The sequence below is a fragment of the Achromobacter deleyi genome (genome assembly GCF_902859705.1).
Taxonomy (GTDB): domain Bacteria; phylum Pseudomonadota; class Gammaproteobacteria; order Burkholderiales; family Burkholderiaceae_B; genus Achromobacter; species Achromobacter deleyi.
On record NZ_CADIJO010000009.1, the window covers coordinates 1 to 57,671 of the forward strand.

At 68.6% G+C, this 57,671-nt stretch carries 39 protein-coding genes (1 of these 39 running past the window's edge); 29 read left to right on the forward strand and 10 right to left on the reverse strand.

The genetic code is table 11. The features are described 5' to 3' along the window. The 15 genes from gspM to HV798_RS14620 all read left to right on the forward strand — a co-directional run. Nucleotides 1–688, forward strand: a 688-nt coding sequence (gene gspM / locus HV798_RS14550; protein ID WP_175216463.1) for a type II secretion system protein GspM, incomplete at its 5' end; no start/stop codon positions are given. Then, a complete protein-coding gene (gspE, locus tag HV798_RS14555) occupies nucleotides 685–2,133 on the forward strand; it encodes a type II secretion system ATPase GspE (protein WP_175193057.1) in 1,449 nt (482 codons plus the stop codon). The genes gspM and gspE, both read left to right, overlap by 4 nt. A gap of 8 nt (nucleotides 2,134–2,141) precedes the next feature. Further along, nucleotides 2,142–3,350, forward strand: a complete 1,209-nt coding sequence (gene gspF, locus HV798_RS14560) for a type II secretion system inner membrane protein GspF (protein ID WP_175193056.1) — start codon at nucleotides 2,142–2,144, stop codon at nucleotides 3,348–3,350. Between the two features lie 225 nt (nucleotides 3,351–3,575). Further along, nucleotides 3,576–4,793 carry a substrate-binding domain-containing protein gene (locus tag HV798_RS14565; RefSeq protein WP_175193055.1) on the forward strand — a complete coding sequence of 406 codons (1,218 nt, stop codon included), beginning with the start codon at nucleotides 3,576–3,578 and terminating at the stop codon, nucleotides 4,791–4,793. A gap of 217 nt (nucleotides 4,794–5,010) precedes the next feature. Further along, nucleotides 5,011–17,373 (forward strand): filamentous hemagglutinin family protein, encoded by a 12,363-nt coding sequence (locus HV798_RS14570; RefSeq protein ID WP_175193054.1) that lies wholly within the window; start codon nucleotides 5,011–5,013, stop codon nucleotides 17,371–17,373. A gap of 176 nt (nucleotides 17,374–17,549) precedes the next feature. After that, nucleotides 17,550–18,287, forward strand: a complete 738-nt coding sequence (locus HV798_RS14575) for a secretin and TonB N-terminal domain-containing protein (protein ID WP_246288823.1) — start codon at nucleotides 17,550–17,552, stop codon at nucleotides 18,285–18,287. A gap of 37 nt (nucleotides 18,288–18,324) precedes the next feature. Then, complete coding sequence (locus HV798_RS14580; RefSeq protein ID WP_175193053.1) at nucleotides 18,325–18,840, forward strand: RNA polymerase sigma factor; 516 nt, start codon at nucleotides 18,325–18,327, stop codon at nucleotides 18,838–18,840. 100 nt (nucleotides 18,841–18,940) lie between these two features. Beyond that, nucleotides 18,941–19,939, forward strand: a complete 999-nt coding sequence (locus HV798_RS14585) for a FecR family protein (RefSeq protein WP_175193052.1) — start codon at nucleotides 18,941–18,943, stop codon at nucleotides 19,937–19,939. A 198-nt stretch (nucleotides 19,940–20,137) separates the two neighbouring features. Further along, complete coding sequence (locus HV798_RS14590) at nucleotides 20,138–20,725, forward strand: transposase (protein WP_175193051.1); 588 nt, start codon at nucleotides 20,138–20,140, stop codon at nucleotides 20,723–20,725. Between the two features lie 177 nt (nucleotides 20,726–20,902). Then, nucleotides 20,903–21,526, forward strand: coding sequence for a transposase (locus tag HV798_RS14595; protein ID WP_175193050.1), 624 nt, complete (start codon nucleotides 20,903–20,905; stop codon nucleotides 21,524–21,526). Beyond that, nucleotides 21,510–22,097, forward strand: coding sequence for an RNA polymerase sigma factor (locus HV798_RS14600; RefSeq protein WP_175193049.1), 588 nt, complete (start codon nucleotides 21,510–21,512; stop codon nucleotides 22,095–22,097). The genes HV798_RS14595 and HV798_RS14600 overlap by 17 nt, the downstream gene beginning before the upstream one ends. Beyond that, on the forward strand, nucleotides 22,094–22,573 hold the full coding sequence (gspH, locus tag HV798_RS14605) for a type II secretion system minor pseudopilin GspH (protein ID WP_175193048.1): 480 nt from the start codon (nucleotides 22,094–22,096) through the stop codon (nucleotides 22,571–22,573). The genes HV798_RS14600 and gspH overlap by 4 nt, the downstream gene beginning before the upstream one ends. Before the next feature lie 7 nt (nucleotides 22,574–22,580). Continuing rightward, a complete protein-coding gene (gspI, locus tag HV798_RS14610) occupies nucleotides 22,581–22,946 on the forward strand; it encodes a type II secretion system minor pseudopilin GspI (RefSeq protein ID WP_175193047.1) in 366 nt (121 codons plus the stop codon). An 11-nt stretch (nucleotides 22,947–22,957) separates the two neighbouring features. Then, nucleotides 22,958–23,641 (forward strand): PulJ/GspJ family protein, encoded by a 684-nt coding sequence (locus HV798_RS14615; protein ID WP_175193046.1) that lies wholly within the window; start codon nucleotides 22,958–22,960, stop codon nucleotides 23,639–23,641. Nucleotides 23,642–23,695: 54 nt separating this feature from the next. Further along, the gene (locus HV798_RS14620) at nucleotides 23,696–24,154 is read left to right on the forward strand and encodes a hypothetical protein (protein ID WP_175193045.1); all 459 of its coding nucleotides are present in this window, start codon (nucleotides 23,696–23,698) and stop codon (nucleotides 24,152–24,154) included. A gap of 19 nt (nucleotides 24,155–24,173) precedes the next feature. Here the strand turns inward: HV798_RS14620 and HV798_RS14625 are convergent, their stop codons facing one another. The 3 genes from HV798_RS14625 to HV798_RS14635 all read right to left on the reverse strand — a co-directional run bounded on the left by HV798_RS14625 (nucleotide 24,174) and on the right by HV798_RS14635 (nucleotide 25,863). Beyond that, nucleotides 24,174–24,653, reverse strand: a complete 480-nt coding sequence (locus HV798_RS14625; protein WP_175193044.1) for a nuclear transport factor 2 family protein — start codon at nucleotides 24,651–24,653, stop codon at nucleotides 24,174–24,176. 53 nt (nucleotides 24,654–24,706) lie between these two features. Further along, nucleotides 24,707–25,354 (reverse strand): TetR/AcrR family transcriptional regulator, encoded by a 648-nt coding sequence (locus HV798_RS14630; protein ID WP_175193043.1) that lies wholly within the window; start codon nucleotides 25,352–25,354, stop codon nucleotides 24,707–24,709. A gap of 68 nt (nucleotides 25,355–25,422) precedes the next feature. After that, a complete protein-coding gene (locus HV798_RS14635; RefSeq protein ID WP_246288825.1) occupies nucleotides 25,423–25,863 on the reverse strand; it encodes a lysozyme inhibitor LprI family protein in 441 nt (146 codons plus the stop codon). Between the two features lie 551 nt (nucleotides 25,864–26,414). Here HV798_RS14635 and HV798_RS14640 point away from each other — a divergent pair. Beyond that, nucleotides 26,415–26,564: a hypothetical protein gene (locus HV798_RS14640; protein ID WP_175193042.1), complete on the forward strand. Its 150-nt coding sequence runs from the start codon at nucleotides 26,415–26,417 to the stop codon at nucleotides 26,562–26,564. A 119-nt stretch (nucleotides 26,565–26,683) separates the two neighbouring features. On the opposite strand, the gene HV798_RS14645 is transcribed toward HV798_RS14640, so the two are convergent. The 3 genes from HV798_RS14645 to soxR all read right to left on the reverse strand — a co-directional run bounded on the left by HV798_RS14645 (nucleotide 26,684) and on the right by soxR (nucleotide 30,409). Continuing rightward, nucleotides 26,684–27,739 (reverse strand): porin, encoded by a 1,056-nt coding sequence (locus HV798_RS14645; RefSeq protein WP_175193041.1) that lies wholly within the window; start codon nucleotides 27,737–27,739, stop codon nucleotides 26,684–26,686. A 207-nt stretch (nucleotides 27,740–27,946) separates the two neighbouring features. Next, nucleotides 27,947–29,710, reverse strand: coding sequence for a GGDEF domain-containing protein (locus tag HV798_RS14650; RefSeq protein ID WP_175193040.1), 1,764 nt, complete (start codon nucleotides 29,708–29,710; stop codon nucleotides 27,947–27,949). Between the two features lie 234 nt (nucleotides 29,711–29,944). Then, the gene (gene soxR / locus HV798_RS14655) at nucleotides 29,945–30,409 is read right to left on the reverse strand and encodes a redox-sensitive transcriptional activator SoxR (protein ID WP_025140722.1); all 465 of its coding nucleotides are present in this window, start codon (nucleotides 30,407–30,409) and stop codon (nucleotides 29,945–29,947) included. A gap of 108 nt (nucleotides 30,410–30,517) precedes the next feature. Between soxR and HV798_RS14660 the strand changes: the two genes are divergently transcribed. After that, nucleotides 30,518–30,949: a DoxX family protein gene (locus tag HV798_RS14660; RefSeq protein WP_175193039.1), complete on the forward strand. Its 432-nt coding sequence runs from the start codon at nucleotides 30,518–30,520 to the stop codon at nucleotides 30,947–30,949. Nucleotides 30,950–31,041: 92 nt separating this feature from the next. Here the strand turns inward: HV798_RS14660 and HV798_RS14665 are convergent, their stop codons facing one another. Then, a complete protein-coding gene (locus tag HV798_RS14665; RefSeq protein WP_175193064.1) occupies nucleotides 31,042–32,595 on the reverse strand; it encodes a GGDEF domain-containing protein in 1,554 nt (517 codons plus the stop codon). Nucleotides 32,596–32,878: 283 nt separating this feature from the next. On the opposite strand from HV798_RS14665, the gene HV798_RS14670 reads away from it, so the two are divergent. The 7 genes from HV798_RS14670 to HV798_RS14700 all read left to right on the forward strand — a co-directional run bounded on the left by HV798_RS14670 (nucleotide 32,879) and on the right by HV798_RS14700 (nucleotide 43,933). Next, entirely contained in the window at nucleotides 32,879–34,216 is a 1,338-nt protein-coding gene (locus HV798_RS14670; protein ID WP_175193038.1) for a MotA/TolQ/ExbB proton channel family protein, read from the forward strand. 4 nt (nucleotides 34,217–34,220) lie between these two features. Then, complete coding sequence (locus HV798_RS14675; protein ID WP_175193037.1) at nucleotides 34,221–35,702, forward strand: TolC family protein; 1,482 nt, start codon at nucleotides 34,221–34,223, stop codon at nucleotides 35,700–35,702. After that, nucleotides 35,699–36,190, forward strand: coding sequence for a hypothetical protein (locus tag HV798_RS14680; protein ID WP_175193036.1), 492 nt, complete (start codon nucleotides 35,699–35,701; stop codon nucleotides 36,188–36,190). Before HV798_RS14675 ends, HV798_RS14680 begins: the two co-directional genes overlap by 4 nt. After that, nucleotides 36,187–37,527, forward strand: a complete 1,341-nt coding sequence (locus HV798_RS14685) for an HlyD family type I secretion periplasmic adaptor subunit (protein ID WP_175193035.1) — start codon at nucleotides 36,187–36,189, stop codon at nucleotides 37,525–37,527. The genes HV798_RS14680 and HV798_RS14685 overlap by 4 nt, the downstream gene beginning before the upstream one ends. 34 nt (nucleotides 37,528–37,561) lie before the next feature. After that, on the forward strand, nucleotides 37,562–41,248 hold the full coding sequence (locus HV798_RS14690; RefSeq protein ID WP_175193034.1) for a calcium-binding protein: 3,687 nt from the start codon (nucleotides 37,562–37,564) through the stop codon (nucleotides 41,246–41,248). 28 nt (nucleotides 41,249–41,276) lie between these two features. Then, a complete protein-coding gene (locus tag HV798_RS14695) occupies nucleotides 41,277–43,409 on the forward strand; it encodes an ATP-binding cassette domain-containing protein (RefSeq protein ID WP_175193033.1) in 2,133 nt (710 codons plus the stop codon). A 143-nt stretch (nucleotides 43,410–43,552) separates the two neighbouring features. After that, nucleotides 43,553–43,933, forward strand: a complete 381-nt coding sequence (locus HV798_RS14700; RefSeq protein ID WP_175193032.1) for a hypothetical protein — start codon at nucleotides 43,553–43,555, stop codon at nucleotides 43,931–43,933. Here HV798_RS14700 and HV798_RS14705 read toward each other — a convergent pair. The 3 genes from HV798_RS14705 to HV798_RS14715 form a co-directional block, all read right to left on the reverse strand. Next, nucleotides 43,930–44,619, reverse strand: coding sequence for an Hpt domain-containing protein (locus HV798_RS14705; protein ID WP_175193031.1), 690 nt, complete (start codon nucleotides 44,617–44,619; stop codon nucleotides 43,930–43,932). The genes HV798_RS14700 and HV798_RS14705 overlap by 4 nt on opposite strands. Before the next feature lie 14 nt (nucleotides 44,620–44,633). Continuing rightward, nucleotides 44,634–45,269, reverse strand: a complete 636-nt coding sequence (locus tag HV798_RS14710; protein ID WP_175193030.1) for a response regulator transcription factor — start codon at nucleotides 45,267–45,269, stop codon at nucleotides 44,634–44,636. Between the two features lie 179 nt (nucleotides 45,270–45,448). Continuing rightward, nucleotides 45,449–45,844 carry a hypothetical protein gene (locus HV798_RS14715; RefSeq protein WP_175193029.1) on the reverse strand — a complete coding sequence of 132 codons (396 nt, stop codon included), beginning with the start codon at nucleotides 45,842–45,844 and terminating at the stop codon, nucleotides 45,449–45,451. A gap of 336 nt (nucleotides 45,845–46,180) precedes the next feature. On the opposite strand from HV798_RS14715, the gene HV798_RS14720 reads away from it, so the two are divergent. From HV798_RS14720 to HV798_RS14740, 5 genes are all read left to right on the forward strand, one after another. Continuing rightward, nucleotides 46,181–52,450, forward strand: coding sequence for an ESPR-type extended signal peptide-containing protein (locus HV798_RS14720; RefSeq protein WP_175216464.1), 6,270 nt, complete (start codon nucleotides 46,181–46,183; stop codon nucleotides 52,448–52,450). Between the two features lie 27 nt (nucleotides 52,451–52,477). Further along, nucleotides 52,478–54,172, forward strand: coding sequence for an autotransporter outer membrane beta-barrel domain-containing protein (locus tag HV798_RS14725; RefSeq protein WP_175216465.1), 1,695 nt, complete (start codon nucleotides 52,478–52,480; stop codon nucleotides 54,170–54,172). A 199-nt stretch (nucleotides 54,173–54,371) separates the two neighbouring features. Further along, nucleotides 54,372–55,148, forward strand: a complete 777-nt coding sequence (locus HV798_RS14730) for an IclR family transcriptional regulator (protein WP_175193027.1) — start codon at nucleotides 54,372–54,374, stop codon at nucleotides 55,146–55,148. A 5-nt stretch (nucleotides 55,149–55,153) separates the two neighbouring features. Beyond that, nucleotides 55,154–56,773, forward strand: coding sequence for an OPT/YSL family transporter (locus HV798_RS14735; RefSeq protein ID WP_175193026.1), 1,620 nt, complete (start codon nucleotides 55,154–55,156; stop codon nucleotides 56,771–56,773). A 39-nt stretch (nucleotides 56,774–56,812) separates the two neighbouring features. Continuing rightward, on the forward strand, nucleotides 56,813–57,671 hold the 5' portion of the coding sequence (locus HV798_RS14740; RefSeq protein ID WP_175193025.1) for a DUF1177 domain-containing protein. Its footprint extends 83 nt past the window's final position; the window shows 859 of its 942 coding nt (coding positions 1–859); it begins with the start codon at nucleotides 56,813–56,815; its stop codon lies off the right edge, out of view.

Below are 57,671 nucleotides of genomic sequence, written 5' to 3' on the forward strand. Positions count from 1 at the left end.
CGGGTCGATCATGACGCTGGCGCCGCCGCCTGGATCGCTGGGCCTGGCCACCGTCTGGCGCGGCCGATGGCGTGCGCGTTGGCGCGGCCAGGTCGATCGGGGCGTGGCGGCCTGGTCGCGGCTGGCGGCCAGCGAACGGCGCCTGCTGGCGTTGTGCGCGGTGGTGGTGGCCGGCGCGGGCAGCTGGCTCGCGGTGATCGAACCCGCGCTGGGACGTATTGAACGCAGCCGCGAAGAATTGCGGCGGCTGGAGCGTACGGGACGCGAGCTTCAGGACGTGCTGCGCCAGGCGGGTCCGGCGCTTGCCGTAGTGGCCGACACAGTGGCCAACACGGCGGCCAACGCACCATTCACCGCACCGCCCACCGCCGTATCGGCGGATGCGCTGGACCGCTGGCTGGACGCGGCGGGCCTGGCGGGGCGCTATCAAGTGGCGTGGGAGGACGGCGCCTGGCGCGTGACCTTCAAGCGCGCGCCCGCCGGGGCGGTGGCCGCCTGGCTGCTGGCCGGCCCCGCGCCGCTACCGTTGGCGCTGGCGCAGGTGGCCTTGCAGCGCCAGGACCAAGCCGAAGCCGCCGACCCCGGCGTGGCGCCGGGCGAAGGCCTGGCGGGCAGCGTATTGCTGCGGCCGCTTCTGCAAGCCCATCCGCGAACCGTTTCGCCCTCCGCCCTGCGAGCCGCCCCATGAACGCCCGCGACCCCAACGCCCCGCAGCCCAAGCTGCCCTATGCCTGGGCCCGCCAGCACCGGGCGCTGCTGCACTGGCTGGGCGGCGGCCTGGGCGAGCTGGTCATTACCCACCAGACGCCCGCCTGGGCCGTCAGCGAAGTGCGGCGCCGCCACGGCCCGCTGCCGCTGCGCCGGGTGCAGGACGCCGAACTGGACGGCCTGCTGGCCAGTGCCTACGCCGATTCGGGCGATGCCGCGTCGGTGGTGGGCGCGGCCGAAAACGAAGTCGACCTGGACCGCCTGCTGCACGAGATGCCCGAGGTCACCGACCTGCTCGATGCGCAGGACGACGCGCCCGTCATCCGCATGATCAACGCGCTGTTCACCCAGGCCGCGCGCGACGGCGCCAGCGACATCCACATCGAACCCTACGAAACCCATTCGGTGGTGCGCTATCGGGTGGACGGCGGGCTGCGCGACGTGGTCAGCCCGCGCAAGGCGCTGCACGCGGCGCTGATCTCGCGCATCAAGATCATGGCGCACCTGGACATTGCCGAAAAACGCCTGCCGCAGGACGGCCGCATTGCGCTGCGGGTGGGCGGGCGGCCCATCGACATCCGCGTGTCCACGGTGCCCACCGGCCACGGCGAACGCGCGGTGCTGCGCCTGCTGGACAAGGAAGCCGGCCGGCTGCGCCTGGAAAAGCTGGGCATGGCGCCCGGCGTGCTGCACGAGCTGGACCGCCTGGTGCACCAGCCCCACGGCATCGTGCTGGTGACCGGCCCCACCGGCAGCGGCAAGACCACCACGCTGTATGCGGCGCTGGGGCAGATCGACGCGGCTACGTCCAATGTGCTGACCGTGGAAGACCCGGTGGAATACGACCTGCCGGGCATCAGCCAGATCCAGGTCAACGCCAAGATCGACATGAGCTTCGCGGTGGCGCTGCGGGCCATTTTGCGGCAGGACCCGGACGTCATCATGATCGGCGAGATCCGCGACCTGGAAACCGCCCAGATCGCGGTGCAGGCGTCGCTGACGGGCCACCTGGTGCTGGCCACGCTGCACACCAACGATGCGGTGTCGGCGTTGACGCGCCTGACCGACATGGGCGTGGAACGCTTCCTGCTCGCCTCGTCGTTGCTGGGCGTGCTGGCGCAGCGCCTGGTGCGGCGGCTGTGCCCGGATTGCCGCCGGCCGTCGGCGCAGGAACCGGGCCTGTTCGAGGCCGCGGGCTGCCCGGCCTGCAACCACACCGGCTATCGCGGCCGCACCGGCATCCACGAGCTTTACATCGTGGACGACGCGCAGCGCGGCCTGATTCACGAAGGCGCCGGTGAACAGCAACTGCGCGTGGCCGCGCAACAGGCCGGCATGAAACTGATGCGCGAAGACGGCGAGCGCTGGGTGCAGGGCGGCCAGACCTCGCGCGAGGAAATCATCCGCGTCACGCGGGACGGGTAGGGCGCACGATGCCGGACTTTCGCTTTGAAGCCGCGGATGCCGCGGGCAAGATCCAGCGCGGCGTGCTGACGGCCGACACGCCCCGTGCGGCGCGGGCGCAGTTGCGCGCACAAGGCCTGACCGCGCTGGCCGTGACGATGGCGGCGGCGCGTGGCGCCGGGTCGATCGAACTGTTTGCCGCCAAGCTGTCCGATAGCGACCTGGCCTGGGCCACGCGCCAGCTTGCCAGCCTGCTGGCCGCGGGCCTGCCGCTGGAAGGCGCGCTGTCGGCCACCGTCGAGCAGGCCGAAAAGAAACACATCGCCGACACGTTCTCCGGTGTGCGCGCCGACGTGCGCAGCGGCCAGCGCTTTTCCGATGCGCTGTCGGCGCGGCCGCGCGACTTTCCGCCCATCTACCGCGCGCTGATCAAGGCCGGCGAAGATTCCGGCGACCTGGCGCGCATCATGGAACGGCTGGCCGATTACATCGAAGAACGCAACGCGTTGCGCGCCAAGGTGCTGACGGCCTTCATCTACCCGGCCATCGTCGGCGTGGTGTCGATCTGCATCGTGGTGTTCCTGCTGGCCTACGTGGTGCCGCAGGTCGTCAGCGCGTTCTCGCAGGCGCGCCAGGAACTGCCGTGGATCACCCGTGCCATGCTGGCTGCCAGCGAGTACGTGCGCACCTGGGGCGGCCTGAATGCGCTGGCTGCGGCGCTGCTGTTCGGGGTGTGGCGGCTGTCGCAACGCGCGCCCGCCGCGCGGCTGGCCTGGCACGCGCGCATCCTGCGCCTGCCGATGATCGGCCGCTTTGCGCTGGGCGTGAACACCGCGCGCTTTGCCGCCACGCTGGCCATTCTGTCGGATGCCGGCGTGCCGCTCTTGCGCGCGCTGGAAGCCGCCCGCCAGACGCTGGCCAACGACTGCCTGCGGCGCGCGGTGCAGGATGCCACCGAACGCATCGAAGGCGGTTCGGGCCTGGGCGCGGCGCTGCGCCAGCAGAAGGTATTTCCGCCGCTGCTGTGCCACCTGGTGGCCAGCGGCGAGAAGACCGGCACGCTGTCGCGCATGCTGGACCGGGCCGCGCAGACGCTGTCGGCCGACATCGAACGGCGCGCCATGGCGATGACCTCGATGCTCGAGCCGCTGATGATCCTGATCATGGGCGGCGTGGTGCTGACGATCGTGCTGGCGGTGATGCTGCCGATCATGGAAATCAACCAGATGGTGGGTTGAAAAGCGCCTTCAAAAAGGCGCTTCGCGCACACGCAAGACTCCGCACATCTCCGCACATTCTTACCCGACTCCACACCTTTTTTCCCTGCGCTGTCACCTCGTTTATTCAACATGGCTTCAACGCATCAGGCAGGTCTTTGCAGAGTGCCGCCGGATGCGTTCTCGGGTCCATCTGTTCTTTTCTCCACAAGCAGTTCTCTCCTAAACGAGTGCAAGGAGCAAGACATGTTCAATCGCAATTCCCTGGTCGCCGCGCTGTCGGCGGTCGGCATGCTGTCCCTGTCGGGCGCTGCCCTGGCGCAACAGGTCGTGGTCTCGGGCGGCGCCACGCTGCCCCAGCCGCTGTACCAGGACGAAATCACCAACTTCCCGGCCCCGTCGTTCTATTCGTACGTCGGCACCGGCAGCGGCACCGGCAAGACGGCCTTCCTGGGCAACACCCCGGCGTCCTTCGGCCGCACCGGCGCCGTGCACTGGATCGGCAGCGATTCCATCCTGACCGCCGCGCAGATCTCCGACTACCTGACGACCGGCCTGGGCAAGATCGGCAACCCGGTCGGCCATGGTCCGCTGATCCAGATCCCGTCGGTGGGCACGCCCGTCACGATTTCGTACAAGGGCCCCACGGCCGACGTCACGCTGAGCAAGGCGCAACTGTGCGGCGTGATCTCGGGCAAGTACACCAAGTGGAGCCAGGTCGGCGTCACCGTGGCCGCTTCGCTGGATGACTTCAAGGTCGTCTATCGCAGCGACAGCAGCGGCACCACCGAACTGCTGACCCGCCACCTGCAAGCCGTGTGCGGCGGCGATTCGCCCATCGCCTTCTCGGGCAAGAGCACGTTCAACCAGGAATTCCCGGGCAACGCCGCTCCCGCCAACTTCATCAGCGCCAGCGGCAGCGGCGGCGTCGCCACCGCCATCGCCGCTGAAACGTCGGCCATCACCTACCTGAGCCCGGACCCCCAGTTCACGGTCGCGCTCAAGCAGGCCTCGCTGACCAACTTCAACAACGGCACCACCTACACGCCCAGCGCGGCCAACGTCAGCACGGCACTGAGCAGCACCGCCGCGTTGCCGACCGCTGCCGGTCCGGTGGAACGCAACCCGGCTGGCGCTGATTGGGCCAACCCCAACAACCAGGGCAACCCGTTCAACTGGATCCGTTCGTCGGTCAACCCGGGCGCCGGCTACCCGATCGTGGGCACCACCAACTTCGTGTTGAGCCAGTGCTACACCGATCCGGCCGTCACCGCCGCGGTCAAGGACTTCCTGACCCGTCACTACGCCGCCAACAACACCTACCCGGCCAACCACTTGCTGGTGCCGCTGGCCCCCGCCAACCGCACGCGCGTCCTGAACGCGTTCGTGACCGGCACCGGCAGCACGGCCAACCTGAACGTCGGCAACGCCACCGTCTGCGGCAGCTACGCCGGCCGCGGTTGATGTGACACCGACAGGACCGGCCACGGCCTGCCGCCACGGCAGGGCGTGACGGGCCAGGGGCGAGGCGACCCGCGCAGCAGCGGGGGCTTCGCCCCTTTTCATTGCGGCAGAGCTGGCGCGGCGCGCCATTGTTACCGCACTCCACACCTTTTTTCCCCGCCGTGTCATCTGATTTACACATCATTCTGCATGGCAAGGCACCCCAGAGACGACAGGCATGAATCGACAGGCAGGCAAGGCAGGCTACGGCAGCAAGGGCAATCTTCAGGGCGAGCGGACAGGCAGGCGGCAGCGCCTGCGCCGCGACGCGCCCCGGTTCCGCCTGGCGCCCGCCATGCAGGCGCTGGTGCTGGCGTTGTCCGCCGGGCCAGCGTTGGCGGCCGGGCCCGCGTTCGGCCCGGGCTGGTTTTCCGACAAGCGCGCCACCCAGGCCCAGACCGCCGCGACGGGCCGGCTGCCGGGCGGCGGCCTGGCGGGCATTCCGTCGACCCTGCGCGACCAGCAGCGCGCCAATGAACAGTTGCAGCGTTCGCTCGCCAACCTGAACCGGGGCGCGGCCGCGATCGCGGCGCAGCAGGCGGCCCAGGCCGCCGCCCGGCAGGCTGCGCTGAACGCGCCGTCCGCGCCGGACGGCTTGGCCGAAGGCGGCCTGAAGGTGGATGCCAACCCGCTGACGGCGGGCTGGATCAACGCCCGCGCCTTGACGCCCGACTCGCAAGCCCAGGTCAATGGCCGCACCGTCGTCACCGTGGCGCAGACGGCGGACAAGGCGATCCTGAACTGGGAAACCTTCAACGTGGGCCGCAACACCACCGTGGCGTTCCAGCAGCAGGCCGCCTGGTCGGTGCTCAACCGGGTCAACGACCCGCAGGCCCGGCCCAGCCAGATCCAGGGGCAGATCGACGCGCCGGGCACGGTCATGGTGGTCAATCGCAACGGCATCGTCTTCAGCGGCAGCAGCCAGGTCAATGTGCGCAACCTGGTGGCCGCGGCCGTGGGCATCAGCGACGACCAATTCCGCAAGGGCCTGTACAGCGACAAGACCGGGACGGGCGCGGCCGAACGCTACACCCCCAGTTTCGGCAACGATCTGACCGGCCAGGGCGATGCCGCCCGCGCCGGCAATGCCACGGGCGACGTGCGGGTCGAGGCCGGCGCGCGTATCCAGACGGCGGCGCCGGGCTCGGTGACGCAAGGCGGCGGCTATGTGCTGCTGCTGGGGCGCGAGGCCCACAACGCCGGCCAGATATCGGCGCCGGGCGGGCAGGCCACGTTGGCGGCAGGCGATACCTTCATCATCCGCCGCGGGCTGGCGTCGGACGCCAACGGCTTGTCCACGACGCGCGGCAATGAGGTCTCGGCGCGCCGCAATGCCGCCAGCCAGGCGGGCCTGGCGGTCAACAGTGGTTTGATCCAGGCTCCGGTGGGCGACATCACGCTGACCGGGCACGACGTGCGTCAGCTGGGCGTGGCGGTGTCGACGACCACGGTGACGACGCGCGGCACGGTGCATCTGCTGAACTCGGCCACGGACGCGTCGGGCAGCATCGTGCTGGGGCAGGATTCCACCACGATGATCCTGCTGCAGGACAACGGCGCCACGGCGCTGGACGCGCAGCGCGAAGCCGCCATGCGTGCGCCGGCGGCGGGCCAGGCGGACCCCTATCGCCAGGCAGGCCAGGCGTTCGACCACCTGAGCGCCTTGCCGGATCGCGGCGACCAGTCGCGCATCGAAATCACCAGCGGCGGCACGGTGCAGGCGCAGGGCGGCGCCCTGGCGCTGGCCACGGGCGGCCAGGTGGCCGTGGCCGCCGTGCGCCGTACCCAGCTCGATGACGGCGCCATCCTGGATGTGGCCGGCGCGGTGGGCGTGAAAGTGGCCATGGAGGCCAACAACCTGAAGGTGAACATCCAGGGCAACGAGCTGCGCGATGCCCCGGTCAATCGCGATGGCAACGGGCTGAACAACGGCAACGTCTGGGTCGACCGGCGCGCGCTGGTGCAGGTGGCCAAGGGCGTGAACGGCTACGAGCGCGAACGCTGGTACACCGCGGGCGGGCTGCTGGAAGTGGGCGGCTACCTGGGCACATCGGGCCATGGCATCGGCGAATGGGCGGCCATTGGCGGCACCGTCACGGTGGAAGGCGGCGAACTGGTCACGCGGCCGGGCTCGCTGATCAATATCTCGGGCGGCACGCTGGACGTGGCCAGCGGCTACATCAACCAGAGCTGGCTGCGCGGCGATGATGGCCGCCTGTACGAGGTGTCGCGTGCCCCCGGGGACCTGCTCTACAAGGGGCTGTACCGCGGCTTCGAAGACACCCACGGGCGCTGGGGCCAGAACGCCACCCGCTATTTCTACAACGCCTTGCTGGCGCCAACACGCCGCTTTGAAGACGGCTACACGGCCGGGCGCGATGCGGGGCGCCTGGTCGTCGGCACGCGCAGCGCCGTGATCGAAGGCAGCATCGTGGGCGAGGCGTTCCAGGGCGAACGCCAGGTGCAGGCGCGCCAGGCCATCGATGCGGGGTTGCGCCAGCAGACCGGCTACCAGCAGTCGCAGCTGGCGCGCGCTTTGGCCGGCCAGCTGGTGCTGGGCCGCTACGTGGCCAATCAGGTCACGGCCAATGGCGTGACGACCTCGGGCTATGACCTGGCCGCCGCCACGCGGCAGATCGTGTTCGGGCAGGCCGGCGCGCCGATGGCCGCAGCTCTGGGCCTGGGTGACGCCTTGCCGGCGGACAGGCGCGATGCGATCTGGCTGGATGCCGGGGCGTTGAGCCGGTTGGGCTTGGGCCAGGTCACGGCGGTGGCCAGCGGCAATGTGGCGGTCGACCATGCGCTGGCGGTGGCGGACGGCGGCGCGATCGCGCTGCATGCGCCCCAGGTGGATATCCGCGCCGACCTGAGCGCGCGCGGCGGCCAGCTGACCGCTGGCAACGTGATACAGGGCGTGGTGCGCGAGGCGTTCCTGGCCCCGGCTGCCGATACGTCCGCCAGCGTGCGCGTCGCGCCGGGCGTGGTGCTGGACGTGAGCGGCGTCTGGGCGAACCTGCTGCGCAATCCGGAAGCCGCGGGCGCCGCGGCGTACCGCGATGGCGGCCGGATTGCCCTGCGCAGCACCGGCGCCGTGGCCGTTGCCGACGGCAGCGTGCTGGACGCGGCCTCGGGCGCCACGCTGGGCGTGAACGGCAAACTGGCGGGCGGCAAGGGCGGCGACATCACGCTTGAAATGGCGCGGCCGGACGGCAGTACGCCGGGGCCGGGTGTGGTCGGCGTGACGTTGGACGGCGTGGTGCGCGGGTTTGGCGTGACGGGCGGCGGCACCTTGCGCCTGTCCAGTGCCAGCGTCCTCATCGACGACCGCGGCGACGCCGTGGCGCAGCCCGGCGGCATCGTGCTGCGCAGCGCGTTGTTCAGCACGGGATTCTCGCGCTATGACATCAACGGCGACGCCAGCCTGACGGTCGCCGACGGCACGACGCTTGCGGTGACCATGCCGGTCTACCGGCCGCTGGCCGACACGCCGGATGCCGCCCCGGCATGGGCCGCCTCGGCATGGGCCGCCCCGACAACCACGGCGCAGGCGATGGCGTTGTGGACGCCGCCGCTGTTCAAGGAAGACCCGAAGACGGGGCGGATGACCCAACGCGCGGGCGCCAGCCTGTCGCTCAGCGCCTTTGCCCGCAAAGACGCATTGCCCGAAGGCGTGCTGCGGATCGGCCGGGACGCGCGGATCGAGGTGGACCCCGGCCAGGCGATACGCCTGCAATCGCGCGGCCAGATGCAGCTCCAGGGCACGCTGCGCGCACCCGGCGGGCAGATCGTGGTGGCGCGCGGCGCCGATCCCGTGGCCGACGCGCAGCAGGGCGGCCTGCCGAATTCGGTGTGGATCGATGGCGGGGCCTGGCTCGATGTGGCGGGCATTGCCGCCACCGCGGTCGATGCGCGCGGCCGGCGCTATGGCCTGCAGCGCGATGGCGGCCGCATCGCCATCGATGGTGAATTCGTGGTGGTCCGGCCCGGCGCGCGGTTGGACGCGTCGGGTTCGCGCATGACGGTGGACGTGGCGCAGGACGACGGTGCAGGCGCGGGCCCGCGTCTGGTCGGGGGCAACGGCGGCGAGATTTCGCTCAGTGCCACGGCCGGTCTGTACCTGGATGGCGCGCTGGTGGCCGCCGCCGGGGCGCCGGCCGCGGCGGGCGGCAAGCTGTCGGTGACGCTGGAGACCCCGCTGTACGCCGCCGGCACGTCGGATGCCCTGTTGCGGCCGCGGGAATTGACGGTCGCGCAGATTGCCGGCCCCAGCCTGCTGCCGCAGGATGCCACGGTGGCGACGGCCGGGTTGGTCTACGGCCAGGGGCGCATCGGCGTGGACCAGATCGCCGCGGGCGGCTTTGACGACGTGGCCTTGTTCGCCCGTGATCTCCTGACCTTCGACGGTGACGTCACCTTGTCGGCCCGGCATGCCATCAGCCTGTACGAAGGCGCGTTGGGCAATACGCAGGCGGGCGGCGTGGTGCGCATCGATGCGCCTTACGTGCTCTTGAGCGGCCGCAGCAACCACGTGCCGCAGGTGCAGCAGCCCGTCAGCGCCAGCCTGAACGACTGGGCCCCTTCGGCGCAGGCGTCGGCGGCGCGGCTGCTGGTGCATGCCAACCAGATCGACATCCGCAACCGCGTCAACACCGGCATGGCCGGCGCGGCCTTGCTGAACAACGGCGCGCGGCTCGCTGTGGACCGCCGCGGCTACGACAGCGTGGAACTGCGCAGCCAGGGCGACCTGCGCTTCCTGCCGGCCGACAACGCCGCCAGCACCCGGCTGGGCGGCGTGTCCAACGCCAGCGCCTTCCAGACGGCGGGTGACCTGCTGCTGGCGGCGCAGCGCATCTATCCGGCCACGGGCAGTGTGGGTGTCGCCGTGGCGGGCTGGCTGGCCAGCGGCCGCTACGACGAAGCGCGCGCCATCCGGGTGGAAGGCGTTTCCGGGCCGCTGGCGCGCGTGGCGCCGCTGTCCGCGATGGGGTCGCTGATCCTGAACGCGCCGAATGTCGAGCAGGGCGGGGCGTTGTACGCGCCGCTGGGCGTCATTCAGTTGGGCATCAACACCGCGGGCGCCTCGCAGGCGGTCAGGCTGCTGGGCGGCAGCCTGACGTCCGTCAGCGCGGCCGGGCTGACCATTCCCTACGGCGGCACGACCGACGGATTGAGCTATCAGTACCAGGGCGTCGCGGTCGAGGCCGTGGGGGTCGGCGGCATGGCTTTCCAGGGCCTGGCGCGCGGCGTGTCGCTGGCCGCCGACCATGTGGCCGTCGACACGGGGGCGGTGATCGACCTGTCTGGCGGCGGGGTGCTGGCGGGCGCAGCGTTCGTCAGCGGCCGCGGCGGGTCGACCGACCCGCTGTTCCATCCCTTGCCGCGCTTTGATGCGGCCAGCGGGCGCTTTGACCTGCCCGCGTTGGCTGACCGGCCGGTCTACGCCATTCTGCCGGGCCTGGCGGACAGCTATGCGCCCGTGGCGCCGCGCGACAGCGCGGCGGGCTACGCGGGGTCTCGCCCGCGCGCGGGGGAAACGATCACGCTCGGGCCGGGCATTCCTGGCTTGCCGGCGGGCACCTATACGCTGCTGCCGTCCTATTACGCGCTGCTGCCGGGCGCCTTCCGGATCGAACTGGGCCAAGGCGGGCTGGCCGGCGCCGCGCAAGGCGTGCGAGGCGGATCGTGGTCCGTGTCGGCGGTGCGCGGCCTGGCCCACACCGGCACGCAGGACGCGCTGCCGCGGCAGGCGCTGGTGACACCGGGCGAGGTGCTGCGGCGCCACGCTCAGTACAACGAGACGGACTACGCGGCCTTTGTACTGGCCGACGCCGCGCGCCGAGGGCAGCCGCGCACGATGCTGCCTTCTGACGCCGCGACGCTGGAGTTCTACTACGGCGGCAACCCCGCCGCGAGCCAGACGCCGGCCTTGCGCTTTGATGGCCTGGCGCGTTTCGGCCGGGGCGAAGGCGGCTATGGCGGCCAACTGCTGGTGCGCACCAACGGCGCGGCGGTGGAAATCGTCAGCGCCGATCGCAGCCCCGGTTTTGCCGGCGTGTCGCTGCGCGACGCGGACCTGAATGCCGTGGGCGCCAGCCGGATATCGCTGGGTGGATGGCTGTATCAACCGGTACGGGGCGCCGACCTGCGCCTGACCAGCCGCACCTTGGGCGGCGGCGACGTACTCGTGCGCGCCGGGGCGACGCTCAGGGCGCCCGAAGCCCTGTTGTTCGCACCGGACAACGGCAAGATTTCGCTGGAGCAGGGCGGCGCCATCAATACCCTGGGCATGGGCGCGGCGCCCTACGATTCGCGCCAGGGCTACCAGTACGCAGGCAGCGGCGCCACGCTGCTGGCCGTGTCCAACGGCTGGCTGGATCTGCCGGCCGGTGCGGGCGCGCCTGGCGGCAGCATCGAACTGGGCGCCTGCGCCGCGGCGGCCTGCGACGGCACGGCCCGGCTCTATTCCGAGGGCACCATCGCGCTGGGCACCAACAACCTGGTGCTGCATGATGCGCTGCGCTACGGCACGCGCAATCTGGTCGTGGGCGCCAGCAGCCTGAATGCCGGCAGCGACGCCGCGCTGGCCGACGCCCAGGCGCGCGGGGTCTTGCCCAGCGGCCTGCGGCTGTCGCAGGACCTGCTGCGACGCTTGCTGGACGGCGATACCAGCGTCGGTGCACCGGCGCTGGAGCGCGTGATCTTCTCGCTGCGCGATTCGATCAACTTCTTTGGCACCGTGGACCTGAGCACGCTGGACGCCGCCACCGGCAAGTCCACGCTGGCGCAGCTGGTGCTGAACACGCCCGCCATCTATGGTTATGGCGGGGCCGCCGACGTGGCGACGCTGTCCACCGACACGCTGGTCTGGAACGGCGTGGCCAATGGCCTGCCGGGCGAGATTGCCGCTGGCGGCGCGGGCACGGGGGCGGGCACATTGAGCTTGAACGCCCGCCGCATCGTCCTGGGCGACGCCAACGGCACCGCCGGCATTGCGCACCAGGCCATGCAGCGTCAAGCACTGGGGTTTGCCAATGTGGTGCTGGACGCTACCGAGCGCATCACGGCGGGCGGCGAGGGCAGCCTGGCGGTCTACCAGGCGCGCGGCGATTTCGTCGACGGCAAGTTCCAGTACCTGGGCGGCGACCTGCTGATGCGCACGCCGCTTCTGACCGGCCAGGCCGGTTCGGTCATGCGCATGACCGCGGGCGGCGCATTGCGCCTGGACGGCACCGGCGCGCCGGCCGCCGACACGGATGCGCCGTGGGGCGCCACGCTGGCGCTGCAGGCTGACCGCATCGACCTGAACAGCACCGTGGCGCTGCCCAGCGGCAAGCTCTCGGTGCAGGCCGAGCACGCCCTGACCCTGGGAGACGGCGCGCGGCTGGATGTCGCGGGCCGTGCGGTGACGGTGATGGGCCAGACGCGCTACGGCTGGGGCGGCGACATCGAACTCGAAAGCCGCCAGCACAACATCGTGCAGGCCGCCGGCTCGGTCATCGACCTGTCGGCGCGCGATAACCAGGCCGGCAAGCTGACCGCCACGGCGCTGGATGCCACGGCCGGGCTGATCGATCTGCGCGGCGTGATACGCGGCCAGGCCAGCGGCGAGTACGACGCGGGCGGCACCTGGGTGCCGTTCGACGGCGGCGGCATCGCACTGCGGGCCCAGTCCATTGCAGACTTTGCGGGCCTGAACCAGCGCCTGGACTCGGGCGGGGTGAGCGGTTCGCGCGCCTTCCAGATCAAGCGCGGCGATCTGGCCGTGGCCAACGGCATCCGCGCCCGGCACGTCACGATCGCGGTGGACAACGGCAGCCTGACCGTCAACGGCGCCATCGACGCCAGCGGCGCACAGGTGGGCAGCATCCGCCTGTCGGCCCGTGGCGACCTCATCGTCAATGGCCTGCTGGACACGCACGGCGAGCGTTTGCGCACCGACAGCCTGGGCGCCATCATCGACAGCCCGAACCGGGCGCTGATCGAACTGACCTCCACCGAGGGCCGCCTGGTGCTGGGCGCGGGCGCGGCGATCGACCTGCGCGCCGGCACCGCCGTGCCCGTGGGCGCCGGCCCGGGGGCCAACGACGGCCGCGCGCGCGGCACGCTGGACCTGAACGCACGCCGCCTGAACCAGGACGACGTGGCGCTGGAGATCACCGGCACCCCGTCGATCCTGGGCGCCGAACGCGTCTACGTCAACGCGTTCCGGCGCTACACCGATGCGCCGCTGGCATCAGCGCCGGACATCACCGGCCGCACGCCGCAGGTCATCACGCAGGACTACCTGGATCAGATCGACCAGGACAGCCTGGCCTACATGAACGCCGCCCTGGCCAACGCCGGCCTGCGGTCGCGCCTGGGCAGCTTCCGTCTGCGGCCGGGGGTGGAAATCGCCAGCGCCACCGCAGAGGGTGACCTGACCGTGTCGGGCGACCTGGACCTGTCGAACTACCGCTACGGCCCCGGCGCGGACCGCAACGATCCCGCCCGGCGCGGCTTCGGCGAAGCGGGCCTGCTGCTGGTGCGTGCCAAGGGCGACCTGAACGTGTACGGCAGCATCACCGACGGCTTCGCGCCGCCGCTGGGCACCGAAGACGACGCCCGCGCCTGGCGCCTGGTGGGCCGCGCCGGCATGGACAACTCCAGCGGCAAGGACCTGTGGGGCCAGAGCCTGGTGCTGCCGCGCGCCGTCACCTTGCGCGGCGGCGCGGGCGGCACGGTGTTTCCCGCCACCGAGCAGGAATCCCTGAACTTCGACCTGCCGATCGCGGCCAACACCATCAAGGCCAACGTGCGCCTGCCGACGCAGGTCGAGCTGGCCCAGCCGCTGACGCTGGCCGCCGGCACGGTGCTGGCCGCCGATGTGTGGGCGGCCGACGGCACCCGCTACGCCAAGGGCAGCGTGCTGTCGAGCGCCGTGGCGCTGGCGGCCGGCTCGCGGCTGGGCGCCGGCCTGGCGCTTGGTCAGCCGATCTCGGTGCGCGCGCTGACCGTGCCCAAGGGCACGCCGCTGGCCATCTTCTCCAGCCCGCTGGCGTTGGCGGCCGACCTGCCGCTGGCGGCGGGCGCCTATCTGCCCGCGGGCACCAACCTGCAGTTCCGCGATATCAACGTGGACCTGCGCGACCTGGACGCCAACGGCATCCAGGGGCGCATCTGGGCGATCGCGCCGATGCTGCCCGCCGGCACATCGTCCTGGAGCCTGCGGCTGGCGGGCGGCGCCGATCTCGAGTCCGCCGACACGCGCGCCTTGCGGCCGGCCTCGCAACTGGCAGGCCGCGGCCAGGTCACGCTGGCCGACCTGCACTACATGCAGGACCTGAGCTACGGCCTCTTGGGCGAATCGCCGATCTTCAGCGTCATCCGCACGGGGCGGGGCGACCTGGACATCCTGGCGGGCGGCAGCTTGCAGCAAGGGTCGTTCTACGGCATCTACACCGCGGGCACGCCGTCGGACGCCGTGCGCGACGCGGCGGGCAACCCGGTGCGCGATGCCCTGGGGCGCGAGGCCTACAACCTGCCGCGCGCCTTCGATGACCTGATGACGCAGACGGAAGGCATGGGCAGCGTGTTGGGCGTGGCAGGCGCGGGCTATGAAGGGCTGGTGACTGGCGACCAGTACACGGCCTGGTATCCGGAAGGCGGCGGCAATCTGCTGATGAACGTGCAGGGCGACCTGCGCGGCGCGATCCGCGGCACGCCGGCCCGGCCGGATGAGTTCGATCCGCGCGGCGCGTCCTACCTGGCCGGCAGCTATCCCGGCAATTGGCTGTGGCGCCAGGGCGGCGCCGGCCTGGGTCAGCAGACGGCGTGGTGGATCAACTTCGGCACCTATGTGCCGTCGCCGCTGTACTCGGTGTTCTATGCGGGCGGCGTGTCGGTCGAGGGCTTCACCGGCATCGGCACGCTGGGCGGCGGCAACCTGTCGGTCAATGTGGACGGCGATGCCGGCGTGCTGCGCCCGCCGCTCGTGACTGAATCCATCGTGTATCCCGGCAGCCAGGGCCTGGTGCTGGCGGTGGGCAGCACCGGCCGGATCACGCCGGACGGCAAGCGCGTCTCGACCGGCGGCGGCGACCTGAGCCTGCGGGTGGGCGGCGCGGTCAATCCGCTCAAGACCGCCGCGAGCAGCGCGTCGGGCGATATCCGCGGACCGTACTCCGACCTGAACGGCGTCGTGACCAACTTGCGGGGCGCGACCTCGGTGGACGCACGCAGCATCGGCCGGGTCGACCCGCTCTACGGCGTGGCCGATGCGTCGGACGCGCGCGGCGTGGACCCCTTGCGGCCCACGCTGGGCGCCCCGTCGGGAGGCATGGTGTTCGTGGCCGGCGACTCGGCGATGCGCGTGGGCGCGCGCGGCGACGTCGTCATGGCGGGCGCGGCCGACGCGGGCCGCATCTTCCAGGTGACCAGCACGCCGTTCATCCATGACGGCGTCGAGCAGCCCGGCGGCGCGTACAGCTGGTATTCGCTGTGGACGGACCGTACCGCCATCGACCTGTTCTCGGCCGGCGGCGCCTTGACGCCGATTTCCGCGATCAACGTGGACGGCGTGGCCATCCGCGGCACGCAGCAATCCAGCGCCAATTCCTATGGCAACGTCTACGCCTACCCCTCGCGCTTTTCCGCCGTGGCGGCGTCGGGCAGCATCTACTACCACCCCAATTCGTCCGACATCACCAGCACCTGGGTGTTTGCGCCCGCGCCGGGCGGCCGGCTGGAGATGCTGGCGGGCGACGGGCTGTACGGCGGCGGCTACCAGGTCAATCCGTCGGGCGCATCCCCGTCCTTGCTGGCCACGCCGTTGCAGCCGGCCTACCGCGCCAGCTGGAACAATGGCCAGGTCACCGCGGGCAACGCCGTATCAGAAGAAGGCGCGCTGTTCGCGTTCGGCCGCGACACGGCAGGCGGCATGGCGCCGGTAGCGGGGGCCGCTGCGGTGCGATTCCATGCCGGCGGCGATATCGTCGGCCTGCGCACCGGCGACAGCCTGGTCGTCAATACCGGCACGGAGTACCGCGCCGCGCGGGCCGTCAGCGTGCAGGCCGGGCGCGACGTGGTCAACCTGCGCGGCCTGTTCCTGAACCAGGCCGCCACCGATGTCTCGCAGGTGTATGCCGGCCGCGACATCCTGTATGCCAACGTCGACATCGCGGGGCCGGGCTGGCTGGACGTCATGGCCGGCCGCAACCTGCGCCAGGAAGACAAGGGCCGCCTCATCAGCCTGGGCCTGCTGGACGGCGGGCCCGCCACCGGCAAGGGCGGCGCGGGCATCGCCGCCAGCGCGGGCGGCCAGGGCGACTATGCGGCGTTGGCTCGGCGCTACCTGGACCCGGCCAACCGCGCCGACCCCGGCCAGCCGCTGGCCGGCCAGGCCGGCAAGGCCGTCAAGACCTACGAAGCCGAACTGACCGACTGGCTGCGCACGCTGCACGGCTACGGCGGGCCGGCGGACGGGGCGCGGGCGTACTTCGACGCGCTGCCCGCCGAACAGCAGCGCATCTTCCTGCGCCAGGTCTACTATGCCGAACTCACTGCCGGCGGCCGCGAATACAACGACACCGCCGGGCCGCGCGCCGGCAGCTATGCCCGCGGCCGCCAGGCCATCGCCGCGCTGTATCCCGATGCCGACGCCCAGGGCCGGCCGATCCGCTACCAGGGCGACATCACCCTGTTCGGCGGTTCGGGCATCCAGACGCTGTTCGGCGGCGCCATTCACCTGATGGCGCCGGGCGGGCAGATGGTCTTCGGCGTGGAAGGCGCCGCGCCGCCGTCCACCGCCGGCATCGTCACCCAGGGCGCGGGCGATATCCAGATGTACGCCCAGGGCAGCATCCTGCTCGGCCAGAGCCGGGTCATGACGACCTTCGGCGGCAACATCCTGGGCTGGTCGGCCCAAGGCGACATCAACAGCGGCCGGGGTTCCAAGAGCACGGTGGTGTACACGCCGCAGCGGCGCCTGTACGACGACGTGGGCAACGTGACATTGGCGCCCACCGTGCCCAGCACCGGCGCCGGCATTGCCACGCTCAACCCGATTCCCGAGGTGCCGCCGGGCGATGTCGACCTGGTGGCGCCGCTGGGCACCATCGATGCGGGCGAGGCCGGCATTCGCTTCTCGGGCAACGTCAACCTGGCGGCGTTGCAGGTGGTGAACGCGGCCAACGTGGTGGGGCAGGGCAAGGCCACCGGCGTGCCGGCGCTGGCGGCCGTCAACGTTGCCGCCCTGACCAGCGCCAGCGCCGCCGCGGCGGGGGCGACGCAGGGCGCGCAGGAAACCACGCGCCAGCAGCAGGCCGCGGCCCGCCGCAACCTGCCGTCCATCATCAACGTGCAGATCCTGGGCTATGGCGACGAGGCGGTGTCCGGCGCTGGGGGCGGGGCCGCGGGTGGCGCCGGCTCACGGCCGGGCGCGCCGCCGCCACCGCAAGGCTACGACCCGCGCAGCATCTTCCAGATGCTGGGCAACGGCGAGCTGGACGCGGCCCAGAAAGCGCGGCTGACCGAACCGGAGCAGCGCGGGCTGTCCGGGGGCTAGGGGCTTGATTGCCGATGGCGGGCCGCCGGCATGGCGGCCCGTTTGCACCCGTGCGCAAAGCTGACGATTGGCTGTCACGCCGCAGTCACAAGCGCGCCCTACATTGCCCATTCACCGATTAGCACGACGTATTGCGGCGCGCCCCGTCAGCCGCCGCAACGCGACAAGGGCGGGGCATGCATCAGGAGCCGATCAGGGCGGGCAAGGGGCTGGCGGGCAAGGGGCTGGCTGGCGGCTACTGGCGCGGATGGACAGGCTGCTGCTGGACCCTGCTGTGGCTGTGCGCCGCGCTGTGCTGGCGTCCGGCGGGTGCGCAGGAACCGGTGCTGCGCCTGTTCGATTTCGACATCCCCGCGCAGCCGCTGCAATCGGCGCTTGAACACTACAGCAACGTCACCGGCAGTTCGGTGGTGTATCGCGCCGCGTTGGCGGTGGGGCGGCGTTCGGCCGCCGTCAAGGGAATCTACACGCCGGAGGCGGCTTTGCGCATGTTGATCGAAGGGACGGGGCTGGTCGCGGAATACACCGCGGCCAACGCATTCATCTTGCAGTCCGACGCGCGCCAGGCGCATGGCGGATCGGCCGCCCGCCGCGCCGACCCGCCGCGCGGCGCGTTCTACCGCAGCTATTACGGCGTGGTGCAGGCCGGCGTGCGCGACGCCTTGTGCCGCAATGCCATCACCCGCGCGGGCGGCTACCGCGCCGCCGTCAGCTTCGAGGTCTCGCCCATGGGCCGCGTGGAAGGCGCCCGGGTGCTCGATTCCACCGGCGACGCCGGCAAGGACGAGGCGATTGCGCGCACGCTGGACGAGATCGTGCTGGACAAGGCGCCGCCGCGGGATCTGGAACAGCCCTTCGTGATGCTGATCATGCCGCAGTCGGCCGAACACGACCAAGGCTGTCCGGCGCATTGAACCGGCCGCCTCGACCTTTCTGTTCCGACACAGATTCATGATGCCCTCCAGCCTGTCCGTCCTGCGTGATTTCATGCTGCAACGGTACGACGACCTGAAGGCCCGCCTGACGCGGCGCCTGGGTTGCCCGGACCTGGCCAGCGACGCGCTGCAGGACACCTGGCTGCGGCTCGAAGCCAAGGACGACCTGGGGCCGGTGGACAGCCCGGGGCCTTACCTGATGCGCATGGCCGTCAACGTGGCCGTCGACCAGCAACGCGTCGAAAACCGCCGCCTGACCGTGGCCGAAGCCGAGGTGCTGTTGAACGTGCCCGACCCCGCTCCGGGCCCGGACCGCATCGCCGAGGGCCGCGCCGAACTGGATGCGCTGACCCGGGCCATGGGCGAACTGCCTGCGCGTCAACGCGTCATCCTGCTGGCCGTGCGGCTGGAAGGCCTGCCGCAGAACGACATCGCCGAACGGCTGGGCGTCTCGCTGCGCACCGTCGAACGCGAATTGCGCAACGCGCACGAGTACTGTGCGCGGCGAACACGTAAATTATTGTCACCATAAGGCGGGTTCCGGCTGCGAGAGTCGTCCTATGGATGTCAAGGGGAAAAACGGCGCGCCATCGCCCGCAAGTGGCGGCGCGGCGGCATCGAGAGAGTATGCAATGAACACCGCAAGCCAGCCCGCCGATCGCAGACAGGCGGACATCGAACGCCAGGCGCGCGCCTGGATCCGCCTGATCGCGTCCGGGCAGGCCACGCTGCGCGATGCCGACGCCTTCAAGCAGTGGTGCGCCGCCAGCGCGCAGCACGCGCGCGCCTACGCCGCCGAACAACGCCTGTGGGGGCAGATGGTGCCGGCCGGGCAAGCCGTGCTGCGCCAGCAGCGCGAGCAGGCCGCTTCCCGCTCGGGCCGTGCCGGCTGGGGCCGCCGCGCCTTCCTGGGCACGGCGCTGGGCGGCGCGGGCGTTGCCGCGGTGGCCGCCGTCGTGGCCCCGCCGTTCCGGCTCTGGCCGGCGTGGGACGAATGGACCGCCGACTACCGCACCGACACCGGCGACCGGCGCCAGTTCGGCCTGGGCGAGCGCGTGCAGGTCGACATGAACACGCAGACCAGCATCGCCCTGCGCGCCGAACAGCCGGGCGCGGTACGGGTGGAATTGATCTCGGGCGAAGCCGCGTTCGACGGCCAGGCTTCGCCCACCGCGGTCACCGTGATGGCCGGGGCGGGCAGCGGCGCCGGCAGCGTCCAGGCGCGCGGCGCGCGCTTTGAATTGCGGCATCTGGACGGCACGGTCTGCGTCACCTGCCTGGCCGGCTCGGTGCGGGTGGCGCTGGGCAGCGGCGCCACCGTGCTGGGGCCGAACCAGCGGCTGCTCTACGACAAGCACGGCCTGGGCGCCGTGCAGCAGATCGATCCGGCCGAAACCTCGGCGTGGCGCCAGGGCTCGCTGGTGTTCCGCCAGGCGCCGCTGGCCGAAGTGGTGGCCGAGATCAACCGCTACCGCCGCGGCCGCGTGGTGCTGCTGGACGCGCCGCGCCAGGCCAGCGCGCTCTCTGGCCGGTTTGAAATCCGCGACATGGACAAGGTGCTGGTGCAGATCGAAAAAGCCTTCGGCCTGACCGCCACGCATCTGCCGGGCAACGTGGTGCTGCTGGGCTGACATCGCCGCTGTCGGTCTGGCCGTCAGTCTGGTCGTCGGCCCGGCCTTCGTCCGCTTTCCGGTTCCGCCCCGCACGGCCCTGCAAGCCGCGCCGCGTGGCGGGTTTGCCGCGCCAGACTCGTCATACCCATATATAGAGGCAGGCCGCGCCGATCCGCCATCCTGGGGGCAGGGCGCGCCCGCGCGATGGGGAGCAGCGTGTCGCGTAAACCGAATATCGGTATCCGGGAACTGAAGGAGAATCTGTCGGCCGTGGTGGATTCGGCGTGGGAACACCCCGTGTCGGTGCATCGCTACGGCTCGCCATGGGTCTGGATCGTGTCGCACGAGGTCTGGTCCCGCAATACCCGCCGGGTGGAATTCAACCCGGCCGGCCACCCGCTGGCCGCCTTGCGCGACCACGTCGATCGGGCCTTTTCGGCCAGCCAGCCGCGCCTGCACGCCGCCGCCATCCGCGCCATGCTGCGCATCGAGGCGCAGCCGCTCTTGCGGGCCTTGGTGATCCAGCTGGTCTATGGCCTGGATACCGAGGCCGGCCTGCATGAGCAGGTCTCGTGCAACCTGCTGTTTCGCTGGTTCGTCGGCCTGTCGCTCGACCAGGAAATCTGGAGCCCGCAGGAATTCGGCCACGCCGTCGAGCGCGCGCTGGCCAGCGCGGACCTGGTCGACATCCTGGCGCAGGCATTGCACGGCGCGCCGGTCGCGCCGATCGAGCAGGCCACCGGCATCGCGCTGAACCGGCAACTGCTGCAGGCCTGGCGTGCGCGGGTCAGCCGTCCTGAATAAAGGGGCCGGCTGGCCGATGGCCGTTGGCCAGCCGTCGGCGATCCGCCCTTGAACAAAAAAGATGGCGGGTTCGCGTCGGCCAAGTCGTCTTAGGGGTACAGGACGCGCCTTATGCAGCGCGGCCAAAACCGGACCAGGGCCTACCCGGCCCCAGGGCACTACCCTAAGGAGCGCACCGTGTCGGCCACCGTCAACGTAGGCATGCTCGAGCTGGACCGCAAACTTTCCAAGGTGCTGGACTGCGCGCGGCAGCAGCCCGTGTCGGTGTCGCGCTACGGATCGCCCTGGGTCTGGGTGGTTTCGCACGAAACCTGGATCGGCCAGATCCAGCTGACGCGCTACGTGCCGCCGCGCCATCCGCTGGTGGCGCTGCGCGAACACGTCGACGACGCCCTGCGCGCCCACGCCGACCTGCTGCGCCAGGCCAGCGCCGATTGCGGCCTGACGCTGGACCCGGCCATCCTGTGCCGCACCTATCTGCTGCAACTGCTGTATCCCGCCGGCAGCAAACCGTATTTTCACGAGCAGATCGCCTACAACCTGCTGTTTCGCTGGTTCGCCGGCCTGTCCGAAGGCAATGGCTGCGAATGCGCGCCCACGTTCGACCGCGAACTCGACGCCATCGCCTGCCACGAAGCCCTGGCCGCGTTGCTGTGCCAGGCTTTGGACGAAGGCCTGTTGACGCCGGCCAACTGGGCAATGCGCAAGCGGGCTGCCCAGCGTCCGGCCGGCACCGGACGGCGCCCGCTTGCGCCCGGGGGCAGGGCCGTCAGCGGGGGCTGCCATGCCGCTATGCCTTGAGCCGGCGCCGCCCGCGCGGCGGCGTCGCGACGACTTCGCCCCGGGCAGCGCCCAGGCGCCGCTATGGCGCGGCGCTGCGTTGGGCGACTTCATTGCCGCCCACTATGGGCGGCTGCTGAATACGTTGCGCGCCCACCTGGGGTGTGCCGAGCTGGCGGCCGACTGCCTGCATGACACCTGGTTGCGGTTGGCCGACGGCGGCCTGGACACCGGCCCGGTCGCCAACCCCGGCGCCTACGTGTTCCGCATGGCCTGCAACATCGCCATCGACCGGCTGCGGGCCGACCGGCCGCTGCGCGGCGCCTGCGGCGACATCGACCTGGAAGACGTCGAAGATACGGCCCCCGGGCCGCACCACATCGCCCAGGCGCGTTCGTCCCTGCGCGACCTGCTGCGCCTGATCGATGCGCTGCCGCGCCAGCAACGCGAAATCTTCATCGGCGTGCGTATCGAGGGCATGCTGCAAAGCGAAGCCGCGGCGCGCTACGGGGTGTCGAGCCGCATCGTCAGGCGGCACCTGCGCGACGTGCACCGGCACGTGGACAGCCAGGCCGCGCGGTTGCTGGCATGAGGCGCCAGGCGTCCCCGCAGCGCGGCTTCACGCTGATCGAACTGATGGTGGTGCTGGTCATCGTCGGCATCGCCACGGCGGCGCTGGGCCTGTCGATCCGGTCCGACCCGCTGCGCGTCTTGCGCGACGATGCCCAGCGCCTGGCCGAACGCTTCGCCGTGGCGCAAAGCGAAGTCCGCGGGGACGGCCGCAGCATCGCCTGGCAGGCCGACGCCGACGGTTACCGCTTCGTGCGCGGCGCCTGGACCGATGACGGCGGCGTTCCGGTGGTGGACCCCTTTCACGTCGAAGACTTTCGCCGCGATGCTGCGCTGCGGCCGCAGCGCTGGCAGGCCGGCCCGGTGCGGGTGGCATCGGGCGGGGCGGTGGTGCTGACCCCGGAATGGTTTGGCCAGCCTTGGCGCCTGGTGCTGTCCAGCGCCGCGGGCCAGGTCGAAGTGCGCCGCGACGCCAGCGGCCGCTTCAAGGTGCAATAGGGCGCCGATGTCCAAGCGCGAACAGGGCTTCACGTTGCTTGAGATCTTGATCGCCCTGGCCATCGTCAGCGTGGCCCTGGCCGCCGTCATGCGCACCACCGGCATGCTGACCACCAACAACGGCATCCTGCGCGAACGCGCGCTGGCGCTGCTGTCGGCGCAGAACCGCCTGATCGAAGTGCAGCTGGCGCCGCCGGTCCTGACCCTGAACCGCGACCGCGTGGCCTGCCCGCAGGGCGCGCTGAACCTGGTGTGCGAAAGCCGCTACGGCGATGCGCGATCAGGCGCTCGCGAGGTCACGGTCGAGGTCTACCTGGACCAGCGCCCCACGCCCCGCCTGGCCACGCTGGCCGGCATCGTCGACGTGCGGTAACCGACACTGCCATGACTGCCCGCCAGCAAGGATTCACGCTGATCGAAGTCATCATCGCCATCATGATCATGGCCATCATCAGCCTGATCTCCTGGCGCGCCATCGACAGCGTGGCGCTGACCAGCCGCAAGCTCGACCAGCACACGGACGAGGCCATGGCGCTGCACCGCGCCTTCGACCAGTTCGAACGCGACATCGGTGCGCGCAGCGTGGCCGACGCCCCGCAGCAGGCGCCGCCGCCCACAGCATGGACTGCGCCGCCGCAAACCCCTGCATCGGGCGCGCAAGCCGCCGAAGACACTGAGCCGCCCGTCGTCCTGCCGCAACTGCTGCCCGACGCCATCGCCGTTTCCGGCATGAAGACCCCGACGCCGCGGATCGATATCCTGCGCGGGGCGCCGGGCCAGCCCGACGCCCGCCAGCGCGTGGTCTGGGAACGCCGCGGCAATGCCTTGCTGCGCATCGCCGGTCCACCCACCGACGCCTATCCGATCGCCGGTCCACCGCCCGATGCCGGCACCCTCGTGCTGGACAATCTGCTGGACGTCAGCCTGCGGGCCTGGGCGCCTGGCCGAGGCTGGGTCACGCTGCCCGGCCAGGGCGAACAGCCCGCCACGGCGCTGGAACTGGTGATCTCGCGCGGCGTGCTGGGGCAGACGCCGCTGCGCTATCGGCGGGTGTTCTTGCTGCATTGATGGGCTTGTTGCCGTGAAGTCAGGCCCGGGAAGGGCATGAAGGAACAGGGAGAAATGATGATGAACGTCCGCTTTGACCGCAGCGCCCAACCGTCGTGGCCACGCCTTGTCAGCCTGGTGGGCGCCCTGGCGCTGGTGTCGGGGTTGGGCTGGTGGGGCTGGCGCTTGAGCGAGCCGGTCTTGCCTGCGCCGGCCGCGCCCGCGGCGGTCGCCGTGCCGGACGACCCGGGCGCGGCCAGCGTGGCCGCGTGGCTGTCACCCGGCCCGGCCAAGCTGGATGTGCAGGTGGCGGGCGCCTTGGCGGGCGGCGGGCAGGGCGCCGCCGTGCTGTCGGTCAATGGCGGCCCGCCGCAGGCCTATGCTATCGGCGACCGCCTGACCCGCTCGGCTCGCCTTATCGGCATCGATGGCCAGGCGTTGATCGTCGAGCACGGCGGCCGCCAGGTCAGGCTGCCCCTGCCGGTACAGGCAGGCGGCGACGGCGAAGGCATCAAGTGGGTGCCCGCGCCGTAATGCGCAGGCGTGTCGGCCCTTACAGGCCCAGCGCCGACAAGCCGGGATGGTCATCCGGCCGGCGGCCCAGCGGCCAACGGAACTTGCGGTCCGCCTCTTTGATGGGCAGGTCATTGATGCATGCGTAGCGGTGAATCATCAGTCCGTCTTCGCCGAATTCCCAGTTCTCGTTGCCGTACGACCGGAACCAGTTGCCGGAATCGTCGTGCCACTCGTAGGCGTAGCGCACCGCAATGCGGTTGTCGGTGAACGCCCACAGTTCCTTGATCAGGCGGTAATCCAGTTCCTTGGCCCATTTGCGGGCCAGGAAGGCGCGCGCCTCCTCGCGGTTCTTGACGAATTCGGCGCGGTTGCGCCACTGCGTATCCAGGCTGTAGGCCAGCGCGACCTTGTCCGGATCGCGGCTGTTCCAGCCGTCTTCGGCCAGGCGCACTTTCTGGATCGCGCTGTCGCGGGTAAAGGGAGGAAGCGGGGGACGGTTGGCGGAAACGGATGTCATCGCGGTGACCTCATGGGTGGGGGGCAGGGAAGAGAAAACCGGGCGGCGGGCCTTCAGCTTGGGGAATTGGCGTCATCGACGTGCAAGCCGGCCGCCTGCAGCACGGCCTGGGCCGCGCGCCGCGCGTGGTCGGCGATGGACGGATCGCGCGACACCAGCGCCACCGCGATGGCGCCGTCCAGCAGCACCAGCAGCTGCAAGGCCGTGTCGTCCGGGTTCGGCAGCGCCGCCGCGTGCGTCAGGTCGCGCACATAGGCCAGCAAGCGCGCCTTGTGTTCGCGCGATACCGCCAGGATCGGGCTGGCGTCGTCGCCGATCTCGCCCGCGGCGTTCAAAAAGGCGCAGCCCCGAAAGCCGTCAGAGGCAAACCACTCGCGCAAGGCGTCGAACATGGACAGCAGCCGCGCATGCGGCGTGGCCGCGGTCGACGTCGCGTCGATGAACCATCGCATCCAGCGCGCATCGCGCGCTTCCAGCGCCGCCGCCACCAACGCATCCTTGTTCGGATACAGCTGGTACAGGCTCTTGCGCGCCACGCCGGATGTCTTGACGATCAGGTCGATGCCGGTGGCGTGGATGCCGCCCGAATAGACCAGGAATTCGGTGGCCTGCAGCAGACGCTGGCGGGTGTCTGCCGGGGGCAGCGATGCGGCGGCCAGGGCAGGGGAGCGAGAGGCGCGTGAGGGAGCGGGGCGAGCCATGGAGAATGATCGTTCTGCAAAGGATGATGCAGAGTAGAACGATCATTCTCCGCTGTCAATCTCAGTCGTTAATCCGCCAGCGCTTCCGCCCAGTTCTTCTTCATGGCAGCGATGCGGTCCACGTAGGCGGATTTCAAGCAGGCGGCGTCGGGGCAACGGTCGCGCACGGTGGTGCGCCATTGCGTCTGCTCTTTCGCGACAGGATCGCGCCATTCACCGGTTTCACCGTCACGGCCAGCGGTTTCGGCTTGAATCCGGTCGTAGAGGTCCTTGACCTGATCGTCCAGCTTGGACAGCGAGGGTTCGCCGCAGATCAGATGTTCGACATGGGTTTTCGCGGCCTTGCAGTCGAAACCGGCGGCATGGGCGGATTCGATCTGCAGGAAAGCCGCGCTGGCGAGCGCCGCGCAAACGACACCATGCAGAATCGCGTGTCTGCCTTTGGCGCTTTGCCGGCCCCGGCCTTTCATGATGCCGGCCGGTGTTGCCGCGAGAACGGGGTTGCGCACGTCGTTTACTCCTATAGTCTGCAGCCACGGACAGGGCGGCCCAAGGTGGCGATTTTCCCGTTTGTCGACAGCTCATGCAACTTTTCGCTCGGGTATGCCTTGGACTTGTTATGTGGGCAATTCGTGACCATTTTCTGGCTTTTTCTTTTAATTTGTAGTAAACTACTTTTATCTCGTAGTTATCAGTAGTGGTTGCCAGTCTTCTGGCAAGTCTTCCGTGGCAAGTCTTCCGTGGCAAGTCTTCCGTGGCAAGTCTTCCGGTTAGGGCTGCCGATTTTGGGCAAGACCTTCCCCCAAATCCCTGGTCGGCAACACTGTGGCAAGCCACCCAGGGCAATCTCCAGGCAACCCCAAACAATCGCCTTCGGGCCGCTGTTTCCAAGCCGCTGAAGACACCACACGCATTGCCCCCCTACGAGTGCAGTCCCCAGGGCCACGCCCTGGCGCCCGTTCCTGATGCCCCTCTGCATACCTTCGCATCCCGGGCGCGCTGGATACCCGTGTTGTGTGCCTGCGCAGGGCAGGCCGACACCGCAAACAGGAGTACGCACATGTCCCAATTGATCAGCAAGAAATCGCGCATCGAGATTCCGCCGCTGAACTGGAAGGCGCCTGATACGCGCCCGGACCCTGAAATCATCCCCCGCCCGGCCGACACCGAGCCGTCCGAAGACAAGCGCGCTGCCCACGCGCCTGCGTAATCCGATCTCGGTCAAGCGCAGCCGTACCCCGCTTCGACCGACCCTACCGACCGCCGCCCGCATGCCATCATGCCGGCGGCGGTTTTCATTTCAGCGGCACGCGCATTGCACGCCGTCGCTCAAAACGCGTGCTTGATGCCCGCCATGGTCTGCAACAGGTGGCTATCGCGGCGGTCGATGCGGTCGACCAGCGCATACAGATTGGTGCGCTTGGACAGATCGTGTTGATAGCCCATGGCCCAGCCCTGGATGCTAGACCGCGTGGCGCGCTGGTACGAGGCCAATACCTTGCCACGGCCGGACACGGGCACGCTGACGCCGCCCAGATACGTCTGCACGCGGCCGTAGCCCGCCGACGGCCCGACATTGGGGTGCCGCAGCAACCCGTAGCCGCCGTGCACCGTGACCCATTCCAGCTCATACGCGGCAACCACCTGCATGTTGCTGGCATTGCGCTTGGGCGGCGCGTTGACCGAAGCGTTGGCCTGAGGCGCAATGCCGGGGCCGGCATTGAGCCGTTCGTAGGTCAGGGCGGCGGCCAGCGGCCCTTGTTGATAGCGGATGCCGCTGGTCAGGACGCGGTCGTGCCTGGCCGTGGCAAATTGGGCGCTGTCGTGCGCCTCGAAGCTGTAGCCCAGGCCGGCCTGCCAGCCGTTCACGGTGGGCGACAGGTACATCACGGTGTTGTTGCTGCGGCCGGCCGCGCCGAAATCGCCGTCGTTGTAGCCCAGCGTGGTGGCGCCGGCTGCGCCGCTCCAGCTGTTGCCGAACGGCGTGCCCTTGTTGCCCCAGCTGTTGCCCAGCGTCCAGAGGCGGCCCAGCCGCAGTTCGCCCGCGGGCCCGGCCACGCCCAGGTAGGCCCAGCGACCGAAAGGCCGTTCTTGCATCTGCGAGCCGTCGGTGGCGTGAAAGCCGCTTTCCAGCTGGAAGAACGCCCGGTAGCCATTGCCCAGGTCTTCGGCGCCGCGCAGCCCCCAGTAAGACAGCGTCTGGCCGCCGCTGCGCTGAGCCAGGCGCGATTGTCCATCCAGGCGTTCGTAGGCGATGCCCAGGTCGATGATGCCGTACAGGGTGAGATCGCTGGACGCGCCGTGGGCGGCGCCGGCCAGGCACAGCGCGGCCAGCGCAAGAACGGGCTTGATGCGAAGCGGGAGCGAAGCAGGGCAAAAAGGCATGGTGTCCTGGGAGGGTTGCGTTGCGTCAGGCAAAAGAAGCCCCTGGCGGCATGTCTGGCAGGCCGCCGCGATAAGGCAAGGGAATGAGAAGAGCGAAAAACGAAGCGCGGTGAAAACGCGCGGTGAAAGAAGGTCGTGAACCGACGAAAGCAGAAGAAAAGGCAATGACTGGATTGTAGGAAGCGCAGGCGTTCCTGCCATCCGGAATCAGTCTGATTCGCCCGGCACCACGCGGTTCTTGCCCGCCATCTTGGCGCGGTACAGCAGTTCGTCGGCATGGCGGAACAGCGAATCGGCCGCGCCGGCATTGCCCCACGAGGCATACGCCACGCCGAAACTGGCAGTCAGCGCAAAGGTCGTGCCGTTCTCGGCCGGCACGCGGGCGGCGGCGATGCGCGTGCGCATGCGTTCGGCGGCCTGCACCGCCTGGTCCGCCGTGCCGGTATGACAGAGCACCGCGAATTCTTCGCCGCCCACGCGCGCCACCACGTCGGACTGGCGCCAGGTCTGGCGGCACAGGTCCGCGACGATCTTCAAGGCCTGGTCGCCGCTGGCGTGGCCATAGGTGTCGTTGATGCCCTTGAAATCGTCGATGTCGAACAGGATGAACGCCAGCACGGCATCCGAACCGCTCCAGCTGTCCAGCGCCTGTTCCAGGCGGCCCTCGAAGGCGCGGCGGTTCAATAGGCCGGTCAGGAAATCGGTTTCGGCCATGACGGCCAGGTCGACGATCAGCCGGTCGCGCTCGCGTTCCAGCCGCTGGCGCGCCGACGCGTTGTCTTCCAGCACGCGCAGCGCCTTGAACATGCCGTCGACCTCGCCGCGGTACTGGCCCACCGGAATGGACGACGTGGGGGCCCCGTTGGCGATGGCGCCGATGATGCGGGTGGCCTGCACGAACGGCCGGATCACGCGGCGCCGGAATTGCCCCAGCGACAGCATCAGCGCGGCGGCCAGCATGGTGGCCGCCACCAGCGTGATGACCAGCAGGCGGATGGCCTCGCCGCGGTGCTGCTGCATGCTGCGTTCGATGCTGTCCAGCATCTGGTCGCGAAACTGCGTGATGGACGCCATCAGCGGCACGTAGGTCCGGGCCAGTTCGCCGGTCGAGATCTCGGCGCCGCCCGGCTGCAATGCCGCCGCGTCGCGGATTTCTTCCAGGTAGCGCATGCCTTCGCCGAAATACAGCCGTTGCATGTCCATGTAGGCCAGTGACGCGCGCAGGTCGGGGCGCGTGGCGATGCGCGCTTCGAGCAGCGCGTGCAACTGGTCGATGCGCCCCAGCACCCGTTCCATGCGGTATTCGTCGGCATCGGTCAGCTGGCGGTGCTTGGCCAGCGCGGGCGTGAAGGTCGACCCGAACAGGCCCGCCTGTTCGCGCAGCTCGCTGGCGAGCAGCGCCAGGGCGAGCAGGCTGGGGGCGTCGACTTCGTTGCGCATCACCACGCCGACGCTGTCGGCCATGGCGGCTTGCAGTTCGGGCACCAGCGCCACCATGCCATTGACCGCCATCAGGACGCTGTAGCCCGACACCGTGTCGCGCGGCGCGGCGATCAGCGCGTCGGCCTGCGCACGCGCCTGGATCAGGGCGTAGCGGATGCGCTGGATATTGGTGAATTCCTTGGCGCTGTTCGGGCTGAGCGGCGCGCGGTACAAGGCCAGCAGCTGGGCGATGCTGGCGTCGCTGCGGTCGCGGGCGGCCTGCAGGGAATCCAGCAGGGGTTGCGCGGCGGGATAAGGCGCGCCCAGCGCCGCATTCATCGGGCCGCGTTCGGCCGAGACCTTTTCCATGGCGCTCACGGTGGCGCGCACGATGCTGAAGGCGCGTTGCGCATCGCTCGTGGCGACATAAGCGGCGCGGCTCTGTAGCAGCAGAATCCCGGTCAACACCGACATCGGCAACACCACCCCCGCCGCCAGGATCAAGAAATAGCGTTCCAGGGACTTGATCGAAAATCTACTGCGCAACATATACGGGTGGGCCGGCCTGATGCGATGTTTCTCTGCGCGCAGGATACTGTAATTGCAGGGCCGGCAGGCCCGACTTGGTCGGACAATTGCGATTATCCCGAGCCGTCGCGCAACACTATGTCAATCGAATACAACCCGTTGCGCAAGGAATTGAAATCAATGCGGATCATTGCCGGAATGCGTCCTGGCAGGCCGGATCGCCGGTCGACCGCGACCTAATGGCCGGCCGTGACCTCACGGCCGATCCAATATCCGCGCCCCTGGCCCGTCGCGGCCCAGCACGTCGTCGGGATTGCGCAGCGGACAGTCCTGCAGCGACAGGCAGCCGCAGCCGATGCAGCTGTCCAGCTCATCGCGCAGCCGGGTCAGCTTGCGGATGCGTTCGTCCAGGTTCTCGCGCCATTGCGACGACAGTTCGTTCCATTGCGCGGGCGTGAGCTTGTTGCCGTCTTGCGGAAAGCGCGCCATGGCCTCGCGGATTTCCTCCAGCGGAATGCCCGTGCGCTGCGCCACCTTGATGATGGCGATATAGCGCAGCACGATGACCGGGTAGCGCCGCTGGTTGCCGCCGCTGCGGGTGCTCTGGATCAGGCCTTTGGATTCGTAGAAGTGCAGGGTGGACACCGCCACCCCGCTGCGCCGGGCCACTTCGCCCACCGTCATGAGTCGCGCCGTGTCGATCGGCTTGTCGCCTGCCATGGGTGTTGACCTCAAGTTAGCTTGAGGTCTTATAGTCCGTCGCGCCGAATTTGGCAAATCAGCCTCACCGCGCCACCCGTCGGGCCGCGGCCCCCAGGATCAGGACTCATGCAGACCCCGTCGTTCATCGCGCAATACATCGATCCCCTTCTTCAAAGCAGCGGGCTCTGGTTCATCGCCCGGCTGTGCCTGGCGGTGGTGTTCATCGCCTCCGGCGCGGCCAAAGTGATCGATTTTCGGGGCGGGGTCGCGGAAATGCGCGCGGTCGGGCTGGAGCCGGCCATCTTCATCAATATCGCGGTGGCTGCGCTGATGCTGGCGGGGTCCGTGCTGATCCTGGCCGACCGCGCGCTGTGGCTGGCCGCGGCGGCGCTGGGCGTGTTCCTGCTGCTCACGATCGTGCTCGTGCACGCCTTCTGGCGCCTGCCGCCGCCGCAGGCCAAGCTGGCGCTGTTCTTCGCGCTGGAACACGTGTCGGTCATCGGCGGTCTGCTCGCGGCGGCCATCGCCAGCCATTTCAGGGCCTTGACCGGCCACTAGGGGCCGCGGTCGGCCTCGCGGACAAGCGCAGGCGACGGTCCCATTCAGGAAACGGCCCACGGCATGCCTTATGGCGTCCCTTACGGCAAGCCTCACGGCGTCCCGTGCAGCACCACCCGATTGCGCCCTTGCTGCTTGGCGGCATACAGCGCGGCGTCGGCCGCATGGAACGCCTGGGCCACGTCCGGCCCCGCCGCCGGCCACTGCGCCACGCCGGCCGACACCGTGATGCCGCCCACCTGGCTGATGTCGCGCGCCGCGATGCGGCCGCGCAGCCGCTCGGCTACGATGGCCGCTTCGGTCGGCGCCACGCCGGGCAGCAGGATCAGGAATTCCTCGCCGCCATTGCGGCACAGGATGTCGCTGGGCCGCGAACAGTCCCGCATCAGTTGCGCGACGCCCTGGATCACCTGGTCGCCGATCGTGTGGCCGTAGGTGTCGTTGACCCGCTTGAAGTGGTCGATGTCCAGCGCCACCACCGCGAAAGGCGTGGTCGATGCCTGCAGGTGGTCCACCGCGTCCTGCGTGCCGCGGCGGTTGCGCAGGCCGGTCAGCGGGTCGGTGATGCTGGCCAGGTTCAACTTGCCGATCTTTTCCTGCAGGCTGGTGAAGCTCCAGATCACTGCGCGCTTCAAGCGTTCGGCCTCGAAATACCAGGCCTTCACCGATTTCACCCGCTGCATGGCCACGGCCACGTCGTGGTGTTCGACATTGGTGGCCAGCTGCGACAGCGGCAGCGAGATCTGCCGCGCACACCACCAGATCGCCATCAGGAACACCAGCGCCAGCGGCGCGGCATAGCCCACCAGGGCCCAGACCAGGTCGTGGATGGGTTCCAGCGTGGCCACGGCCGGGCGCTGCGCCACCACGCCCCAGCCGCTGGCGGGCACCGGCGCATAGCCGGCCAGCATGTCCACGCCCTTGGAATTGATGACCCGTTGCGCCCCGGCGTGGCCCGCCACGACGGCGTCGATCACCGCGTTGCCGGTGACGCGCTCGCCGATCCGGTGGGGATCGGTGTGGTAGATCAAGCGGCCGTCGGCATCCACGACATAGAGATAAGAGCCGTCGGTGTAGTGGTGCTTGCCCAGCAGGTCTTCCAGGGCGCTGTCCTTGCGCAGGTGCAGGGTGCCGGCCAGGTAGCCCAGGTAGCGGCCATCCGCCGAGAACACCGGGTGCGACAGATTGATCAGCAGATTTCCGGCGATCGATACATAGGGCTTGCTGATCATCGGCTGGCGCGCGGCCAGCGCGGCCCGGCTGCCGGGGCTGTCCACCCGCGTGCCCAGGAAATTGCGGAAATTCTGCGTGGTGGCCAGGATCAGGCCGTCGGCGCCCACCACGCCGACCGAGTTGAAGTTGTCGCTTTGTTCCTGCACCCGCAGCACTTCGGCGGCCAGCAGGTCGGGCGCATCCATATGCTCGGCGATCTGGCGGGCGCTGTAGGTCAACTGGCGTTGGGCGGCCTTCAGGAAATAGCCGGCGCTTTCGGCCAGTTTGGCCGCATACACCCGGTTCGACTCCAGGGTGTTGGCGATGAGCTGTTCGCGTTGCAGGCGGTAACTGGCATACAGGGCATTGGCGGTGGCCGCAAGGGCGCTGAACACCGTAAGCGCGAGCACCAGGCCGCGCAGATTGATTCGCAGGGGGAACACAGCAGGCTTGGACCTCGGGACGGGCGCGGCGACGCCGCCGGCAGGCAGCATTGTATTCAAGCCGTAGGACGAAAGCTCAGCTGCTATCGGAAGTTTCCTACAACCCGGGCGCGGCGGCGTTGATATTCTGCAAGCACCCCACAGGCCCCGCTGCCGGCGCGGCCCACCCACTGGCTCAACCCATCACGGTTACCGCTGCCGCGTCTCGCCGCCGGCTGCGGCGAGCTATTGCCAATGGATTCGTCCAGGCCAACTATCCCACTCACGGACCCCCATGCGAATTCGTCGTCCCATCATCATCATGAGCATGCTGTTCGGCGCATCCGTCGGATCGGCCATCTGGTTTGCGCAAGGCATCGTTGAAACCTGGCACCACAATCCGATGGCCAACAGCGCCATTATCGGCCTGTTCGCGCTGGGGCTGCTGTACACGCTGTACTGCGCGATCGGCCTGTGGGCCGGGCAGCGCCAATGGCTGCGGCTGGAATCCCACCCCGACGCCTGGCGCGACTCGCAGCGCCTGAAGGGCGTCATGGCCTTCTTCAATGGCCGCCTCGAAAACGAGCTGGGCAGCCCCAACGTCCTGCATCGCAATCACGTCATCCATTCCTTCGAAGAGGTCCTGGGCCTGCGGGCCAGGCTGGCCGAATACCTCGCCGGCCTGCTCATCGGGCTGGGGCTGCTGGGCACCTTCATCGGCCTGATGGCCACCATGAGCAGCATCGGCGAAGTGCTCAAGTCGCTCAATGGCGATGGCGGCGTGCAGGCCATGCTGGAAAGCCTGTCGGTGCCGCTGTCGGGCATGGCGTCGGCCTTCTCGGCGTCGCTGATGGGGCTGCTGGGCTCGCTGCTGATGGGCGCGGTGGCGCAGTTCATGGCCGATGCCAACGACAACCTGGTGCAGCGCATCCGCAACTGGTCGCTGCAGCGGGAAGCCAACGACCATGACACGCAATACGGCGGCACGCCGTCGGCCGGCGCCCAGCACGGCGCGTCGTCCCAGGCCCCGCTCACGGTGCGCTGGAACGGTGGCGCCGAAGCCCTGGACGTGTTGCGCGACATTCGCGATCAGGCGCTGGAGCGCGATCTTGCCACGCGCGAATGCTTCGCTGTGCTGGGCTTTGCCGCCAAGGAACAGAGCGCGCATCAGGCCGACATCCGCGATGCCGTGCGCGAAACCGCCCGTCATCTGCTCGAACTGCGCACCCAGCTGGACGTGCTGGTGTCGCTTGGCCAAGCCCGCCTGCAAGCCCACGACAGCATGAAGGCCACGCTGCGCGGCATGGCGGCCGGCATGGCCCGTTCGGTCAGCGCGCTGGACGAGAACCGCGTCGAGGTCGGCGGCGCCGTGCGCGGATTGGCCCAGACGCTTGGCGCGCTGGCCCAGGCCACCGATGCCACGCACCGCAAGCTCGAGGCCATTGACCAGTCCATCGACCGCGGCGCCGCGCAATTGGGGCTGATGACCCAAAGCGTGGTTGCGCAACAGGACGCCGCGCTGGAACTGGTGCGGGGCGTGTCGTCGCTGGCGACCCGCCACCTGATGGCCAACCCGGACACCGATGCCGAGTCGGCCCGGCCTTCGCAAGCCGCCCAGACGGTGGGGGCCTGACACGATGAAGGCTCTCTTTCCGCTTACGCTGGCCCTGCCGTTGTGGCTGGGCGGTGCCATGCCGGCGCTGTCGGCCGGGCAGGGGGCCGCGCAGCCGCGAGGGCAGGGCGCGCCGGTTTCCGTGGCGCCGCCGTTCCTGTCAGCGGCAGACGCGGACGGCCCGGCCGACCGCTCGGCCACCGCAGCGCCCACCGCGCGCGCGCCCAGCACGCCCGCGCCGGCCGGCCACGCAGTCACCATCGCCGAAGCGCTGGCCTTGGCACAGCGTTATTCGATGCGCCTGCGCATGGCGTCGGCGCGGGTCGACGCGGCCAAGGCGGGCATCGCCTCGGCGCGCTCCGCCTATTACCCGAAGTTGCAGGCGCTGGCCAAGACCGACGACGCCATTGACCACCGTTACCCCGGTTACCGGCGCACCAACGACGAGTACGGGCAGGCCCAGTTCAGCCTGCAATACACCGCGCTGGACTTCGGCCGCCGTGCCGCCGACCTGGCGCGTAACGAATCCGGCCGGCAGGGCAGCGAATTCGCCTACCGCCAGGAAGGCGCCGACCTGCAATTCGACACGGTGCGGGTCTATGTCGACAGCGAACGTTACCGCCGCATGCAAGCCATTGCCCAGGAACACGTCGCCGAACTGCGCCGCCTGGCCTCGCTGATGCAGGAACGCGTGCGTGGCGGCCTGTCGCCGCAATCCGAACTGATCCGCAGCCAGCTGGCGCTGACCAACGCCCAGAACCGCCTGAAGACCCTGACCAAGAATTTCGACCAGGCACAGCAGTCGCTGCGCGCCCTGACCGGCGAAACCGTCCGCAGCCAGGCCATCACCTTGCAACTGGACCAGATCGACGTCGCGGCCGACGTGCTGGCCTCGTCCATCGACGGCAACTATTCGCTGCAATCGCTGCGGGCCCAGCTGCGGGGCGCCGATGCCGGCGTGGACCGCGCCCGCGCCGACCGCTACCCCAAGGTCGACGTCATCGCGTCATACAAGAAACCGTTCGAGGACGAGGCGCGCGGCCTGGGCGCCAATGTCTACGCCCAGGTCACGCTGGACATCTTCGATGGCGGCCTCAAAAGCGCCCGCATCGACGAGGCCGGCGCCGCGCAACGTGAAGCCCAGGCCAGATTCGAGGCCACCCGCCGCGAGCTGCGCGACGCCGCCGACCGCCTGGTGTTCGACGTGGACACCACCTACCAACAGTGGCAGCTCAGCGCCACCGGCCAGCAGGAAGCCGCCCGCACCCAGGCCCTGTATCTCGATGAGTTCCGCCTGGGCAGCCGCAGCCTGAACGACCTGATCTCGGCGCAGAACGACTATTTCACGCAGCGCGTGGACAACATCGACGCCTACAGCAACCACCTGCTTTCCGTGCTGGGCCTGTTTCATGTGGCGGGCCGCATGGAAGACGGCCTGGACACGCTTGGCCTTGTTCCCCGCCACATCCGCACCGGCCCGCCGCTTTCCCAGGACCCCCGATCATGAGCAGTTCCAAATCTTCCGGCCATTTCTGGCCCGCCTATGTCGACCTGATGACCGTGCTGCTGATGGTCTTCCTGTTGCTGACCCTGCTGTTCCAGATGGTGGCCAGCATTGCCCGCATGCAAGAGGGCCTGAAGGTCAAGACCGCCGCGCCCATGGCCAGCGAAGCGGCCGCGCGCCCCGGCAGCCTGATGCTGACCTTCGCTTCGGCCGACGCGGCCTTGCAGGCAGGCCAGCGCGACCAGGCCCGCGCCTGGCTGCAGGCCAACCTGGCCGGTATTGCCGAGCACGGCCTGTCGATTTCAGCGCGCATTCCCGCCAACGAGGGCGAGGTCAGCCGGCGCCTGTCGGCCCAATTCTCGCGCGTATTGCAGATCAAGCAGCTGGCTACCGAAATGCAGGTTGACGAGCGCAATCTGTATATCGTCAACCAGCTGGACGTCGGCCTGCAGACCGCCGGCCAGATCCAGCTGGCGGTGGGCCGACTATGAATCGCTTGGGTGCCCAAGCCGCCGCAGGGGCTGGCCCGAAGGCGTCCGCGGGCCTGCGCCTGCGCCGCCTGCTGCCGCGCACGGTGACGGGCCTGGTCGCCATGGGCATGCTGGTCTTTCTGGTCTGGGCGGCGGCGTTTCCCCTGGAAGTCTATGTGCGCGGCAGCGGCGTGGTGCGGGTCGAGCGCCACAACATTCTCATCCAGGCCCAGGAAGGCGGCGTCATCCGCCGCATGGCCGTCAAGGAAGGCGACGTGGTCACCGCAGGCACCTTGCTGGCCGAGGTCGAAAACACCAACGTAGACGAGGCCTACGCCAAAAGCGCCGCCACGCGCGCCGCGCTCCTGGCCAAGGAATACCGCCTGCAACGCGAGGTGGCCGGCCAGCCCATGCCGCCAGCGCCGCCGGCGGACCTGCTCCCGGCGGCGGATGTCACGGCCGCTGCGCTGGACGAGGCCTACGCCAGCGAGCTCGACACCCACCGTCTGCGCAGTGCCGCGCAGGCGCAGTCCGAATCGGTCCTGACGGCGCAGATGTCGCAGCGCGACGCCGAAGTCCGCGAACTGGACAGCCAGGCTGCCGACCTGCAAAAAGAAGCCGCCTTGCAGGAACAACAGGTGCGCATGATCGAGCCCATGGTCAAGTCCGGCGCGGCGGCCGAAGGCGTGCTGCTGCAAAAGCGTGCCGACCTGCAACGGATCCGCTCGGCCTTGAACCAGGCGCGGGCCCGTCTGCCGCGGGTGCGGGCCGAACACCAGGAAGCCGAATCCCGCCTGGGCCAGGTGCGTGCCGATTTCCTGTCGCGTGCCCGCCAGGACCTGAATGAAGCGCAAATGCAGCTGTCGCGCCTGGGCGCCGAGGCCGTGGCCAATTCCGGGCGCAAGGACGCCGCGCGCATCCTGGCGCCGGGCGACGGCCAGGTGCACCGCGTCATCGCGCCGCACGAGGGCATGGTGATCAAGCCCGGCGGCGAACTGCTCGAACTGTCGCCCACCGATGTGCCCTTGATCGCCGAAGTCCGGGTCAAGCCCGAAGACCGGGACCACATCTGGGTCGGCATGGCCGGCCGGGTACGGATCAGCGCGCTGTCCGGCGCGGGCCGCGCGCTGCCCGCACGGGTCAGCGTGATCAGCCCCGATGCCGTCAGCGAGCCCAACGGCGAGCGCTACTACGTGGTGTCGCTATCCGTCGACGCCGGCCTGACCGCGCAGCGCGTGCGTCCCGGCATGAGCGTGGACGCCTTCCTGGAGGCCGGCCAGCGCACGCTGCTGGCCTACCTGGCCAAGCCTATCTACCAGGCAGCGGAAACCGCGCTGTCTGAACCCGGTGGCCGCTAGGCGCACCGATCTCACTTATCTGCAGGAACCCGCCATGACTACACCCGCTTCCGCCCCGACCGAATCCGTGGCCGGCTCGCCGCCGGTCCCGGCCGCCTCGCCAGAATCCGCAGGCGGCGCTTCAGCCACGGCAGCCACCCCCGCGCCGGCGTCCACCGCCGCCACGGCCAAGACGGCCATCTTGCCCGAGCCCGGGCAGACCCCGGTGTCGGCGGTGATCTACACCCGCACCGAAAATCAAGTCAGCATGGACGGCGCCACGGTCACCGTGCTGCTCGATGGCGCCGACGTGGTGCTCAAGGCAGCCGACGGCAGATCGCTGATCTTGCCGCTGGCGGCAGAACTGGCTTCCTACGAGCCGCATCTGTACACGCTGCGCTTTGCGGATGGCACCGTGATGAGTTCGGAAGACCTGCTGCGCGTGGGCCAGGTCGTCAATGTCGATCCCACGGCGGCGGGTCCGCAGGCCGCGACGGTAGCGCCGCCCGCTGCACCGCCGGCCGACCCCAAGGTCGTGGAAAAGGTGGTCGAAAAGATCGTCGAGGAAGTGGTCGTGCTGGAACAGGAAGCCAAGCCCAGCGAGCAAAGCGGGCAGGGCGGGCGCGAACGCAGCGACGCACTGTCACTTACCAAACCGATCGTGGCCCATTCCGGCGACGGCGATGCGCCGGTCACCATGCTCAAGTCTTCCGGGTCGCCGCCTGAAGACGCTGCACCGCCGCCGCCGCCACCTCCGCCACCTCCGCCGCCGCCACCCGAGCCGCCGGCACCGCCGCTGCCCCCTCAGCCTGAACCGCCGGGGCCGACGAACCCCCCGAATCCGCCGCCCACACCGCCGGTCACCCCTGGCATTATTCCGCTGGACAAGGACCTGCGCCTGCTCCAGCTTGATGCCCGCATCGATGCCGATGCGCTCGTCTACCGTGGCGGCGCGGCGACGCAGGGCGCGCAGTCGGACCCCGCGCTGGCCATGCAATACGGTACCAAGACCATCGATCTCAGCGAACAGACCGACGGCTGGACTATCTACGCCGACGATCCGGACCGGTTCTCGGGCGAGACCATGACGCGGGTGGTCCACCTGGTCGACGCGGTCGGGGCCGTGCAAGTCTTGCGTGGCCTGCCCGCCGGCTACCGGGTGGTGGAATATGGCACTGACGAGGGCCGGGCTTATGGACTCAATCCTGGCGACGTCCTTTTGCTGTATCCCAAGGGGCGCCAGGACTCGCTGGCATTGACGTTCCAGTACGAGACCGCTGACGGTTCCGTGCGCGAACACCAGGCGACCTTCATCGTCATGGAAACCCCCTTCGAGATCCAGCGTTCAGACGGTGCCTTCGTGCTGGCCTCGGTGCCTGGCTCGACGCTCGTCACTGCCGGCAGCGGCGACGACACGATCCACGCCGGCTTCACCGCCATCGAAATTCATGCCGGTGCGGGCAACGACCGCATTGTGGCCTCGATGGCCACCGGCCTGTACGACGGCGGCGAAGGCCTGGACACGGTCGACTACAGCGGCTTTGACGCTGGCATTTCCGGTGACTTGCGCGGAGGATTCACGGTCCAAGCCGGCAAGATCCTGCATACGCTGGTCAATATCGAAAGCCTGGTCGGCACCCGATTTAACGACTTGCTGACGGCTGGCAGCGGCGATGCGCGGCTTTACGGCGGCGACGGCAACGACATATTCATCCCCGGCGCTGGCCAGAATCTGCTGTCGGGCGGCGCGGGTTTCGATCGGGTCGATTATGGCCAGTCCACCGATATCCGTGGCGTCGTTGCCAGTCTGGCCGACGGCAAGACCCAGGATGGGCGCAACGGCGTCGGCGGCACCGACACCTACGAAGGCATCGAAAGCCTGATCGGTTCGCGCTTTGACGACGTGCTCGAGGGCGATGCCGGGGACAACACCCTGAACGGCGGTGACGGTGACGACACGATCTTCGGCAGCGGCGGGTCCGACAACCTGGACGGCGACGCCGGCCGCAATACGCTGGACTACTCCCGGCTGGCGGTCGCCGTGACGGTCAACCTTGCCACTGGCACCGTGCAAAAGGCGGGCGGCGGCACCGACCGCATCGCCAATTTCAAGGAAGTCATCGGCACGCAGGGCAATGACACCTTCCAGGCGGCGGCCGGCAGCATCCTGCGTGGCGGCGACGGCGACGATACGTTCAAGGGCTCAATGGGGTCCAGCACTCTGGACGGCGGCGAGGGCCGCGACCTGGTCGACTACTCGGCGCTGAACCAGAACCTGTACGTGGATCTGCTGAACGGTGTCGCATCCGGTCTGGCCAACCCCTACGTGAGCGGTGGGCAGCAGTTCAATCGTGTCGACAACACGGGGTTTGGCGTGGACACCCTGTCCGGCATCGACAGCGTCCACGCGTCGTACACGGCAGCCGTGAATTACCTGGCGGGCTCCAACGCCGACAACTATCTCAAGGGTGGACGCAACACCAACTACTACGAGGGCCGGGCGGGCAACAACACGCTCGACGGCTCGGGCGGCACGGGCGATTACGCCATGTACGCGAGCAGCAGCCAAGGCGTCACGGCGGTGTTGGACAGTGCCGGCAACGGCACGGTGGCACACGGGGGCTATACCGATACCCTGCGCGGCTTTGAAGGCATCTGGGGCAGTGACTTTGACGACACGCTGACCGCGGCCAACGCCCGGACCTGGCTGTTCGGCGGGCGCGGCAACGACACGCTCATCGGCGGCACGGCCTATTACAGCTGGGGTGCCACCCAGGGCATCGTGCTGGACCTGGGCGGCGGTGGCAACGACGGCGTCTCGTCGGGCGTCGGCATGGCGCTGAATGACGGCTATGGCACCCAGGACCGCCTGTTCAACGTCAATAACGTCACGGGCACCAATGGCTTCAACGACACGATCTGGGGCAATGATCGCGACAACATCATCACCGAGTTCAATGGCAACAACTATATCTACGGCAGCAAAGGCAACGACACCCTGAACCTGGGCAACGGCAACAATACTGTCGACTATTCCTTGCTGGACCGCGGCATCACCGCCAACCTCACTTTGGCGGCGCAAATCGTCAACAAGGCCGATAACGGTCTGGACCGCCTGACGGGCGCGCGCAATATCACGGGTACGGCGCACGCCGACACCCTCATAGGCGGAAACGATGGCAATACCCTGATCGGCAACGGCGGCGCGGACGTCCTGGTGGGCAACGGCGGCAACGACATCCTGATCGGCGGCGCCGATGGCCTGGCCACCGCCAGCTATTTCACGTCGCCGCAGGGCATCGAGGCCAATCTGTCTTCGGGCCAGGTGCAGGATGGTTTCGGCTCGTTCGACACGCTGGTGCAGATCGGCAAGATCGTCGGTTCGTCCGCCAGCGACCGATTCATCTTCTCGAACCAGGGCGATCTGGCCCGTTACCAGATCGATGGCGGCGCGGACGGCAACGACGTCATGGTCAAGCAGGGCGCGGGGGGCAGCTTCAGCCTGGACGCCAGCGTGCGCATCTCGCACATCTCGGCCATCAACTTCTCGGACGGCAAGACCGATAACGTCGCCATCAACCTCAACGAGTTGATGGCGGGCGCCGGCGACACGTCGCTGACCGTGCGGCTGGACAACCACGACACCTTCAGCATTTCCCAGACCGGCTGGACCATGACGGAAAACACCGCCGACCACCAGACCTGGTCGCACGGCGGGCAGACCGTCGTGGTGGCGCACTAGCTGGCACGCACGCTTAACAAGGCAATTCATGGATATTTCCCTTCACGCGTCGGCGGCACCCACGGTCCGCGCCGCTCCCTCGACCCCGCCGCCCGCGGATCTGGGCGACGCCTTGCTCGAGGCGGCCGAACAACTGCTCGGCCCGGTGGCGCAGTGGCAATGGCGGCGTCAGGTCAAGCTGTTGGCCGGCCAGGCGGCGCTGCAGCCCTGGCTCGACGCGGCGGCCAGGCATTTGCGCATCGATTGCGTGCCGGTGCGCGGCGCCGCGATCCCCGCATCGGCGTCCGCATCCCGATCAGCATCAGCCTCGGCGTCCGCCGCCCAGGCGACCCTGGCGCCCGGGCCGTACCTCTGGATCCACGACGGCCAGGCCCAGGCCGTCAGCCATGGCGGCCACGACTGGCGCGTGGGCGGCCTGCGCCAGGGGCAGCCCCCCGAGGGCGGCGCGCTGTATCGCGTGGTACCCAGCCACACCTTCGCCAAGCTGGGCTGGCGGGAATTTCGCCAGGCGGCGCTGTCCGATTCGCGCCTGCTGCGGGAAATCGGGCTGGCCACCTTTGTCATCAACGCCTTCGCGTTGGTCATTCCGCTGTACATGAATGCCATCTATGACCGGGTGTTGCCTGCCCAGGCCGACATGTCGCTCTGGGTGCTTTCTCTGGGTGCGGCGTTCTGCCTGGGGCTGGAATACCTGTTGCGCAACGAACGCAGCCGCGCCCTGATGCGGCTGGCCGACGAATTCCAGGCCACCTGCCTGCCGCAGCTGACACACTGGCTCAGCCGCGCGCCGCTCACGCAGGCGCTGGACTGGGGCAACGGTGCCGTGCGCGGCCTGGCCGCCTTGTCGCGGTTGCGCTCGCTGTATTGGAGCCTGATCGGCAGTTCCGTGCTGGACCTGGGTTTTGCCGTGCTGTATCTGGCCATCATCGCCTGGCTTGGCGGCCTGCTGGCGCTGGCGCCGGCCGCCGTCCTTGCCGTGGGCGCCTGGGTCATGTGGCGCTATGACCGCCAGCTGGACGCCGCGGGGCCGCCGGACGACGCCGCGTTTTCCGTCACCGCCGATCGCTACGCCTTGTACCGCGCCGCCAACGCCGAATCCGTGCTGGCGTCCGAATACCTGGTGGCTACCGAAACCCAGCGCCAGCGCGAGCAACGCCGCTACGCGCTGCAATCGCGCTGCAGCGCGGCGTTGAACCTGTTGGGCAACGGCCAGACGCTGCTGATCGTGGTGCTGGCGTACTACCTGGTGGCCACCCACCGCATGCAGCCGGCCGGCATCTTTGCCGCCATCCTGTTGTCGGGCCGCATGCTGCAACCGCTGGGTTCGCTGATGACGGCGCTGCCCAGCCTGCGTCAGATGCGTGTCTGCCTGCATCAGGTCAATGACACGCTTGGGGCCTCGGCCGCCGCGCCGCCCACGGTGCAGGACATGGCCCGGGCCGGCACGGGCTGGTGCCTGCGCGACGTGTCGTTGCGCTATGGCGACGCCGCGCCGCTCGCGCTCAAGGACGTGTCGCTCGACATCCGCCCCGGCGAGCGCATCGCCATCGTGGGCCCCGCGGCGGGCGGCAAAAGCACGTTGCTCAAACTGCTGCTGGGCGTCATGGCGCCCACCCGCGGCAGCGTGCAATACAACGGCTGCGCGCTGGCGGGAGACGCCGCCCGAACCCTGCGCGAGCAGGTGCACTACGGTTGGCAAAGCGCCGAATTGATTGGCCCGACCCCGCGCGACTACCTGGACCTGGATGGAGCGCGAACCCCCGACGAATTGGCGGCCAGCCTGCGGCAGACGGGCCTGGCGCCAGTGGTGGCGCGTTGGCCCCAGGGGCTGGCCACGCCGTGTGCGGCCTTGCCTGCGTTGGGCCGGCGCACGCTTGAACTGTTGGCGCTGGCCCGGATGGCGCTCAGCCGGCGGGCCGTCTACGCGCTCGATACGCCGTCCGAATGCCTGGATCCGCAAGCCGAACGCCAGTTGCTGGCCATGCTGCGGGCCAGGTGCGACCAGGGCGCCACGGTGCTGCTGGTGACAGACAAGGCCAATCTGCTGACGCTGGTGGACCGTGTCATCTACGTCACGCAAGGGCAGATCCGATTTGACGGCACGGTGCCGCAATTTCAAGGCCTGCTGGCGCAGGGGGCAGACCAGCCCGCTCAGTCGTGACCGCAACATTTAGCGGAAATTCCCGTCCGGGTTTGGAGAAATTTCGTGTCTAGGACCCATTTACCCCGCGCGCAGAATACGGCTCCGCCACGGCATGAGAACGGGCGAACGACAGCCCCGGCGGCCGCCCAAGGAAACAAGCTTTGAAAGCGTTGATCATTACAGACACTCTGGCGGGACACGCCGCCTGCGCGGACCGGTTCGCCGCGCATTTCGATCGGGTGACGTGCGTCGAACTGCGCGTCTTGCATCTGGCCCTGCGCACGTTGGCGGCGCCCGAACCGGAAATCGTGGTGCTCGATATCATGCGCAGCCCAACCAAATGCCTGGCGGTGGTGGCGCGGCTGCGCGCCGTGTTTCCGCAGGCCAAGATCCTGGTGCAGAAGCAGGCCAAGCCGTCCAACTTCGAATACCTGGCCGAGCAGGTGGGCGCGCATGGGGTGGCCGATATTCGCAATACCGGCGTGGCGGACGTCAAAGTCATGTTGGCCGCCGTACTGGGCGGCAATATCACGCGGCGCTAGCGGCCGCGGGCCGCCAGCAGCCGCAGCATGGCGCAAAGGCGTTGCACACCCGGCACCAGCAGCGTGTTCACCAGCAGGATGCCGGCGGCATCGCCTTGGGCGCAAAGGGCTTCGGCCCGCGCGCACAGCGCAATGAGCGTGTGGCAGCCGCTCATGCGGGCCGTGCCGCCCAGCCGGTGGGCCCGCGAGCCGGCATTGGCCCAATGGCGGTCGGCGCATTCGCGCTGGTAGTCGTGCAGATCGGATTCGCCGGTGGCGAGCAGGCTGGTCACGAGTTCGGCGGTGACCGCCGTATTGCCGTCGACCAGCCGCAACAGGGTATCGGACAGGCGCAGCAATTCTTCGTGGGCCGGCACCTCGTAGCCGGCCGCCGTCAGCGCCCCGAGCAGGTCGGTGTCGCGCACCGGTGCGGCCAGCGCGGCATCGGCCAGCACCGGCGCGCCGTCGGCGGCGTCCACCGCGAGCAGCACCGCCTGCGCCAAGCCATAGCTGCGCAGTTGTTCGGCGCTGGGATACTGCGCCGCGGCAGTGTGGCAAAACACGAGGACGTGGGCGCCGCGTACCCGTTCCCTGTCTTTTCGGGCCAACTGCTGCAGACTGATGACGCCCAGGCCCAGTGCGGCAAGCTGGGTCGCCAGTTGCCGGCGCAACTCGCCGGCAGGTCCCAGCACCAGGGCGCGGCTCATCGGCGGCGGTCCGCCTACGGTGCGATATGGCATTGGCGGGCGAAGTCGACCAGTTCGACCAGGGTGCGCAATTCAAGCTTGGCGAGGATGCGCGTCTTGTGCGTGCTGATGGTCTTGTTGCTGATGAACAGCGCATCGCCGATCTGCTTGTTCGACATGCCGCGCGCCAGCATCTGCATGATGATCACCTGTTTGTCGGACAGGCGGTCCAGCCGTTCCACATAATTGTTCGGACTTTCGGCGCGGGGCGCGCCCGGCAGCACGTTGGCGCTGGGAAACACGATATAGCCCGCGAGCACGGCCTCGACGCAGCGGATGATTTCCGACAGGTCCTGGGATTTGCTGACGTAGCCATTGGCGCCGGCTTCTTTCACGCGGGGCGCGAACACCGATTGGTCCTGTCCGGTGATGACCAGGATGCCGACCTTGGGGTCGATGGCGCGGATGCGCGGAATGGCGTCCAGCCCGTTGATGCGGGGGATATCGATGTCCAGGATGACCAGGCCAGGGCGTTCGTCGCGCACGAGCTGGATGGCGGTCTGGCCGTTGTCGGCTTCGAGGATCTTGGTGACGCCCATCACCTGGGCAAAGTGCGTCTTCAGGACCAGGCGCAGCACGGGGTGGTCGTCAACGATAAGGACGGTAGTCAAGCGGGACGTTCCTTGCGATACGGGACGATAGCGGAAGAATAGCCTATCTGATCCGTTTATGGACTGCAGGGTGCCAATATGGAATGGCTATGGCGCGGTGCGGCCGGCCAGGCCCTGCCGGCGGCGCCGCGGATCGGCCGGGCGCGCTGACGGCGCGGACCGTGGCCGGGCGCTATTGCCTACGTTGTTGTGGCGCACGTGTTTTCAGCGGCTTGGTCAGCCAGGCGCTGCGCCAGCAGCAGCTGGCTGTCGCCGATGCGCATGGCCCGCGCAATGGGCGCCACTGTCCATTCGCACAACCCCACGAAGCCGCAATCAATGGCATGCAGGGTGGGCAGGTTCAAACCCGCCAGGTCGGCGAGGGTTCGCGCTGACAGGTTGCGGTGCGAACGCCACGCCCTGAGCGCGCTGCATTCCCCGGCGGCCAGCGCCAGCCGGATGGCCACGGGCAGCGCGTAGACGGCGGCGGGCAGCGAGGCAGGCGCCCGTGTGGTGAGGTCGGGCGCCTCGTCGAAGTCATCATCGCGCGAAGGCGGTGGTGCAGCGGCGGGCAACGGAAATCGGGGCAGGGGCATGGGCAGGCGCGGGCAACAGGCAACGGACCGCGACAGGGCGGCGCGCCCGGGCGGATTCCTTTATGGCAAGAAAGGGAAGCGTTGTGCGGCCGGGCCGGCAGCGTTACCGACGTACACGCCGCAACGCGTGGTGCCGCCAGATTGCCCCACTTGCGGTGACTACGGTGTAGGAAACGGACGGACGCCCTTGTAGAAATTTCCTACGTTGGCACAGGCGGACGACGGCGAGCTGAACTAGAGGAAATTTCCTCAGGCCTGTCGGAAATGGCATCACCCCGCGAGGGCAGCGCGATCCGATCATGGGAACTGTTTAGAAATCCCTGAAGGTCATTGCACATGAACATCGCCTACCGCATTATCTGGAGCCAGGCCGCCCAAGCCTGGGTCGTCGTGTCCGAATGCGTGCGCGCACGCGGCAAGCAACGCAGTACGCGCCGGGCCATGGCCCGCTCAGTATTCTGCGCGCTGGCCGTCGGGGCCGCGGTGTGCGGGCCGGGGGCCGGGTTCGCTCACGCAAATGACTACACGCCCGGCACCGCCAACAACGGGGGCCAAGTCATCAACGTCAATGGCGGTGTGGGGTCGCTTGACGGAGCGGTCAACTTCACCGGATCGACCGTCATCAAGGGCACCGGTTTGAGTCTGGCGGAAGCCTATAGAAGGGGGTTTCTGACCGGTGCCGTGGACCCCGCCGGATTGTTCTCGGTGGCAACGGGCGCCAAGAACGTCGGCATATCGGTGGTCGATCCGATCACCCAGGGCTCGTTTGTCGTCAACACCTATTCCAATGACCGCATCACCCAGGGCGCGGTCTCCGGTATGGTCACCGCGTTCGATGCGTCTTCCGCCACCGCGGCCATCTTCTTCGACGCGTCGCTGGCTACCGTGTCGGGCGGGGGCACGTTCAATATGAATGCGTCGGGTCAAGTCGGCGATGTCACCGTCAAGGACACGACCTACGTCAAAGTCACCGACGGCACGGCTAACTGGAATTCCAGCAACACGATCGCCTTCTCCGGCGTCAGCCCCGATGGCCTGCGCCCGTATGACCTGAACCTGACGTCGTCTTCCTATAGTGGCAGGTTTACCGTCCAGCTGGCAGATGGTCCGCATGTTCAGACGGTAGGAAACCTTGCGCAATTCAAGGCTTACAACACCTGGCTCATTTCGCAATTGCGCGCCGGCAAGCTGGGCAGCGGGGCGGCTGCGCAGACGGCCTACGACAATGCCATTGCGCAGGCTTATACCAACACCAACAGCACCTATCACGCCACGCCCACCACGGGGACCATCGCCGCGGACGATCCGTTGCTCAAGCCATTGGGCACGCGAGTGGGCATGCAAGCCGACGGCGTTTCAGCCGTCGGCCACGTTACCGCCACGGGGGTATTGGTTAACCTCACCGAGTCAGGCGGCGGCACCTTGCTCAAGGCCTCCAATGGCGGGCTGATCATCAACGACGGGACCGTGACCAACACTCGCGCCACCGTCGGCATGGAAGCCGATTCCGGCGGACGATTGATCAACAATGGCGTGCGCAATCTGGGGGAGCAGGGCACGACGCCCAGCGCGGGCAGCAATCCCGATCAAATCCGGGACGCCGGCACGACTTATGTCAACAATGGCATCGTGAACCTGGCCTCCTGGACGTTCAGCACCAATAACGCCAGCGTTCAGACCGCGCTGGTGGTGTATCCCGGCTCCGCCGCAACCAACAACGGCGCAATGAACCTGGGTACGCGCGCGCCCACCGGCACGGGCCGGCTGATCGGCGTCAATCTGCAGTCCGGCAGCGCCGTCTCGCGCTTTACCAACGGGGTCGATGGCGTGATCTACGTCGGCCGCGCGGCATCCGCTGATCTCTCGGCGGCTGCCATTCACCAGGGCGGCGCGGATGTTGCGGTGGGTACCGGCGCGGCAGCGATCTATGCGCCCAGCAATACCTATGTGCGTAACGATGGCACGATCGTGATCGGCGACAAAGTGCAAAGCGGCATTGCTATCCAGACGCGCGGCTCTCTGGTCAACGTCGTCAATGCGGGCACCATCGACGTCAGCGGGCATTTCAACGCCGCGCCGCTGGTCAACATCGGTATTCACAGCGTGGCGGGGCCGGACAGTTCCGTGGACAACGCCGGTACGATCAACCTGCGCGGGGTCAACAATATCGGTATCCAGGCCGTGTCCGGCGGCCGTGCGGTGTCCAGTGGCGTGATCAACGTGCTGGCCGGTGTCGATGCGGCGTCCGGGCTGCGCAACTACGCGATCTGGTCCGAAGGCGCCAACAGCAAGGTCACCCTGTCCGGCGCGGTCAACCTCACCGGCGACGGCGCTATCGGCGTGCATGCCCGCAGTGGCGGCGCGGTCGCGGTATCGGGCGCCGGTATGGTGAACTTCGGCGGCGGCATCAAGCAGACCGGGTATTTTGTCTACGGTCCGAATGCGCAGATCACCAATAACAGCACCAGCGCGCAGGTGGTCTCCACCGAGAGTTCCACGCTGTTTCGCGTGGAAGACGGCGCCGATTTTACCGGCGCGGCGAGTGCGACCTCGGCATTGACGGCGGCGGGCAAGAACTCGGTGGCCATGCTGATGACTGGCGTCACGGGCAGCGACGTGTCGGCCTTCAATTCGGGCGGCATGACCATCAACCTGGCGGCCGAAGGCGCAACCGGCGTGCGCGTCGAGGGCGGCGCCCAGGGCAAGATCGCGGGCACCGCGATCATCAACATGAACGATCCGCACGCCACGGGCGCCGTTGCCGGCATCGCCGACGGCCAGAAATACGACCTGTCCGGCAACGCCGTCGGGACGGCGGTGGGCGGCGCGCTGGCCGATGGCCGCGTCGATGCGGGCGCAGCCGGCTTTGGCACGGGTACCATCCTGGTCAGCGGCGCGACGCTCACGTCCGATCTCAGCGGGGTGACCGGCTACATTGCGCGCAATGGCGCCGAGGTCAACAATTCGGGCGACATCGTCTTTACCGGCAACCGCGCAACCGGCCTCCTGGTCGAGGCGGGCGCGCGCGGCGGCAACAGCGGCACCATTACCGTGGGTGCCGGCGGCACCGGTATCCGGGCCCGCGATCCCAGCGGGTTGCTGGCCACCAACGTCAATACGTCGGGCAATCTGGTGCTGAACGGTGGCGACTTCGACAACCGGTCGGTGGGCATCAGCGCCAGCGGCGCCAATACCACGGTCAACATGACCGGCGGCAACATCCGGCTCAACGGTAACGGCGCGGTTGGCGTAGAGGCCTTCAACGGCGCTACCGTCAACCTGTCGGGGTCGGCCATGCCGCTTTTCTCGGCAACGGCCTCTGGCCAGATCCTGTTCCGGTTGCTGGGCGACGGCGCGTCGATCAACACGAACGTGCCGGCCGGCACCGTATTTGACGCCTCGGCCAAGGATTCCACCCTGTACCGCCTGGACGACGGCGCATCGCTGAACGGCCGCATCCAGATCTCCGCCAGCGGCGAGAACGCCACGGGGATCTACGCCAGCGGCTCCGGCACGACCGTCACAGTAGCCAGCGGCAGCCTGTTCACCTTGAGCGGGGAAGGCGCCCAAGGTTTGTACGTCGCGGGTGGCGCGCATGCCACCGTCGCTGATGGTACGGTCATCAACCTGACCCAGGCAGGCGCCACCGCCGGACTGGTGGACGGCAATCTGTATGCACTGGACGGCACTACCGTGTTGGCCACCAACACCGGCGCCACCCTGACCAACGGCGCCGCGTTGAACTCGACCCAGGCTGGCGCCGTGGGCTTCACCGCACAGAATCTGGGTGCGCTCGTCAACAATGGCAGTCTGCGCTTTTCCGGGGCGGGCTCCCAGGCGATCCGCGTGGAAGGCGGCTCGGTGCGAAACACCGGCAACATTCAGGCCAACGGTACGGCCGTCTTTGTGGAAGGCGCCAATGCCCGGATGGACAATCAGGGTGGGCAGATCATTGCTACGGACGGCCGCGCCGCCGTGGAACTGGGCGCGGGCGCGAGCCTGGACCTGGTGGGGTCGGGCCTGGGCACCGTCGAAGGGCGAGGCAGTGCGCATGCCGTGCTGGTCGATGCCGGGGCCACCGCCCTGAACGTGCGGGGCGCACATCTGGTGGTGAACGCCGCGGGCGCGACCGGCAACGGCATCGAGAACGCCGGTGAAATCTCTGGCATCGAACTGTTCGACACCACGATCGACGTCACCCACGGCATCGGCCTGCGCACCGGCGCCACCATCAGCAAGACCAATAGCGGCACGATCAATGTGTCGGGTTCGGGCGCCGGCATTGCCTTCCAGGCGGCCGACGGCAGCCATATAGCCAGCAGTCTTGACCTGTCCGACTCGCAAGACCTGACGGTCAACGTGACCGGCGCAGGCGGGCGCGGCATCGTGGCCAACACGACGGGTACCGTCAATACCGCGGTCAATGTTGACATCCGGAACGCGGCCGGCGGCTCGGCCCTGGTGCTGGGCGACGGCGTGACCACGGTGGTCAACGGCGGCCGGCTGACCTCGACCAGCACGGTGGCGGCGACCGTGGCAACCAACAAGGTCAATCACTTCACCAACAGCGCCACCGGTTCCATTACGGCGCCTAACGGCACGGGCACGGCGCTGTCGTTCGACAGCCAGTCCACCACGCTGGTGAACCTGGGCCGTATCGCCGGCCTGGTCGACCTGGGCGCGGGCAGCAACATTCTGAACAACGCCGGCACCATCGATGGCGATGTGCAGGCAGGCCAGGGCGACAACTCGCTCACCCTGGACGGCGGCAGCGTGACCGGCAGCGTCAAGCTGACCGGCGCCAGCGGCACCAATTCCTTGCTGCTCAAGAAGGGCGCCAGTCTGGCGGCCTTCCTGGGTTCGGGCGGCAACGACACCGTCACGGTGCAGGGGGCGGGTAATCGGTTCACCTCGCTGGACGGGGGCGCCGGCAATGACGTGCTGGTGTTCGACGATGCCAGCTATACGCTCAGCGACAGCAACGCGATCCGTGCGTTCAATCAGGTCACGCTGCGCAACGCGTCGACGCTGACGCTGCAGACGGCGTTGGGCGGCAAACCCGCTGCCGGCGCCGCCATCAACCTGGATGGCCGGGACGCCAAACTGGTCCTCAAACCCACGGTCGTAGGCGCCGTGACCCTGGGCAATGCGCTCACCGGCACCGGCCTCTTGCAGGTGGATACCGGCGGCAGCCATGCCTTCGACTTCGCGGCCAGCGCGGGCACCGCGTTTGCGGGCACCTTGTCCATGGACCGCGGCACGTTCCTGTTGGGCGGCACCAATACCGCCGCGCTTGCCGGCGCCACCCTGAAGATGGGGGCCGACAGTGTCACGTCGGTCGGCAATGGAACCCAATCGATCAGCGGGCTGGCCTTTGACGGCGGCACGCTGGTCTTCAACGCCACCGTGCCTGGCCAGATCACCGCGCCCGGCACCATTGCCACCGGTACGCTGGACGCCAGCGGCGGTGGCGCGGTACGCGTGACACTGCCGGCCAGCGTCGTGGCGACCGCGCCCAACACGCCGAACGCGATGAACCTGCTGGCGCAGGATGACGTGAACACGGGCATCAAGCTCGTATCGGCGGGCGCGACGCTGGGGTCGGCGGGTGCGTTGGCGCTGCAGGACCAGAACGGCAATGCCATCACGGCAGCCCGAGAAGTGGACCTGAGCCAGGGCGGCGATGTGGTGGCCAAGGGCACCTACGACTTTCGCCTGACCACGGCGCCGGGCGACGGCCTGTACGTCAACTACGGCCTGACGGCGCTGGACCTGCAAAGCGGCAAGACGCTGACGCTGGCGCAGGATGCAGGCGCCACGGGCGCCAACGCCGACCTGTCGGCCAAGCTCACCGGCACGGGCAACGTGTCCATCAATGCCGGTAGCGGCGTGCTGTCGCTGTCGAACGCGGCCAGCACGTATGAAGGTGAGACGGGTGTGGCCAGCGGCACGCTGCGCCTGGACGCCAGTGGCGCCCTGGGTCAGACCCGCGCACTGCGCATCGCCGCGAATGCAACAGTGGACATGAATGGCAAGACGCAAGCCATCGGCACCCTGGCGGGTCTGGCGGGCTCGTCGCTCGACCTGCGCGGCGGGGCGCTGTCCATCACCAACGGCGGTTCGTCGGCGGGCCAACTGGCCGGGGCCGGCGCCTTGAACCTGAAGGGTGGCACCTTGGCGGTGCTGGGCGCCAACACGGGCCTCTCGGCGCGCACCACCATCGATGCCGGGGCGTCCGCGGTGCTGAACAGCCCCGCCGGCTTGGGCTCCGGTACGATCGCCAACGCCGGCCACCTGCAATTGAAGGGGGCCAACGGTACGCTGGCCAATGGTTTGAGCGGCGCGGGTACCGTGGCGCTGACCGACGCGGCCAGCGTCAATGCGGCAGGCGACAACAGTGCCTTCTCGGGTCGCTTCATTACCGACGCCGGCACCACGCTGACCGCCTCGCAGGCCGCCAACCTCGGTACGTCCAGCATTGCCAACGCCGGCACGCTGGTGCTGGATACCGCTGACAACTGGACGCTGGAGAACGCGGTGTCCGGCACGGGCGACCTGATCAAGCGGGGCTTGGGTACCCTGACCGCGGGCGCCAACCTGGCGTAGACGGGCAAGACGGCCATCCAGGCTGGCGTGCTCAGGTTCGGAGGCCCCGCGCAACCCGGCGCGACGTTGGGCGCCGCGGGCGCGGGTACCGTTACGGTCGCCGCCGGTGCGGGCCTGTTCGGCGACGGCACGGTCCAGGGCGCAGTGACGAACCAGGGTTCGCTGGGCCTGTTCAATGCCTTGAGCAATGCTCGCAGCGCCGCGCCGGGCACGTTGACGCTGGCCAATGGCCTGACCAACAGCGGCACGTTGTATGTGGCGGGTGCGGCCGTCGGCAACACCCTGCGCGTGCAAGGCAACTACGTGGGGCAGGGCGGTTCGATCGTGATGGCCACCTTCAAGGGCGACGACACGTCGGCCACCGACAAGCTGGTGCTGGATGGCGGCCACGCATCAGGCGACACCGGCCTGGTGATCCGCCATGCGGGCGGCAGCGGCGCCCTGACCACCCAAGGCATCCGTCTGGTGCAAACCGAAAACGGCGCGACGACGACAGCCGATGCCTTCCATCTGGATGCGCGCTCGGACGGCTATCGCCAGGGCGTGGGGCAGATTGCAGCGGGCGCGTACGACTACCGCCTGGCACGTGGCGGGGTCGGCGGCACGGCCAATGACTGGTATCTGGTGTCGACGGCGAGCACCTTGCCGCCGATCGGGCCGACCAATCCCGACCCGGCAGATCCCGCCAAGCCGACAGATCCGGCCAAACCGACCAAGCCGACCGATCCGAGCAAGCCGACGGACCCGGCGAAGCCGAATCCTGTTCCGCCTGCGCGGGACGAGAATTACCGCCCCGAGGTGGGCGCCTATCTGAACAACAAGCTGGCGGCCAGCACGCAGCAGCAGCACTCGTTGCGTGACCGTATCGGCTACGCGCCGGGCGCAGACGGCCAGCCCGAACGCGCCGGCTGGGTACGCATGGTGCGCGGCCAGGACAGCCGCGATGGCGCGGGCAGCATCAAGGACACGTCCACCCATTACCTGATCCACGGGGGCAGTGATCTGCTGCGCTTCTCGGTGGGCCAGGATGGGTCGATGCGCATGGGCGTCATGGCGTCTTACGGCACCAGCAGCAGTCGGGCCCGCAGCAACGGCTTGAGCGCCAGCGGCAAGGTCGAGGGCTACAACATCGGGGTCTATGGCACGTGGTTCGGCAATGCCGACATCCTGACCGGCCCGTACGTGGACACCTGGGCCATGATGGGCCGCTACGACAACACCGTCAACGGGCAGGGTTTGCCCAAGGAAAGCTACCGTTCTCGCGCCAGCTCGGCGTCGGTCGAAGCGGGCTACTCGTTCAAGCTCTACGACAACGGCACGCGCCAGCTTGCGCTGCAGCCGCAGGCTCAAGCCATCGTCACCCGTTACCAGGCGGGCGACCACCTGGAAAAGACCGGCACCCACGTCAGCGATCCGTCGCAGACCAGCGTCACCACCCGGGTTGGCGTGCGCCTGCAAGGACGCATCGACAACGCCCAGGGCGTGGCGCAGATGCTGCCGTTCGCCGAGCTCAATTGGTTGCGCGGCCCCGCCTCGCAGACGGTGCGTTTCGATGGGCAAGCGGTGCGCGAGCAACTGCCGGCCAACCGGGTGGAACTGAAGGCGGGCTTGCAAGGCAATGTCACCAAGTCGCTGACCTTGTCGGGCAGCCTGGGGCTGGAAACCGGTGCGCGCAATTACCAGGATGCCAGCGGCCAGATCGGCGTGAAATACGCCTGGTAAGACCGCCGCGCCCGCCAGGGCGGCCAGGGCAGGGACCGGCTTTGTGCCGGTCCTTTTTTTTGCCTGTTTCCGGTGCTTGGGTCCCCGCGCCGGCCGGGGGCGAGCGGCCGGAACCTAGGGTTAGTCCTCGTTTCCCGCGGATTGGCCAGGCGTAAAATTGGCTCATTAACTGGAACCAAGTCTCATTTTTTGGAACTTTATGGCCTCACTCGAAAACGCCGCCATCATCCTTCGCCTGATCAACCAGCTGCATCGCAAGGTCACGGTGACCGATCTGGTCGAGCATCTGGCCATGCCGAAAAGCTCGGCGTCGCGCCTGTTGGCGCAGATGAAGGACCTGGGGCTGCTCGACCGTGAGGAAAGCACCCGCGCCTATGGCCCGGGCGTGATCATCCTGGAACTGTCCCGGCTGGTGCGCGAGACCACCACGCTGTCCGCGCAGATGCAGGACGCCCTGAAACGGCTCAGCGCCCAAAGCGGCCATACCGGCTACATCTCGGTGCTGGAGGGCAGGGACATCATGGTGCTGCACGTGCAGCACGGCACGCATCCCCTGCGCGTCACCACCCACCCCGGCCACCGTTCGCCCAGCTGGGCCACGTCCACCGGCCGCGTGCTGCTGGCGCGCGACAGCGATGCGGAAGTCGCCAAGCGGCTGGGCAAGTCGCTGCCCTTCATTTCGGACAACGCGCCGCGCACCGTGCAAGACGTTCAGGCCCTGCTGCAGGGCGTGCGGGAATCGGGGTTTGCGGTGGCGATCAATGAAGCCATCCCCGGCGTGGCGTCCATCAGTTGCGCCGTGAGCGACCCGGTGTCGATGGAGCGCTTTGCCATGTGCCTTTCCTTTCCGGCGGCGCAGGCCGATGCGGCCAGCGTCAAGGCGCTGGCCGCCGAGCTGCTCGCGGAAGCCTCCACCCTGGGCCGGCTGGTTTGCGATCCGGCCTGGGGTTCTCCCGTTCCTGTCACTCAAGTGTGAGCACGATGATCAAGTCCACCCCCCAACCCGCCGTAGAGCCCCATAGCGCTTCGGCACACGAGGGCCCCCCGTCGCATCCCAGGGCACTATCGCTTTCCAATCTGATCCTGTTGGCCGCGCTGAGCGTGTTCGGCGCCGTGATCGGCATCCAGCTGATCGTCACGCTGGGCGTCACGCCCAATACCTCCATCATCGGCGCGCTGGTCGCGATGATCCTGTCGCGCATTCCGGTGCAGCTGCTGCGTTCGTACCGTTCGGTGCACGCGCAGAACCTGGCGCAGACCGCGATTTCCTCGGCCACCTTCGGCGCGGCCAACAGCCTGCTGCTGCCGCTGGCCATTCCGTATCTGCTGGGCCGCCCCGACATGGTGCTGCCGATGTTCCTGGGCGTGGGCCTGGCGATGCTGCTGGACGCCTACATGCTGTATCGCCTGTTCGGCAGCACGGTGTTCCCGGCCACGGGCGCCTGGCCGCCGGGCGTGGCGGCGGCCGAAGCCATCAAGGCCGGCGACCAGGGCGGCACGCAGGCCAAGCTGCTGGGCCTGGGCATCGTGGTGGGCACCGTGGGCTCGTGGTTCAAGATTCCCATGTCGGCGTTCGGGGTGGCCTTCATCGGCAACATCTGGGCGCTGGCGATGTTCGGCATCGGCTTGCTGCTGCGCGGCTATTCCGAACCGCTGTTCGGCGTCGACATCAGCAAGCAATACATTCCGCACGGCATGATGATCGGCGCGGGCCTGGTGGCGCTGGTGCAGGTGGTGATGGTGATGCGCAGCAAGTCCGGCCCCAAGGCCAGTGGCCCGACCGGCCCCAGCGTGGGCAGCAGCCTGCGCCTGGGCGGCGTGGGCTACATCCTGTTGTCCGCCGGTATTTCGCTGTTGGCGGGGTTGTATGCCGACATGTCGGTGCCGATGCTGCTGGGCTTCATCCTGTATGCCGCCTTTGCTGCCTTGGTGCATGAATTGATCGTGGGCATCGCGGCCATGCATTCGGGGTGGTTTCCGGCGTTTGCCGTGGCGCTCATCACGCTGCTGCTGGGCCTGTTGATCGGTTTTCCGCCGCACGCGCTGGCAATTCTGTGCGGCTTCTCGGTAGCCACCGGCCCGGCCTTTGCCGACATGGGCTACGACCTGAAGGCCGGCTACATGCTGCGCGGCAACGGCGCCGACATGGCGCTGGAACTGGAAGGGCGCAAGCAGCAGCTGATCGCCGCCATGATCGCCTTTTTGATTGCCATTCCGGTGGTGTATTTCAGCTACGGCGCGCTGTTCGAGAGCGGCCAATTGCCGCCGGTGGCCAAGGTGTATGTCGCCACCATCAACGCGGGCGCCACCCCGGGCATTGCGCACATGCTGCTGATCTGGGCCATACCCGGCGCCGTCATCCAGTTGATCGGCGGCCCCAAGCGCCAACTGGGCGTGCTGCTCGCCACGGGCCTGTTGATCGCCAATCCGCTGGCCGGCTGGGCCGTGGCGGCCGGCATCGTGCTGCGCCTCTTGATCGAGAAGGTCGGCGGCGAAAAGCACCGCAACCATATGGAAGTGTTTGCCGGGGGCATCATCGCCGGCGACGCCATCTTCAGTTTCTTCAACGCCACCATTACCTCGCATTTTGGCAAGAAGTGATTCCCCCTTCTTGTTGTCTTACCCAGAAAGGAACCCGTTGTGAGTCTTTCCCAAACCTTGCAGGCCTTTGAAGCGCTGGACAGCGCGTACGCGTCCGGCGACACCGTGGCCAGGCTGCTGGCCCCATACCCGAACGCCAGCGTCACCGTCACCCAGATCCGCGGCGCCAACGGCTCGACCGACTTCGTGCGCGTGGTCATTCCCGGTGCCCAGGGCAAGCGTGCCGGCGGTTCGGCGCCCACGCTGGGCATCGTCGGCCGCCTGGGCGGCATCGGCGCGCGGCCCAGCCGCCTGGGCCTGGTGTCCGACGGCGACGGCGCCGTGGCGGCGGTGGCGGCCGCGCTGAAACTGGCGCACATGCAGTCGCAGGGCGACGTGCTGGCCGGCGACGTGATCGTGGGCACGCACATCTGCCCCGACGCGCCCACCCGCCCGCACCAGCCGGTGGATTTCATGGATTCGCCCGTGGACATGAAGGCCATGAACGACCATGAACTGAGCGACGAGATGGACGCCGTGCTGTCGATCGACACCACCAAGGGCAACCGCATCATCAATCACAAGGGCTTTGCGCTGTCGCCCACGGTGAAGCAGGGCTACATCCTGCGGATGTCGGAAGACCTGCTGCGCATCATGGAAACGACCACGGGCCGCCCGGCCGCGACCTTTCCGATCTCGATCCAGGACATCACACCCTACGACAATGGCGTCTACCACGTGAACAGCATCCTGCAACCGTCGGTGGCCACCTCGGCCCCGGTGGTGGGCGTGGCCATCACCGCAGAGACGGTGGTGCCCGGCTGCGGCACCGGCGCCAGCCACGAGGTCGACATTGCCGCGGCCGCCAAGTTCGCCGTGGAAGTCGCCAAGGAATTCACCCAGGGCAAGTGCCAGTTCT

Excerpts from the sequence above, each read along its gene's own strand:
- HV798_RS14585 (WP_175193052.1), top strand. The coding sequence starts at position 18,941 with ATGAACACCGCAAGCCAGCCCGCCGATCGCAGACAGGCGGACATCGAA.
- HV798_RS14570 (WP_175193054.1), top strand. The coding sequence starts at position 5,011 with ATGAATCGACAGGCAGGCAAGGCAGGCTACGGCAGCAAGGGCAATCTT.
- gspH (WP_175193048.1), top strand. The coding sequence starts at position 22,094 with ATGAGGCGCCAGGCGTCCCCGCAGCGCGGCTTCACGCTGATCGAACTG.
- HV798_RS14690 (WP_175193034.1), top strand. The coding sequence starts at position 37,562 with ATGACTACACCCGCTTCCGCCCCGACCGAATCCGTGGCCGGCTCGCCG.
- HV798_RS14720 (WP_175216464.1), top strand. The coding sequence starts at position 46,181 with ATGAACATCGCCTACCGCATTATCTGGAGCCAGGCCGCCCAAGCCTGG.
- HV798_RS14625 (WP_175193044.1), bottom strand. The coding sequence starts at position 24,653 with ATGACATCCGTTTCCGCCAACCGTCCCCCGCTTCCTCCCTTTACCCGC.
- gspE (WP_175193057.1), top strand. The coding sequence starts at position 685 with ATGAACGCCCGCGACCCCAACGCCCCGCAGCCCAAGCTGCCCTATGCC.
- HV798_RS14675 (WP_175193037.1), top strand. The coding sequence starts at position 34,221 with ATGAAGGCTCTCTTTCCGCTTACGCTGGCCCTGCCGTTGTGGCTGGGC.
- HV798_RS14640 (WP_175193042.1), top strand. The coding sequence starts at position 26,415 with ATGTCCCAATTGATCAGCAAGAAATCGCGCATCGAGATTCCGCCGCTG.
- HV798_RS14680 (WP_175193036.1), top strand. The coding sequence starts at position 35,699 with ATGAGCAGTTCCAAATCTTCCGGCCATTTCTGGCCCGCCTATGTCGAC.
- HV798_RS14565 (WP_175193055.1), top strand. The coding sequence starts at position 3,576 with ATGTTCAATCGCAATTCCCTGGTCGCCGCGCTGTCGGCGGTCGGCATG.
- gspF (WP_175193056.1), top strand. The coding sequence starts at position 2,142 with ATGCCGGACTTTCGCTTTGAAGCCGCGGATGCCGCGGGCAAGATCCAG.
- soxR (WP_025140722.1), bottom strand. The coding sequence starts at position 30,409 with ATGGCAGGCGACAAGCCGATCGACACGGCGCGACTCATGACGGTGGGC.
- HV798_RS14615 (WP_175193046.1), top strand. The coding sequence starts at position 22,958 with ATGACTGCCCGCCAGCAAGGATTCACGCTGATCGAAGTCATCATCGCC.
- HV798_RS14645 (WP_175193041.1), bottom strand. The coding sequence starts at position 27,739 with ATGCCTTTTTGCCCTGCTTCGCTCCCGCTTCGCATCAAGCCCGTTCTT.
- HV798_RS14685 (WP_175193035.1), top strand. The coding sequence starts at position 36,187 with ATGAATCGCTTGGGTGCCCAAGCCGCCGCAGGGGCTGGCCCGAAGGCG.
- HV798_RS14735 (WP_175193026.1), top strand. The coding sequence starts at position 55,154 with ATGATCAAGTCCACCCCCCAACCCGCCGTAGAGCCCCATAGCGCTTCG.
- gspI (WP_175193047.1), top strand. The coding sequence starts at position 22,581 with ATGTCCAAGCGCGAACAGGGCTTCACGTTGCTTGAGATCTTGATCGCC.
- HV798_RS14580 (WP_175193053.1), top strand. The coding sequence starts at position 18,325 with ATGATGCCCTCCAGCCTGTCCGTCCTGCGTGATTTCATGCTGCAACGG.
- HV798_RS14715 (WP_175193029.1), bottom strand. The coding sequence starts at position 45,844 with ATGCCCCTGCCCCGATTTCCGTTGCCCGCCGCTGCACCACCGCCTTCG.
- HV798_RS14620 (WP_175193045.1), top strand. The coding sequence starts at position 23,696 with ATGATGATGAACGTCCGCTTTGACCGCAGCGCCCAACCGTCGTGGCCA.
- HV798_RS14705 (WP_175193031.1), bottom strand. The coding sequence starts at position 44,619 with ATGAGCCGCGCCCTGGTGCTGGGACCTGCCGGCGAGTTGCGCCGGCAA.
- HV798_RS14695 (WP_175193033.1), top strand. The coding sequence starts at position 41,277 with ATGGATATTTCCCTTCACGCGTCGGCGGCACCCACGGTCCGCGCCGCT.
- HV798_RS14730 (WP_175193027.1), top strand. The coding sequence starts at position 54,372 with ATGGCCTCACTCGAAAACGCCGCCATCATCCTTCGCCTGATCAACCAG.
- HV798_RS14650 (WP_175193040.1), bottom strand. The coding sequence starts at position 29,710 with ATGTTGCGCAGTAGATTTTCGATCAAGTCCCTGGAACGCTATTTCTTG.
- HV798_RS14630 (WP_175193043.1), bottom strand. The coding sequence starts at position 25,354 with ATGGCTCGCCCCGCTCCCTCACGCGCCTCTCGCTCCCCTGCCCTGGCC.
- HV798_RS14660 (WP_175193039.1), top strand. The coding sequence starts at position 30,518 with ATGCAGACCCCGTCGTTCATCGCGCAATACATCGATCCCCTTCTTCAA.
- HV798_RS14670 (WP_175193038.1), top strand. The coding sequence starts at position 32,879 with ATGCGAATTCGTCGTCCCATCATCATCATGAGCATGCTGTTCGGCGCA.
- HV798_RS14575 (WP_246288823.1), top strand. The coding sequence starts at position 17,550 with ATGCATCAGGAGCCGATCAGGGCGGGCAAGGGGCTGGCGGGCAAGGGG.
- HV798_RS14600 (WP_175193049.1), top strand. The coding sequence starts at position 21,510 with ATGCCGCTATGCCTTGAGCCGGCGCCGCCCGCGCGGCGGCGTCGCGAC.